Genomic DNA, 57,671 nt, shown 5'->3' with positions numbered 1-57,671 from the left:
GTCGGCCTTCTTGCAGGCTGAGGCACTGGAACGCGGTATAGGCTCAGGGATTTCAGGTACTGCTGAGCAGCACTATAACGAAGGCGTGAAGGGCGCCATGCAGATGTATACGCCATTTGACGAGTCACTTACTGTCTCTGATGCGGAGGTAAGCGCCTATCTGGCAAGACACCCCTATGGGGCTGATAAGCCGGCACTTGAGATGATTGGCGAACAAATGTGGGTAAGCAAGTTTTTCAACTGGTGGGACGCCTGGTCCGACTGGAGAAGAACCGGTTATCCTCAACTGACACCTACCAATTATCCTGGAAATGTAACTCAGGGTCAGATCATGAGAAAGCTCAGGTATCCCGCGGCAGAGGCGGCTACAAACGAGAACTTTCAGGCTGGGGCTACCCTGCCAGATATCTTCCTTACGAGGGTATGGTGGGATACGGCCGATTGATGGACCTAAATTAAACTTATTGTAAACATTAGGGGTGCCTTTCCAGGTGCCCCTTTATTTTGGATAAATCCCATTCCCTTCTGACCCCATAAAGGCTCCCCAAACCGGATCCCTCCCCATTCGGATAGGGAGATCAATTCGTTTTACCCTCATGCCAAGAAAGGAAAGTATGTCGCTGTGGCTGAAATATTGGGCATGTACCAAATCCAGAAAACCATCTCCATCAATATCTCCCAGCCAGGGACTGGAAAAAATATTTTTAAAGCCCCGGGACTGATCCAGCGTATGGATTTCATCTGATTTGAAATCCATTAGCAGCAGCTTATTTTCAATGATGAAGGCAGATTTGTCATCAATGGCCCGGCTGCAATCATATTCATTGATGCTGAAAATCACCTCATCTGTACCATCTTTATTAAGGTCGTAGGCAATCGGTGAGGAGAATCCGGTACAACCCAATTCTTTTCTTTTGAGTATGGTGCCGGTATGTCCATCTATAAGCACCTGAATGGAACCGGTATTTTGGGGCCACACACCCTTGCTGACAAAAGTAAAAAGATCGGGTACTTCGTCATCGGTAAACTGACCTACGGCAAAGGTATTGCTGCTTTCCGTTCCTGGTAGCTGTACCTGCCAGAATAGCTCATACGATTCGCCTGAAATGGCCGAAATGGTGCTTGCATGGGAAATCGTGATGATGTCCAGCTTTCCGTCCCGGTCGAGATCCGCCAGCACCGGTGATGCGATAAAGCCGTGATCCTTTTCAGAGACCAGCACCCTGGCATCGGAAAGGTCATTATTCATCAAGTCTTCCAATTTTGCGATATACAGGCTTCCGGATAGGGTTTCTCCGCCCGTTCCGAAGATGACCATCGGACTATTGTTTTCCCCATCCGGCAAAAAAACCGGAGACATGTAGGTTTCTTGCCCGTCAGGCATGCTGTCTGCAGCGATAACTTCTCCGGAGAAAGTATCGACGACCATCAGAATTCCCGGGTAGCGTTCTTGCGTTTCGAATGGAGCTGCTTTGGCATTACCACCATTGGTGATCAGCAATTCCGGCATTCCGTTCCCATTTTGATCTGGGAGGAGAACACTGCTGTTAAAATTAAACCGCGCGTGTTTCAGGACAGGGTGGTCCAGATATTTGCTGCTGTCATAGGCCCAGATCAACGCTCCGGATCTACCGTCGATGCCCTTTAAATGCGGACCTCTGCCGCCAATAAAGATGTCTGCTATTTCATCTCCATTGACATCATGAAAGGTGGCAGCTCCATAGACCTGATCCATCGTTTCTGCATGCCATAGCAGTTGGCCATCGGCCCCATTGATAGCCAATATTCCATATTCGCTGTATTCAAACTCGTTCTTTCCGGCACCCATTACAAAATCCAACAGACCATCTCCGTTCAGGTCGACAGAACGGGGAGACGACTGAGACCCAATGATCGGAAAGCTGGATTCCCAGACAAGTGTGCTTTTTTCTTTTTTCTGGCAGGCACTGGTCAAAAAAACCAGACCAGGCAGCAGGCAAAAAAGAATGGATTTAAAAGCGACCGGTATTTTCATTTATGAGAAGGCTGTATTGACAATTTCTTTCAATATACTTATTATCTGGGATTTTAATTTTTACCAGAGACAATTGTTTCCGGTAAAAGAAAGTATAATGAAAAGTAGACAGACTATTTTATTGACTATTGTGTTACCGGCCGGAAAAATGTAGATTTACTTGAACAAAATGGAAAAAGTCAAAGGCTCAGGTGCCTTGAACTTGCACAAACAATTGAATATGCTGCCCGTATACACACATTTGTTTAAGATCTGTTTGCTGGTATTGTTGCCTGTCTGGCAGGCTTTGCCCCAGGGTTTTGAAAAGTTGCCTCCCCGAAAAACAGGTGTCAAATTTCAGAATAACCTCAGAGAGGATGAATTTTCCAATATCCTTACCTACGAATATTTCTACAACGGTGGAGGGGTGGCTATAGGTGACATCAACAATGATGGATTGGATGACCTTTTTTTTACCGGGAATATGAGCTCCAACCGGTTGTATCAGAATCTGGGGGATTTCAAATTTAAGGACATTACCCGGGCGGCCGGAGTGGGGGGACGAGATGCCTGGACTACAGGTACCACCATGGTCGATATCAACGGAGATGGCTACCTGGATATCTATGTCTGTTATTCGGGAAAGGGGGCTGCCTCGGATCGCAAAAATCAATTGTTTATCAACCAGACTGACGGCACCTTTGTGGAGTCAGCCGAAAAATACGGGTTGGCAGACCCGGCCAATAGCATACAGGCTTTATTTTTCGATTTTGACCTGGATGGGGATCTGGACATGTATCTGCTCAACCACAATACGCAGGTGATCAACGAAATTGATTTTGACGCCAAGCGGAAGGACCGGAATGAGTTTGCCGGAGATAAACTATTTAGAAATGACAACGGATATTTTCGCGATATCAGCGAGCAGGCGGGCATCAAAGGCAATTCCATGGGTTTCGGTCTGGGCATTGCCGTATCGGATATCACCGGAAACGGATATCCCGATCTGTATGTCTCCAACGATTACATTGAACCAGACTATCTGTACATCAACAACGGTGACGGTACCTTTTCCGAAAGGCTTACGGATTATTTACAACACATCTCTTATTTTTCCATGGGCTCAGATATCAGTGATATCAACAATGACGGTCTATCGGATCTCTTTACATTGGATATGCTTCCTGAGGACAATAGGCGGCAAAAATTGCTGTACGGACCTGAAAATTACGAGCAATATGCGCTGATGGTGATGGAAGGGTTTTACCATCAAAACATGCGGAACATGCTTCATGTGAATCAGGGATCCGGATTTTTCAGTGAAGTAGGACAGTTGGCAGGTATTTCAAATACGGACTGGAGTTGGGCCGCATTTTTTGCAGACTTTGACAACGACGGATGGAAGGACCTGTTCGTCAGCAACGGCTACTACCGGGATTATACGAACCGGGATTTTCTTAAATACAAAGGCGATTACTACTTCAGCAAAGCAAGAGACGGCGAAAAGGCTGACACCCTTCACCTGGTGACCAGCATGGAGTCTACCCCGGTCCATGACTACATCTATAAAAATGAAGCCGGCACCAGGTTTAAAGACATGTCTGCAGCCTGGGGCTTTGGGGAACCCGCATTTTCCAACGGAGCGGCTTATGCGGACCTGGATAATGATGGTTCGCTGGACCTGGTAGTAAACCATCTCAATGCAGCGGCCGGCATTTTCAGAAATAAACTCACAGGGGGTGGGGAAATGGCAAATTTCCTGCAGTTAAGGCTGCGGGGGCAGGGAATGAATACTTCTGGGATAGGGGCAAAAATCACCGTCTATGTCGACGGACAAAAGCAGTATTTCGAACAGCAACCCTCCAGAGGATTTCAATCTTCTGTGAGCCATAAGCTACATGTAGGCCTGGGGCAGGCCCCAATGGTAGATTCGCTGCACATCCGATGGCCTTCAGGCAAAGAACAGTGGATCAGGGACATAAAGGTCAACCGCTTGTTGGCGTTGCGAGAGGATGAAGCCATGAGGACCACTGATGGGGTGGAAAGGACTGAGCAAGCAGCGTTTACGCCCATAGTACCACCTTTTAATTACGAACATTTGGAACCCGGCTACAACGATTTCAAACGACAGCCATTGCTGAGCCACATGCTGTCTCCTACCGGGCCTGTGCTGGCGGTAGCGGATGTAAATAATAATGGGTTTACAGATGTCTTTGTAGGCGGTGCAGAGGACCGGCCAGGTAAGTTGTTTTTTCAGGTGTCCAACGGTAAATTCGTTGAATCTCAGGGTCTGAACCTCGAAGAAGACAGTAAATTTGCTACTACCGACGCATTATTTTTCGATGCGAATGGGGATGGATTGCCGGACCTTTACCTGGTAAGTGGAGGTTACCACGATTTTGACCGGGACTCGCCCGAACTACAGGACAGGCTTTACATCAATCAGGGAGGAGGGAATTTTGTAAAAGATGTTTCATCGCTGCCAGAAATTTACAGCAGCGGATCGGTGGTGAAAGCCATGGACATAGATAGAGATGGTGACCTGGACCTGTTTGTCGGCGGGAGGGCCGTGCCGGGCCAATATCCAAAGGCTGCAGCATCCTATGTCCTGCAAAATAATGGAAAGGGGCAATTTGAAAATAAAAGCCCAACACTTTTTCCGGGCCTTGATGAAATTGGAATGATCACCGATGCGGAGGTTATGGATTTGAATGAGGATGGCTGGGATGACCTGCTACTGGTCGGCGACTGGATGCCTGTAAGTGTTTTCCTCAATCGGGAGGGACGTGGCTTTGAGAATGCGACAGCAAATTACTTTGACCGGGAGTTGAAAGGCAAATGGTCCGTAATAAAAGCAGCAGATTTCGACAGGGATGGAGACCTGGATTTACTTGTCGGTAATTTCGGTCTGAACAGCCAATTGAGCGCTTCTGAGCAGGAACCTTTGACGCTGGTGTATGGAGATTTTGATGGCAACGGATCGGTAGACCCTATATTGAACCACTACATCATGGGAGAATCGTATCCTTTTATGAGTAGGGACGAACTATTGGATCAGATGTATGGTATGCGTAGCGTATTTACAGATTATGCCTCTTTTTCAACTGCAAGAATTGAAGATATCCTGTCTGAAGAGCAGTTAGCGGCAGCCGACAAGTTACTGGTCAATGAGTTGAAAACGATATATCTGGAAAACAAGGAAGGGAAATTCGTGCCGCGTGAATTGCCGGTGGAGGCCCAATATGCGCCTGCCGGAGCGATATCGGTGTTGGATTATGATGATGACGGCAATCTGGATTTTATCCTTGGCGGCAACCAGAATACCACACGCCTGAGGTTGGGAGTGATGGATGCCAATTTTGGTCAGCTATTCAGGGGAAACGGTTCAGGAGCATTTACTTATGTAAGCACGCCCGATTCCGGACTTGCCTTTAATGGAGATGTGAAATCAATGGAAGTGATCAATTTGTCCTATCTCAAAGTGCTTCTCGTAGGAATCAATAATCAGGGAGTTTCTGCCTACCTGCTCAACCGCAGCCTGGAAGAAAAACCCTTGAAAAACCTTTCCAGTCAGGATTAATAAACCTAAAAAATAATCATTGAATGAAAATCAGAAAAATCAATCTGGAAGAAAGTGAAATACCTGAAAACTGGTACAACATCATTGCGGATATGCCGAACAAGCCGCTGCCGCCTCTACATCCCGGTACGCTGGAACCTATCGGTCCCGATGCTTTGGCACCCTTGTTTCCGGAAGCCTTGATCAGGCAGGAAGTGACTACTGACAAGTGGGTGCCTATTCCGGATGAAGTGCGAAACATGTATAGTATCTGGAGACCCACCCCATTGTACCGTGCCTATGGTTTGGAGAAAGCCCTGGATACACCTGCCAGGATATACTACAAGTATGAGGGTGTGAGTCCCTCTGGATCCCATAAACCCAATACGGCCGTCCCTCAAGCCTATTACAACAAGCAGGAGGGAATCAAAAGAATCACCACAGAAACCGGAGCAGGACAGTGGGGAAGTGCGCTCAGTTTTGCTTGCCAGCATTTTGGCATCGCCTGCGACGTGTATATGGTGAAATTATCCTACCAGGACAAGCCGTACCGTAAGATGATGATGAATACCTGGGGAGCGAATGTGTATCCCTCTCCTTCGGAACGGACTGCAGCGGGAAGAAAAATATTGGCTGAGTATCCTGATTCACCGGGAAGTCTGGGAATAGCCATATCCGAGGCCGTGGAGATGGCAGCGAGCAGAGAAGATACCAAGTATGCCCTGGGTAGCGTACTGAATCATGTGAAACTTCACCAAACCATTATCGGAATGGAAGCGATCAAACAACTGGAAAAGGCAGGCAGTGATCTTCCCGATATCGTGATTGCTCCATTTGGTGGAGGCTCAAATTTTGCCGGATTGTCCTTTCCTTTTCTCAGGTTAAATCTCGAAGGAGGACACCGTATACGCTGTATTGCCAGTGAGCCCTCTTCCTGCCCAAAGCTGACAAGAGGGGTGTTCAGGTATGATTTTGGTGACACCGCGGGAATGACGCCGCTTTTACCCATGTACACCCTGGGACACGATTTTATTCCGGCGCCCATTCACGCGGGTGGGTTGCGCTACCACGGTGCAGGCGTTATCGTAAGTCAATTGTTAAAAGATAAACTCATCGAAGCACAGGCTCATGACAATCTGGAGATCTTCGAAGCAGGCGTACTTTTTGCCCGTTCAGAGGGTATAATCCCTGCGCCTGAAGCCAACCATGGCATAGCTACCGCTATCCGGGAAGCGAAAAAGTGTAAAGAGGAGGGGGTTTCCAAAACCATCTTGTTCAATCTATGTGGGCACGGAAATTTCGATATGAAGGCCTACGATGATTATTTTGCCGGAAAAATAAAGCAGCACGAATTGAGCCAGGAAGATATTGAAGCCTCCATAGCAAAATTAGGAACGCCGACCATTCCTGTGTAAATCAGGTTTTTGTGTTGGATCACATGGCTAATCCGGATATCCGGAATCAGGATTGGAAATCCTGGGCCAGTGCCATTCGCCCTTTTGCAGAGACAGAGCAAGTCTACTGCAAAGTATCCGGTCTGCTTACGCGTGCTTCTCGGGGTGTGGGACAGCAGGAGCTACATCCCTATTTCGACACCTCGCTGGAGGTGTTTGGCGTGGAAAGGCTCATGTATGGAAGTGACTGGCCCGTGCTACTGCAAGCCGAAAGCCTGGAGCGATAGATGCAGATATTTTATGCCCTTACCAATGCAATGTCAAAAGGCGAGAAAGAAAAATTGTTTTACAGCAATGCAGCAGAGGTATATAGGATATGAGCTTTTGCCATGGTTTTCCGATAATTTTTCCATAGAACGACAAATTATTTAGGAAGAATAACGATTGATTTTTAAATTGAATTCACAAAAAATTATTTCAGGATGCTTGATAAACCAGAAAAAGTAGAAAATACAGATTCCAGAAGAAACTTCATCAAGACTTCCAGTCTGGGTGCGGCCGGTTTTTTTATTGTACCCAGATTTGTACTGGGAGGTAAAGGCCATGTGGCGCCGAGTGACAAGGTGAATATTGGCATGGTCGGTGTGGGCGGAAAAGGTCGCCAAAATGCCGAGGATCTGATGAAGCTGGATGATGTACAGATCACCGCGATAGCAGACCCTGGTGAATACTGGGATTTGGCTAATTTTTACTACAGATCTATCGCCGGGAGAGGTCCTGTGAAGAGACGGGTGGAGGATCATTATGAAGACAAGACAGAGAATTATAAATTGAATGAATACCTGGATTTCAGGGAGATGCTGGAAAAGGAAAAAGGCCTCGATGCCATTTGCTGCTCCACACCAGACAATACCCACGCATATATAACCTATGCGTCCATGAAAATGGGCAAACACGTTTACTGCGAGAAGCCACTCACACATAATATCAGGGAAGCCAGAATGATCCGGGAGCTGACCAGGGAGACCGGGCTAGCTACCCAAATGGGCAATGTCGGTCACAGTACAGACGGTATCCGGCAGACGGTGGAATACCTCAGAGCAGGTGTGATTGGAGAAGTGAGGGAGACCCACTCCTGGGTGCCGGCTTCCCGATGGATTCCCGAAATGAGGGCAGTACCAGTGGCTGCTTCGCCTAAGCCCCATGGCTTTGACTGGGATCTTTGGCTTGGCCCCTCTGCCAACAGGCCTTACCATGAATGGTATTCTCCCGTTACCTGGAGGGATTTTTGGGATTTTGGATGCGGGGCGCTGGGAGATTTTGGCTGCCATGACATGGATGCGGCCACCTGGGCTTTCGAATTGGGTGACCCGGAGACCATAGAAGTTTTCCCCGCAGGCTTTAGCAATCAGGACATTGCTCCCTATGGGGAGATTGGCTACTATCATTTTCCTGAAAACAACACGGGTAAGCCCATTCAACTGACCTGGTATTCCGGGGGAGTGAAACCACCGTTGCATCCCTCGCTGCCATCGGGCTACCAATGGCCATCCAGAGGTACCCTGTTTGTGGGGGATAAGGGTATCATTGTAAACGGGGGTGACAGGGTCCCCTACGTTTTTCCCGAAAGCCTGGCTGAAAACATGGAAAAGCCCAAGGAAACCATTCCCCGGTCGAAGGGACATTTCAGGGATTGGGTGGACGCCATTAAGGGAGGACCTGCTGCCAGTGCTAATTTCGAATATGGGGCACACCTTACCGAAATTACGCTTCTGGGAGTATTGTCGCTGAGGATGAATGGTCAGAAAATACACTGGGATGCGGCAAATCTCAAGGCCAAAGGACTTCCTGAAGCAGACCGCTACATCAGCGAGCCAGTACGCCAGGGATGGGAAATGAGTTGATCCCAACTGTTGGGTAAAAAAAATCCCGCATTTTACGAAATGCGGGATTTTTTTATGGATTTTGTGCAAGCGCATCAATCCAATAGAAAGTTATTGAAGAAAGTGCTTTTAAGGATCATCCACAAGAAGAAAAATACAATACCCCAAAACAGGTAAGGTCTGTAATAGTCCATGGTTTCCTTGTACCTGGATTCGATGATTTCGGCTTTTTCCAACTCATCTATCCTGGCAAAAATATTCTCGAGCGCCTGGTCGTCAGATGCCCTGAAAAACTCTCCTTTGGTGATCCTGGCAATATCTCTGAGGGTTTCCTCATTCAGGTAACTTTCTATCATTTGAGGTCGTCCAAAAAAATCTGTACCATAGGGAACCATACCGTCTTTCCCGACAGCAATGGTGTAGGTTTTAATGTCCATTGCTTCGGCCAACTGCGCAGCAAATATCGGATCCACATTTCCAGCATTGTTATCGCCGTCACTCAAGAGTACCATCACCTTGGATTTCGCTTCTGATTCCCGCATCCGGTTGGTAGCCGTGGAAACAGCACTGCCGATGGCTGTACCTTTGGCATCCATCATGTTGAAGGTAATGCTTTCTACCAGGTCGGTCAGCAGCTCATAGTCTGTAGTCAGCGGTGCCAGAGAAAAGGCTTCTCCGGAAAAGATCACCATGCCGATACGGTCGGCTACCCTTCCGTTGATGAAGTCAATGGCTGTTTCCTTTGCTGCCTCCAGGCGGTTTGGGGTAAAATCCTGCAAATCCATCGACTCCGAGATATCCATCACCAGCATGATATCTATTCCTTCGGTATATTGTTCTACTTTTTCATTGGTACGCTGCGGCCTGGCCAGCGCAATTACCACCATCCACAGGGATAGCAAAAAGAAAAGTGAAGGGATCAATCGCAGGTAGGTCCAGGGATTATTTCTGGAGACCATTTTGGGGAGAGATAGCTCAAGAACCGGTTTTTTCAGCAGTTTGGTAAATTTCCTGATCAACAGAATTAGTGGAATAGCCCATATCAGGTGCAGCAGAAAGAAATTTTCCCATTCATAAGAACGGAAAGTTTCCTGGCTAAACCAGGACCATGAGATATAGGAAGAGATGTCATTCATGCTGTCGAATATTTTCAATTTTTCCTTCTAACTGCTGCCTGGAAACATCCAGCAGACTGTTACAGGCTTCTCTGATATGGTCGTCTATCCTGTTGGCATATATGATCAATTCTATTTTTCTAAAGTCCTTGACTATATCCGGATTTTGGAGGTAATCAGCGATCTCGGTGGAGGTCCATTCCTTGTAGGGGAGGCCTGTAAGGTTCTCCAGATAGCCTTTCCAAAGTCCCAGAAGTTCATCTGCCTCCTGAATCTCCGGCTTCTCGACCAGGGTTTGCATGGATTGCTCCCAGTTGTTTAGAAAATGTTTCCATTTTTTCTTTTCCCTGTAAATCTGCCAACGTTTTCTGAGTTTTCCACCGAAGAAATATATGGCCAAGACAATTACCACTACCAGAGCCACCAAACCTAAAATAAGATAGGGGTAGTTGAATGCAGTCGGGATATTGAGGTAATTGTCATTTTGTTGGAAGGCGAGTTCTTCCGGCATTTCAGCTATGGTAAGCTTTAATGCCAGAGCGGCAGGTTCCGAAAAATGACTGATACTATCGTATTTCAGTATCTCAAAAACCGGCATTTGAAAACTCTTTACAGAATCCAGCGAAAAATTCGATAGCCAGTATACTGCACTATCCAGACTGATACTGTCTGCCGTGTAGGATTCAAAGGATTGCTTTTCCAAAAGTTCAAATTCCCCAAAATTATATGTGGAATCAGGAAATAGCAATGGAAGATCGCTGGGATAACGGGCCTTCAGGACATAGCCGACACGCTCTCCGAGCATGGCAGAATCCTGCAGAAAGTAGCTTTCCACCACTATTTCCTGCCCGCACAATCTCGAAGAGATGATGTAAAAGCAGATCAGTAAGAAAAGTTTCGCTCCTTTATCCACGCTTCATGGTTTTGTTTCTCAACTTGAATAATTCCATTAAAGGCAGAACGATATCTTGTTGGGTGTCTATTTGCAGGTAGTTGATCTGATTTTTTTTACAAAAATCCTTTAGCTTATCCCTGTCGCTGGAGAAAGAGGTTGCTATTTTTCTTGAAAATCCACCAAAGGCCGTGTTGACCCAGGTGGTTTTTCCCCCTTCTTTGTCAAATACCGGGATGATGCCCAGAGAGGGAAGGGCTGATTCTATGGGGTCGGTCATTTGAAGTACTACCAGGTCGTGCTTTTTGGCGAGTGCTTTTAAAGGGTTTTCGTAGTTTTCATCAATAAAGTCTGAAATGATGATAATTACGCTTCGTTTTTTGATCAGGTTCAGGCAAAACGTAAACATACCATAAAGGTCTGTGCCGAAAGATCTGTTTTGGTGGTTAAAAACTGCTTTGATGATTTTGACTGCCTGCCGGCTTCCCTTTCCCGGTAAAATGATCTTCTCTTTTTCGTCGGAGTAGCTTATCAGGCCCACCTGCGAGCCTTCATGGATCCCGGCGAGAGTCAAAACGCCCGCTATTTCCCGGCCGTGGTCAATTTTTTTTCTTTTTTTGCTACCGATATCCTGAGATCCGCTGACGTCGAGAAGAAAATAGACGGCCTGATCTTTGTCTTCCTTGAAGGTTTTGACAAAGGTTCCATGCCCCTTGGCCGACACTTTCCATTCGATAGTCCTGATGTCGTCTCCATACTGATAGGGACGAAGGTCATCAAATTCCAGTCCAGCCCCCTTAAAAATGGATTGGTGATCACCCTGAAGGTGGCTGTTAGCCACTTTTCTCATGGTGATTTCATATCTTCTTAATTTTTTTATTAGCTGGTTCATTTTCCGGTCTCAATGAGAGGCCTAATTTAGCAGTCTCTATTGAATAATAAAACGACTTTGCTTTTACTTATTGTCAATTGTGAAAGGAAATGGGTAATTTTGAATTGTGAAATATACTTGTTTAGCCCTTGCTTTTGCTTTTGTGCTTACTGCATGCAGCGATGAAGACAAACCGGAGAACATTCTCTCCGAAGATCAAATGGTAAATATATTGGTTGATATCCATTTGACTGAGGGATTTGTCCAATCGCTTTCCATACCCTATGATTCTACCAGGGTTTTGTATCCGATTCTCGAAAAACAAATATTCGATAAATACGGTATTCCTGATAGCGTGTATGTGGAAAGCCTGGAATACTATTTGAGAGATGTGGCCAAAATGGAATACTTGTACGAGCGTACAATAGATTCATTGACGGTAAGAGAGAAAATGAACAGCAATAGATGAATTTGTATCCTTCAAATCTGGAAGAAAAGATCAATTTTGACAAAATCAAGGAATTGATCAGAGATGAATGTACCAGCAGTTTGGGTGTGGACTTTGTCAGCAAGGTAAATTTTTCGAGGGATAGAAAGCTACTTACCAAGCTATTGGCACAAACAGAGGAATTCAGACAGATATTAGTGGCTGGTGAGCCTTTTCCCGGTTCTGATTTTGTCAATATCTACCCTTATCTGGAAAAAGCGAAAATTGAAGGTACCTTTTTATTTGAGGATGAATTCCATGAGATCAGGCTTGGGCTGAAAACCCTCGACGGATGTGTTTCTTTCTTTAGCAAGTTTCACGAAGAGTATCCCCAACTTTACCAACTACTTGGGATGGTGGAAGAAGATATTCCACTGTCGGGTAGTATCGCCAGGGTGATCGATGAGAAGGGGAAAATAAAAAACAATGCTTCTCAGGAACTGAACCTTATCCGGACCCAGCTAGCTTATGAAGAAAACAGGATCAGGAAAGTATTGGATCATATCTACCGCTCGGTAAAGGCTCAGGGATTTACACCTGAAGATGCATCCGTGACGGTAAGGGGAGGAAGGATGGTGATCCCCGTTCTGGCAGAGTACAAAAGGCGGATCAAGGGCTTTATCCATGACGAATCTGCTACAGGTCAGACCGTTTATCTGGAACCGGCAGAAGTCCTTGATATCAACAATGAGATCAAGGACCTGGAGTATATGGAACGCAGGGAAGTACAAAAGATCCTTACCAAACTGACCGATGAACTGAGAGGCTACATTCCGGTGCTGAGGAGAGCATTTTATTTTTTGGGAATGATTGATTTCATTCGTGCAAAGGCCCGGTTTGCCCTGAAGATCAATGCCGTCAACCCGGTGATGGGTAAAGATATGGCCTGGGAAAAAGCTAGGCACCCGCTTTTGGAAATGGCACTTCGCCAACAGCAAAAAGGTATCGTGCCCGTCAGTATCCACCTGGACAACAATCACCGGCTCCTGGTGATTTCAGGACCCAATGCGGGTGGCAAATCGGTAACACTTAAAACTGTGGCGCTGGTGCAGTACATGTACCAGTGTGGACTACTGGTGCCCATGGATCCCAGTTCTACCTGCTGTATTTTCGATCAGTTTTTTATTGACATAGGGGATGAACAAAATATAGAAAATGACCTGAGTACATACAGCTCCCATTTAATGAACATGAAGTATTTTACCCTTCATGCCAATAGAAAAACTTTATTTTTTATCGATGAATTTGGGACAGGGACGGAGCCACAGTTTGGAGGGGCCATCGCAGAAGCCATTTTGATAGCCTTGAATAAGTCTGGTTCTTTTGGTATTGTTACCACCCACTACGGAAACCTCAAACAGTTGGCGTCTAAGAGTCCGGGAATGATCAATGGAGCCATGCGGTATGATGTAGACCGGCTGGAGCCTTTGTACGAACTGGAAATCGGTAAACCGGGAAGTTCCTTTGCATTTGAAATTGCCGGTAAAATCGGTATTCCGAAGGAGATTATCCTACATGCAAAGGCTCAGGTGGGCGAAACCAGGGTGAGGTACGAAAAACTGCTGCTGAAGGTAGAGAGTGAAAAGAACAAGTATGAAAGCCTGATGGCAGAGGTTCAGAAAAAAGACCGCTTGCTCATGCAGCGCCTACAGGAGTACAATTCCCTGAAGTCTACCCTTGACGAGCAACAGAAGAACATCATCAATGAGGCAAAGAACCAGGCCAAACTATTGATGGAGGAGGCCAATAAAAAAATTGAGCATACCATCCGCTCCATCAGGGAGTCTCAGGCAGATCAGGCAGCTACCCGGCAACTGAGAAAAGAACTTGAAGCACATGGTGCCAGCATCAAACCTGAAAAACCGGTAGTTCAGCAAAAGAAATCGATTGAGGTATTGGCCGGCTCCATTGGCATTGGTGATCAGGTAAGACTAAAAGATAACGGGGCTCTGGCTGAGGTGATGGATATCAAAGGCAAGCAGGCTGTGATCCTCATCGGTGATCTCAAGTCCAACGTCAGGCTAAACCGTCTGGAAAAAATATCCAATACAGCACTAAAGAAGGAAAGAAAGGCCAAAGGAAACCGAATAACCTACGATACCACCAGTAAAATGGCGGAATTTTCTCCCAATCTGGACATCAGGGGAAAAAGGGGAGAAGAAGTAGTCCAACTCCTCCAGAATTTTATAGATGAGGGTTACATGCTGGGAATCAACGACTTGAGGGTCATTCACGGAAAAGGTGATGGTATTTTAAGGGACCTTACCCGCAACATGATCCGAAAAATGTCTGCTGTCGCCGGTTTTTCGGATGAGCATGCCGATAGAGGAGGGGCCGGTGTTACCCTGGTTCAACTCAGGCAGTAATTACTACCGTGTATGTCCTTATCGTTTGAAGGCCTGGCGGGCCACAAGAAGCCAATCTTTTCCGTTTTTCTGCCATACCGTCAGCACCCCTAGATTAACAGGAGCAGGCGCACTGTTCTTATTGTGTGTGCGGCCTATCAGAAAATGCCTTACCAGCGCTATATTGCCAGAAATATCTACCGTCTGGTTTTCGATATTGATTTCGGTGAAATTGGATTCGCCGGATGCCAGTGCCTGAATAAACTCAGACTGATTTTCGATGAGCCCGTTGGAATGGCCGTAAGTCAATTGGGCATGCGTGAGCTTTTTGAGTCGGACCTCGTCACCATCTACCATTGCCCTGGTCAACTCAGTAACGGCATTTTCTACGGCTGCGATTTGTTTGTTTTGGGCAAATAATGAAGTAACGGCCAGAAAGGAGATCAGAAACAGATATTTGAACATGGGCTATATGGGTATTTTTATATTATTCCATTAAAATAAGATCAAAAACATAAAAACCTGCGAGGGCCTTCACCCGTGCATTTTGCGGAGCAGGTACTGCCCACTCCAGCCTCAGCGTATTTTGGTTTCTGGTAAAGGATATTTCTCTGTTGGCGGCCGGCTGTATGCCGGAAAGGATGATCTTGTCTAAATTTTCCCCTTCGAAAGCCCAGCTGCCGTTGGTATCGAATAGCAGGTTACTGTTTTCGGTAATGTAGGATTTTCCGGTATTATTGGCAATAAACCGTATCTGGAAATCTGCGAACTCAGCCGTACGGGGGCTTCCATCGCGGGTGACTGATCCTCCATTGCTGACTGTCCAGGTTTGGCTGCCGGAGACACCGCTAAGCTTTTCTGTGGCCAGCTCTTCCGCTGTTTTTGCCGGACCTTCACCATCCCCTCCGTTACAGGCTATAAAGCCCAAAAGAAGAATGGAGGCCAGGAGACAATTCTTCAATCCTTTCATACTTATTCGACTAGAGTAGTAAAATTAATCAATTCCGCTTCTTTTCAAATAAAACTGTGCTTTTTATAATCCTCCAAACGAAGAATTTGTTCACAGAAATCATATTCTTTGGGATCATTGGATGCAATTACGAGGCATTTGTCTTTTCCAAATCGATCCATCATGTCTCTGTACCATTGTATGCCCCTGCGATCCAGATTTGAGGTGGGCTCATCCAGTAAGACCAGCGGCGCATCTGAAAAAAAGCAAATGCCAAGTTTTAGTCTTTGCTTCATACCTGAAGAAAAAACGGATATGGGTTTGTTGACGGCACTTTCCAGATACAGCAGACGTAGCAGGGATGTAGTGCTGATATTTTTTTCCGGATTTTTGAATTGAAAGTGGAAATCTAAAAATTCCTTGAGAGTAAACTCCTCTGGTAGTTCCAGGTAAGGGGCACTGATGGTCAGGTACCTGTAAATACCTTCGGGAGAAATTGATTGCTGCCCGAGAAAAAAAGAGAGTTTACCTTCGGTGAGGGGCATTTGGGCCGACAGGCATTTGATGAGCGTGGATTTTCCCGAACCGTTATTACCGGTAATGGCTAACTTCGTTCCGCTGCTCAGGCTGAGGTTCAGCCCTTTGAAAATCCAATCCCGTTGAAACTTCTTGCCAGCTTCATGAAGCTTGAGGGCGAGCATATTACTGAATGTAACCTTTCATCACTCCCCTTTCTGAGGAACGGATAAAATTGACAATTTCATCTCTTTCCTTCGTGGCAGGAAGGTTGATTTCTATCTCTTCCAGGGCTTTGCTATTGTTCCAGCTATTCAAAAACAGGTACCGGTACACTTCCTGGATCTCACTGATCGTATTGCTTTCAAATCCCCTTCTTCTCAGTCCCAAAGAATTTACTCCGGCATAGCTTAAAGGTTCCCTGGCCGCTTTGGTAAACGGCGGTACATCCTTTCTTACCAGGGAGCCACCTGAAATCATGCTGTGCATTCCTATTTTGACAAATTGGTGTATGGCGCTGCTACCGCCCACAAATGCCCAGTCATCGATGGTCACGTGTCCTGCCACCTGGACAGAATTGGCAATAATAACCCGGTCATGAATGAGACAATCGTGCGCAATATGTACATAAGCCATTAAAAGGCAATCATTGCCTATCCGGGTGGTCTGCTTATCGGCCGTACCCCTGTTTATGGTTACAAACTCCCTTATGGTAGTGTTGTTTCCAATCTCCACCAGAGAATCCTCCCCCTTATACTTCAGATCCTGCGGTATGGCAGCAATGACTGCTCCTGGAAAGATTCTACAATTTTCACCGATTCTTGCTCCCGGATAGATGGTAACATTCGAGCCAATCCAAGTACCTGCACCAATTTCTACATCAGAATGGATGGAAGTAAAAGCTTCTACAGAAACATTTTCCCCCAGTCGGGCCTTGTCGCTAATTTCGGATAATTTGCTGATCATGTGTCTTTTCTTACGATGCTGGCAGTCATGATGGCTTCACATACCAGGGCATTTCCTACAAAAGCCTCCCCCTTCATTTTAGCGATTCCTCTCCGGATCGGATTGAGCAGCTCGCATTTGAAGATCAATGTGTCTCCAGGCAATACCATTTTTCTAAACTTACAGTTTTCGATGCTAAGAAAATAGGTCCAATAGTTTTCCGGGTCATCTACAGTGCTGAGAACTAAAATCCCACCGGTTTGAGCCATGGCTTCCACCTGCAAAACGCCGGGCATGACCGGATTATTTGGAAAGTGGCCCATAAAAAACGGTTCATTAATGGTAACATTTTTCACTCCTGCTACCAACTTATCATCCAGGTAAATGATTTTGTCCAGCAGCTGAAAGGGGTACCTGTGCGGCAGTATGTTGCTGATCTGATTGATGTCCAATACAGGCGGTAACTTGGGGTCGTAATAGGGAATATTCATGGGGCCTGATTTTTCCATCGCCCTTTTGATTTTTTTTGCGAAAGCTACATTGGCCGCATGTCCCGGCCTTGCAGCAAGTATCTGAGCTTTCAGGGGCCGTCCTACGAGGGCAAGGTCTCCGATTACATCGAGTAACTTGTGCCGTGCGGGTTCATTTTTGTATCGAAGTTCCACATTGTTCAGGATCCCCTCTTTTTTTACTTCAACTTTTTGCTTGTTGAACATTTTAGCCAGGTTGGACAGCTCCGCTTCTTCGACCACGCGGTCCACTACTACGATGGCATTGTTCAGGTCTCCTCCCTTTATCAGGTTATTGTTGTAGAGCATTTCCAGCTCATGCAAAAAGCAGAATGTCCGGCAGGACGCAATTTCCTGTCTGAATTGACTGATATCCGTAATCGACGCATGCTGGCTTCCGAGCACAGGGGAATTATAATCTACCATTACAGTGACCCTAAAGTCGTCAAGGGGCAGGGCAGCCATCTCCACTTCCCGTGCACTATCCTTATAATGGATGCTCTCAGGGACCTCAAAAAATCTGCGTAGGGCATTTTGCTCTTCCAGACCCGCATCTTCCAGAATATTGATAAACTGGATGCTGCTCCCGTCCAGGATCGGCGGCTCCGGCCCACTGAGCTGGATCAGCACATTGTCAATCTCCATCCCCACCAATGCAGCCAGTACATGTTCGACCGTAAATACCCTGGCTCCACTCTGCTCCAGCGTGGTGCCCCTGGATACATCTACCACATTGTCCACGTCAGCATCGATGATTGGCTGGCCTTCCAGATCCATTCGCTGAAATTTATAGCCATGGTTGGGATTAGCGGGTAAAAATGTCATGTTGGCTTCTATGCCGGTATGTAAGCCCACTCCTGAAAGCGTGACCTGCTTTTTTATGGTATGTTGTTTTACTTTCATTAAAATTTGTTACTAAAATCCCTCCTGTCTCCTGAATGACTGACAAATTTAAAGTTTTTTTTCCAGCTCTCTCAATTTGTTATCAAGTAAAGGTAATTTTCTGAATATGGAGTAGGATTTTAAAAAAGCCTTGATTTCAAATCCGATATAGCCAAAAAAGGTTTTTCCGGGTTCTGTGATCGATTTCACAATCCCTGTATTTGCGCCCACGGTGGTATTGTCGGCGATTTGTATGTGTCCTACTATGCCGGCCTTTCCTGCGAAAACACAGTTTTTTCCGACCGTTGTAGATCCGGAAATGCCCGCCTGTGAAGCGATAACCGTATGCTCTCCCAGTCGTACATTATGTGCGATTTGTACCTGATTATCGATTTTCACTCCTTTTGAAATGTAGGTGGAGCCCATTGTAGCACAGTCGATGGTGGTATTTGCACCGATACTTACACGATCTTCCAGGACCACATTGCCCAATTGGGGAACATTTTTATAACTTCCATCCGCCTGGGGGGCAAACCCGAAGCCGTCCGAACCTAGAATACTCCCGGCATGTACTTCACAATCATTGCCAATTACTGTCCCCCCGTATATCTTGACTCCGGGGTAGAAGGTGCAGTTGTTGCCGATGGTTACTTCATCACCTATGTATACCTGAGGATAAATTTTCACATTTTCCCCGATACTGCAGTTTTTTCCCACATATGAAAATGCTCCCCGGTAACAATTGGAACCGATGCTACTGCTCTGGTGAAAAAAATTGGGTTCCTCTATGCCAGAAATTTCCGGTTTTACCATTTTGGCATAGGTCTCCAGAAGTTTGGTGAAGCCGGAATAAGGGTCCTCGACCCGGATCAACGTAGTTTTGAAGGGTTTTTGTGGTTTGAAATCTGCGCTTACAATGATAGCCGAACAGTCGGTGTCATACAAGTGTTTTTCGTATTTCAGGTTGGATAAAAATCCAACGCTTCCGTCTTTACCTTCCTGAATTTTGTCCAGGCGATTGATTTTTTTAGAACCATCCCCCTCTACACTTCCATCCAAAAGTAATGCTATTTCGTCGATGGTGAATTCCATTGGGTTCTCAATTGTTTTATCGTAAAGTTAAATTTTTAGCATGACAAGCATAGTATTTTTTGACTATTTTGCTCATGGCCTTGATATTTGGCAAGTCAGCCGCCATGGCCACATCTGTTACTTCACCTTTTTTTGTCAGGATCCAGATCTTGTCTTTGGCCAGGTAGCCATAATTGCTGATTTCGCCTGAAGAAAAAAAGTAGGGTATTTCATCTGCAGAAAAAGAATGTCTTGCCTGTACTTTTTTCTGCATTTTGATGATCTCGTCATCAGAAAAGGGCTGGTTGACCAACTGAATCTTGAATAAATTGCGTGTTAAAAACATGTGGGAAATTTCACGAAGCACAAAATCGTCTGCATCTTTCCAAAGTTTGATCGCACCCCAGATATCAAAGTCATCTAACCGCGAAAAATTTTCCAGCCAGTCCGGTTGACCGTCTCTGAGATTACCTGGCGGATCTTGGTTAAGAAAAAAAAGGAGTTCTGACGAACCCGGTAGCTGGAAGCCGGAATTTTCCAGCTCCTTTGCCCTTAAAATCAGATTGATCAGCATTTTTTCAGCGCAAACGGTAGTCTTGTGCAGGTATACCTGCCAGTACATGAGTCGCCTTGCACTCAAAAAGTTTTCGATACTGTAAATTCCCTTTTCCTCGATGACCAACTGGTCGTCCACGATGTTCATCATTTTAATGATACGGTCGGCCCCGATGGTACCCTCAGAGACGCCGGTAAAGAAACAATCCCTCTGCAGATAATCCAGCCGGTCAATGTCCAGTTGGCTGGCCACAAGTTGATGAAAAAATTTTCTTTCGTAACTTCCCACAAAAATTTTCCTGGCCAGTGTAAGCTGGCCGTGAAATTGCTTGTTTAAAGCATCAAAGAACAAGAGGGATAGGGTTTCATGATGCAAGCCTTTGAGCAGGATTGCTTCAAGGGCATGGGAGAAAGGTCCGTGGCCAATGTCATGTAGCAGTATTGCCAGAAGTGCGGCTTCATATTCCTGATCGGATATTTCAATACCTTTGTTTCGGAGCTGGTCCAGGGTGATACTCATCAGATGCATCGCTCCTATGGCATGGTGAAACCGCGTGTGTAGCGCTCCGGGGTACACCATATCTGTCAAACCTAATTGTTTTATTCTGCGTAACCTCTGGAAATAAGGGTGGTCAATAACGGCAAAAATCAATTCACCAGGAATATTGATGAACCCATACACGGGGTCATTGATGATTTTGTGGCTTTTCAATGTCCTGTTCATATACGGCGACAGGCCAAAAGTAATTAATCTAAGAAGAATTAAACCAATAGAAATGGAAAATTTCAAAATATTATGGGCTGATGATGAGATTGATCTCCTCAAGCCCCACATCCTTTTTTTAGAGAAAAAAGGGTACGACATAGTCACCGTAAACAGTGGCCTCGATGCTGTAGAAAAAGTGGAAGAGGATAACTACGATGTAATTTTCCTCGATGAGATGATGCCAGGTATGACCGGACTGGAGACCCTGCAGCAGATCAAAACCCTGAAACCTCAGATTCCCGTGGTCATGATCACCAAGAGCGAGGAGGAGCACATTATGGATGATGCTATAGGGGGAAAGATTGCCGACTATCTGATCAAACCCATCAATCCCAATCAAATATTACTCTCCGTAAAAAAGATCCTTCAAAACAAACAGTTGATCAGTGAAAAAACCAATCTCTCTTATCAGCAGGATTTCAGAAATATCAGCATGGCCTATAACGATGCCATAGATCACGAAGAATGGGCCGATATTTTCAAAAAGCTCACGTATTGGGAACTGGAAATTGATGCGACTGAAAACAAAAGCATGCAGGAGGTTTTGGAAACACAAAAAGTGGAAGCCAATGCCAATTTTGCCAGATTTATCAAGGAAAATTACCTGGACTGGCTGAATATTCCCAATATCAGTAGGCCTGTGATGTCCCACCAGGTGATGAAGGAGCATGTTTTCCCCAAGATAAAAGAAGGCAAACCGTTGTTTTTCATTGTTATCGACAACCTGCGACTGGACCAATGGGAAATGATTGAAAATCAATTGAGGGATTACTTTGTGGTGAAGGAGGACAAAACCTATTACAGCATCTTGCCTACCACTACGGCGTTTTCCAGAAATGCTCTTTTCAGCGGGATGATGCCAATGGATATGGCCAGGCAGCACCCTGACCTGTGGGAAGGCGAAGATACAGATGAAGGGAAAAATAACAACGAAGCTGAATTTCTGAAAGTTAATTTAAAGAAAAACAGGCTTTCAATCCGATCCGCTTACCATAAAATATTGCAGACCAACCAGGGCAAGGCGATATTGGATCAGTTTCCGAATCTAATGAAAAATGATCTCAACGTACTGGTATACAATTTTGTAGACATGATGTCACATGCCCGGACAGATATGAAAATGATACGCGAACTGGCCCCTGATGAATCTGCTTACCGCTCGCTGACAACAAGCTGGTTTTTACACAGTTCACTGTTTGAGCTCTTTAAAAAAATCAGTGCGGCTGGCGCCGAAGTAATAGTGACCACAGACCATGGTACCAAACGGGTAAACAAACCCTACAAGATTGTGGGCGACAGGAATGTCACCACCAACCTAAGGTACAAGCAGGGGAAAAACCTGAATTTCGAATCCGGGAAGGTATTTGAAATCAAAAAGCCTGAAGAGGCCAGGCTCCCCCAGTTAAACATCTCTTCCAGCTATGTCTTTGCGGTAGAGGATTACTTCTTTGCCTACCCCAACAACTACAATTATTATGTAAATTTCTATAAGGATACCTTTCAGCATGGCGGGGTTTCGCTGGAAGAAATGATTATTCCAATAGTACATTTACAGCCAAAATAATCTCTTTTGAAAACTATAGTTTGCAATCATCTGAACGAAATTTCAAATTCCGCAGAATTAATCATAGATTTATGCAGGGATTTTGATGTATGGGTATTTAAAGGTGAAATGGGTGCGGGAAAAACCACCCTCATCAGGGAGATCTGCCGCGCTTTAGGAGTCGTAGACCAGGTAAGCAGCCCTACATTTTCGATTGTGAACGAATATGCTACCGACAGAGGTGAAATAATCTTTCATTTTGACTTTTACAGGATATCAGATCCGATGGAAGCCGTAGAGATAGGTGTAGAAGAGTATTTTCACAGCGGCCGATACTGTTTTGTAGAGTGGGCGGAGAAAATCCCGTCTTTTCTGCCGGATAGTTTTGCATTAATTGAAATTGAAAAGCAGGAAAAAGAAATTAGACATATAGCTGTTAAATTAATCCATTAATGATAGGGGGTTCAGGATTTTCCGAAATTGCCAAAGAAACAGGAGTATTTACGCAAGAGGCCGTTGCCAGGGTGAAGAAGAAAGGTTCGCAGGTTTTGATCGGCATCCCAAGGGAGATAGCCGAGCAGGAAAAAAGAGTGGTGCTTACTCCGGAGGCGGTTGCCCTATTGGTAAATAACGGACAGCGTGTCAAAGTAGAAACCAACGCAGGTGCTTTAGCCAAATTTTCTGACCAGGATTATTCAGATGCGGGTGCATCGGTTGTATATTCCAGTAAGGAGGTTTTTGATGCAGATGTTGTATTGAAGGTCGAGCCTCCGGTGGATGAGGAAATTGGCAACATGCGGCCAGGTGCCTGCCTGATTTCTGCCTTACAACTAGGTAAACAGAAAGCCAGTTTCATACAACAGCTTAACCAGAAGAAAATCACAGCGGTGGCATTCGAAAACCTGGAAGACAAAGTAGGTGGAATGCCCGTGGTCAGGGCCATGAGTGAAATAGCCGGTAGCACGGTAATGTTGATAGCTGCTGAATATTTGAGTAGTGTGAATGAAGGGAAAGGAATGATTTTGGGAGGCATTACCGGGGTGCCCCCTACTCAGGTAGTCATCATTGGTGCCGGTACCGTTGCGGAGTATGCTGCGCGGACGGCAATTGGATTAGGTGCGAACATCAAGATCTTCGACAACCACATTTACAAGTTAAGGAGAATCAAGCAGGTTTTGGGGCAGCAGGTTTTTACCTCTACCATCGATAATTATGTGTTGGGCCAGGCACTAAAAGAGGCCGATGTGGTCATCGGTGCATTAAGGGCGGAAAAAGGAAGGCCCAAGCTGGTGGTTTCAGAGGAAATGATCGCTCAGATGATGGACGATAGTATTGTTATTGATGTCAGCATTGACCAGGGAGGTTGCATAGCCACTGCTGAGATGACCAGCCACAGCGAACCTGTGTACAAGAAGCACGGGGTGATCCACTACTGCGTACCAAATATTGCCTCGCGGGTTTCCAGGACAGCGTCCTATTCACTCAGCAACATCTTCACCCCGATTTTACTGCAAATGGCAGACCTTGGAGGGGCCGAGGAAATGATTTTCAATTACAAATGGTTTATGAAAGGGGTATATACCTATAGAGGTAGTCTTACCAATGCCCACCTGGGCAGAAAATTTCAAATGGCGCACAAAGAATTGCAGCTATTGCTGGCTGCGAGGTATTGAGCAGGTACCCCTAGGACAAAAGGTTTTGTCTGAGGAGAAATTCCAGCTGGTCATTGGCTTTCAATAGACTATCCGTTAGCTGTTTGTTTTCCCGTCGGAGCGAATACACTTCAAAAGCATTTTTTACCACCGTTCTCAGGTAATCTTCTTCCCAGGGTTTGGTCAGGTAATGGTACACCTTTCCTTTATTGATGGCATCAATTACCGCCTGAATATCGGTATAGCCTGTCAGTAAAATACGCATAGGGTCAGGGTGCATGGGGATGATCGATTCCAAAAAATCCACTCCATTTTCCTTGGGCATCCGCTGATCCGTAATGATAATGTCTATGTCTTCCTGCAACAAAATATCCCTTCCCTCGTCGGCAGATTCTGCCAAAAATATTTTGTAATCCCTCCTAAAAGTAGCTTTAAAAGCTTTAAGGTTATTGACTTCATCATCCACATAAAGTATCCTAATCTTATCTTTTTCCATGCCTTATATATCGTAATAACCTATTGATTTGTTAAGAATAAGAAATTGAATTTTAATTTTAAATAAAATATCGTTCTTTTTCAATTAATATTCATTAGTTTAATCGTAATATATTTATATTCAAAAGTTTGTTTTATAAATTAAAGAATTAAACCTCAAATACAAAAAAAAATATAGCAAATTAATTCTGTATTTTTGATTGTTTATTACCACAAAAATATAACTTTACCAATATTATAACCTTTTTTAGGCAGTTAAATTATGGAAAACTCAAATAAAAAATCTGAGTTTAAGCATTCCCACAAACCCTTAGTCTTATCTCCTTACCTTCAGGAGGATAAGGATGTCATGTCGAAATTGAAGGATAAAGGTAAAGTTTTGTTTTTTGACACCTTTGAGCTCCAGCTTACAGAGCTTATAAAAATGCAAAACCCAAAACGTAAATTGACCCTTGAGGAATTGTCAGAAAAAAAGGCGGATTTTTACGCGGCTTCTGAAAAAAATGCCTCTGAAAATGGAAAATGGGTTTACTATCCCTGGAGAAATACCTGTGTACGGATATTGGAAGAAGCAGATTTTATCAGTCTTCGTACTTTAAGAAACCGGTATAAGATTACCGGAGAAGAGCAGGAGCAGTTGCAAAAGCAGATTATTGGGGTCATCGGCCTGTCTGTAGGGCAGAGCGTGGCACTCAGTTTGGCAATGGAAAGGTGTTTTGGAGAGCTTCGAATCGCAGATTTTGATACCCTGGACCTGAGTAATATGAACAGGATTCGAACGGGCTTATTCAATCTCGGAGTAAAAAAATCCTGGATTGTCGCCAGGGAAATCGCAGAAATCGACCCATATCTAAAAGTGACCCTTTACGATGAAGGCATCACCGAGAGCAATATTGATGAATTTCTTGGTAAAGGTGGGAAAATGAACCTTTTGATAGAAGAGTGCGACAGTTTACCTATAAAGATTTTGAGCAGGATCAAGGCCAGGAGTTATGGAATACCGGTAATGATGGATACCAGTGACAGGGGAATGATGGACATTGAGCGATTTGACCTGGAGCCCGAAAGACCAATTTTTCACGGCCTGCTCGCAGCATATGGAGCAGAGGAAGAGCTGATTTCCAGACTCCCTGATGAGGGAAAGGAAATCATGATGTCTTTACTTCAGTTTGATCAATTGTCTGATAGGGTTAAATATAGTTTTGGGGAATTGGGCAAAACAATTACTTCCTGGCCTCAACTGGCATCATCCGTTTTGATGGGAGGCGCAGCCTGTTGTCATTATGCAAGAACACTCCTATTGGGACAGGAGGTTAAATCGGGCAGATTTTATGTTGATTTGGACAAGATACTCAATTTGAATGAAGGTTAGAGTTAGGATAGTTAGGGCTATCGATGATATTGATGCCACAGAAAAGTATATTTTTGGACACCACAAGGTATTGGAATCCTACGGCATAACAAAAGTAACTTCTGCGGACCGTTCCTGGGCCCTTAATCCACATGTGTACCTGATTTTATTTGAATCGGTAGAAGATTTACGGATCCTGGGGGGTGGACGAATCCAGCTCAGAACAGAAAATTTTCCCCTCCCCTTTGAACTGGCAATCAAAGATATCGATCCGAAAATAATCGATTACATGTCAGATTTTAAGGATCTCGAAGTAGCTGAATATTGTGGGCTGTGGAATAGCCGGGAAGTGGCGGGCTATGGCATAGGGAGTATCTATCTGGTGCGTGTGGGGATAGCCATTTTACCACAACTGAATTTAAAAAAGCTTTTTGGCCTGAGCTCCCCTGTGACGCTGAGTATTTCAAAAAGTGTCGGCTACCAGGTCATTTCGGTACTGGGAGATAATGGTTCGTTCTATTACCCAAAAGAAGGGCTCATTGCCACAGCGTTGGAAATCAATGACATCAATGAACTTTCTAATGCTCAGCAAACAGAAAGAGACTATATTTTTGATTTGCGCAAAAAAATAAATTTCAATACGGTGGAGAGCGGTCCAAAAGGTGAAATGGAATTGCAGTTTGAACTTCAGATACCAAAACCGGATAAATGAACAACTTGTATGTATATTTAAGAAGCATAGGCTTGTCCTTGTTTTTGATTTTATTTGTGACCCTGCCCATCATTTACTATTTAGGTATTTTTAGCCAGGATGAAGGGTTGAGATTTGAACAATACGATTACTTCGTATCCGACAATAAGCAGGCATTCGAAAGATTGGATCTGAAAAATTTTAACAATCAATCTTTCCAGAAAATTGACCTTGGCGTTGTAGATCAGGATGTTTTCGTAAAAGTGGATTTGGCTGATCTGAAGGGGTTGAACCGCGACAGCACCTATATCGTGGAGATCAGTAATCCTTCCTTTAGGGAAGTAGAGCTGATGCGCTTCGATACGGAAGGCAAGATAGTTTCCAACCAGACTTCAGGGACCGCTTATTCAAAAAGCAATCCGCTCAAAAACCCAAACCCCTTCTTCAGCATTCAGACTGCAGAGGATTACAGCTCTGTTCTGGTTTTCAGGATCAATTCAAGAGTGCCACTGGAGTTTGATGCTTCCATTTCACCGACCAATTCTTTCTTTCAAAATTACAGCTTGAGGCTGATCATCATCAGTTCCTATTTTGGAATTATGATCGCCCTGTTTTTATACAATTTCATACTCTATTTTTCAGTCAAAGACAAGGTATACCTCTTTTATTGCTTCTATATCCTGTTCATCGCCCTGGCCCAGGTATCACTTTCGGGATACTCCTATTTTTTTCTGATGGAGAACGCCTTTTTGTATGAAGTGAGTATCATTGGATTTACCACTTTATCCAGCATTTTTGTAATACCTTTTTTTCAACTGTTTTTAAAAACCAAGGTTTATGTACCCAAATATGACCGCTGGTTGTATCTGATCCCTGTTTCCTATGTGATTACGCTGATCTTCAGGGTTTCCGGTAATGTGGCGCTGAGCTATTCGCTTACCGATTTGAATGGAATGGTATTGGCAATTTGCTTTTTTACCATTGGCATTATCGCCGCCCGGAAGGGGTATAGGTCAGCTTATTTTTTCCTTTTGGCATGGAGCTTTTTACTGTTTGGTCTGGTAGTGTACATTTTGCACAACCAAAGGATTATTGATCTGGGCTCTTATGCAAACTTCCCGCTTCTGGCAGGGACAGCGATAGAAGCATTATTGCTTTCCTTTGCTTTGGCAGACAAAATCAATATATTGAAAAAGGAAAAGGAAAAAGAACAACTGGACAAACTGGATGCGCTGAAGGAAAATGAAAGGTTGATCAAGGAACAGAATATACATTTGGAGGATATGGTCAGGTCAAGAACGGAAGAGCTTGAGATGACATTAAAGAACCTTCAAAATACCCAAACTCAGCTTGTGAACCAGGAAAAAATGGCCTCTTTGGGTCAGTTGACGGCCGGTATTGCACATGAGATCAATAATCCTATCAACTTTGTCAGTTCCAATATTTCCCCATTGAAAAGGGATCTAAAGGACATCCTGGAATTGATGGAAGTGTACAGAGAGAAAGGAAAGGAGGAATTTACAGAAGACAGTAAGTCGGAGATAATGGACCTGGAGGAGGATATTGAAATAGAATATTTGCTGGAGGAGGTAGAGCAATTGCTCAACGGAATGGAGGATGGCGCCAAGCGAACCGTTGAAATCGTGCGAGGCTTGAAGCTGTTTTCCAGGGTAGACGAACAGGATGTCAAAAAAGTGGATCTCCATGACGGCATAGACAGCACCCTGATCCTCCTGAACAGCACCATGTCAGGGAAAATAAAACTGACTAAAAACTACGGACCTATCCCGCAGGTCGAATGTCTTGCTGGCAAGATGAATCAGGTGTTTATGAATATTATCAGCAATGCTATCCATGCGCTCAACGATCACCCTATAGAAGGGCGAGAACCTGAACTTACGATCAATACATCTTATGAAAACGACCGGGTCATCGTCAAGATTGCAGACAACGGGCCAGGTATGCCACCCCATGTTCGTGACAAGATTTTCGAACCGTTTTTTACGACCAAGCCAGTGGGAAAAGGTACCGGCCTGGGCCTTTCCATTGTCTATACGATAATTGAAAACCATAAAGGGCATATAAAAGTTGAATCTGAAGATCAGAAAGGAACCATTTTTACCATTGATTTGCCGATCAATCAAAATTGACAGCTGATGACAAAAAGAATCAATGTGCTGTATATTGATGACGAGGATAACAACCTCAATTCTTTTAAAGCAGCATTGCGGAGGGATTTTAAGGTGCATACTGCCATGGACGCAGAGGAAGGGTTAAAGATTGCGGAGACCAGAGAGTTTGAAGTAGTCATCGCAGACCAGAGGATGCCTGGTATTACGGGGGTTGAATTTTTTGAAAGACTGGTCAGGATAAATCCCGACCCCATCCGTATACTGTTAACCGGATATTCTGACATTTCCAGCGTGATTGATGCCATCAACCGGGGAGAGGTATACCGGTTTATCGACAAGCCCTGGAATCTGGAGCAAATCAAAAATGCGATCATCAATGCTGCAGAGATTTATTATGCCAGAAAGGAGCTCAAAGAAAAAAATGAGCGACTGGAGAAACTTCACAGCGAGATGAATCAGTTTGTTTACAGCCTTTCTCATGAGCTCCGCGGACCTTTGATGAGTATTTCAGGGATTTCCAAACTGGCCAAAATGGAAGTGAAAGACCCTGGAATCGTCGAATATTTTGAAATGATCGATTCGGCTACGCTCAAGCTGGATGATTTTATCTACAAAATGCTGGATTTTTACCGGTCTACGAAGATAGAAAACAAAGTAGTCCCTATTGACTTTAAAGGAATTTTTGATCAGTTGGTAGCAGAGTATACGGTCAAATGGGATTTAAGCACTATCGATCTGAAATTTGAAATCCTACAGGATAAACCTTTTTATTCCGACGAATCAAAAATACGGGTGATCATTAATAATCTTTTTAGCAATGCCTATAAATTCCAGAAAGAAGCAGGCGCCCGGTGGATTCACGTTTGCATCAAGGTAGATGATCACAGTGCATATTTAGAAATAAAGGATAATGGTATAGGAATAGAAGAAAAACATCAGTCAGACGTTTTTAATCTGTTTCACAGGGCTACCCAAAGGAATGTTGGATCCGGACTTGGCCTGTACATGGTAAAGGAGTCCGTAGAACAATTGAAAGGCAACGTCTTGCTCCAATCAAGTGTTGGCGAAGGAACGACCATTAAAGTGACGCTCCCGGAATTGAGTGACCATTAGAAAACCAGCGCTAAACTTCCTGTAGAGATTATGGACTGGGACTGCCGGTTTTCCCCGTACCTCGCCTGATGAGGCATGCCAGATCATTGAATAATATTTCCTTTGGTTCCTTTGTTGACATTTAAAATGGAAGTAATTTGCAACCGTATTAATGGTAATTAAAACGTTTTTTATATGATTAATCCTTGGCATGATGTAAGTATCGGGGACGATTTGCCGGACTATGTAATGGGAGTAATAGAAATTCCCAAAGGAAGTAAAGGCAAGTATGAACTTGACAAAAAATCCGGAATGCTGCTATTGGATAGGGTGCTCTTCTCAGCAGTTCATTATCCGGCGAATTATGGGTTTATTCCGCAGACCTTTTGTGAAGATCATGACCCTCTGGATATCCTGATCATCTCCCAGATCGATATCCCGTCCATGACACTGGTAAAAGCCAAAGTGATCGGTGTGATGCGTATGGTAGATGGCGGAGAAGCAGATGATAAAATCATTGCTGTAGCGGCAGACGATCAATCGGTAAACTACATTACGGACATTTCTGAGCTTCCTCCCCACCTGATGAAGGAGACGCACCGTTTTTTTGAAGATTACAAAAAGCTCGAAAATAAGGAAGTCAAGGTTGAGGACTTTCTTGGCAGGGAAGATGCCATCAGAATCATCAATGATGCGATTGAGCTGTACGACAAGACATTCAGAACGCTGAAGCAGAAATAAGGGAATCCCATTGGCAAATTGCGCTCAGAGATTTATTCCCGATATGCGGAAAAGAATTCCGGCATATCGGGTATTTTTTTAATTCCTTCTTTCCTGCAGATCAGGCGCCACCGAGAGCGTATGGACGTGGGTAAGGCGGATCTTTTTTCCGGGACTGTTTCAGTCTAAGAGATCTGTTCCAGTTTTTTCAGATTTTCTTCGAGCGCAGTAATTTTGGATTGCGCATCTTCCATTTTTTTCTTTTCTCTGAGCACTACAGCTTCGGGCGCATTTTTCACGAATCTTTCGTTCTCAAGTTTTTTGGCGACGGTATTCAGAAATCCCCTGGTGTATTCCAGTTCGCTGAGCAGCGATTCTTTTTCTTTTTCAGGGTCGATTTTTTCTTCTATCGGTATAAAAATTTCGTCTGCCTTCACCACAAAGCTGAGCGCATTTTCTTCTTTCTCGGCAAATCTAACCTCGCCGATATTCGCTAATTTTTTGATGATCCCCTCAAACTTCCCGTACAGACCTTGTGTTTTGGTATGAATGGTCATGTTCAGTGTTTCTTTTGGCGAAATGCCCTTCGATGCCCTTATATTCCTTACCTGAGAAATAACCTCAAATACCTGCTGCGCATTCGAAATCAATCCCAGGTCGAAGGATTTTGTTTCCGGCCAGGGAGCACACATGATGGCTTCTCCGTCTGCTCTTTCCTTGATCTGATGCCACAATTCCTCCGTAATAAATGGCATAAAAGGATGTAGCAGTTTCATCAGGTCCTCAAAAAAGCTGATCGTTTGCCATTTCGTTTCCTGATCTATTGGTTTCTGGTATTCCGGTTTTATCATTTCCAGGTACCAGGAGCAGAAGTCGTCCCAAACCAGTTTATAGACCGTCATTAGTGCATCCGAGATGCGGAATTTGTCAAAATGATCGGTCAATTCAGTAAGAGCCTGATGAAACCTGTTTTCAAACCAGGCGATGGCAGTTTGATTGGATTGATCCGTGCCTGTTTTTACCTCCCAGCTTTCGATCAGTCGGAAAGCGTTCCATATTTTGTTGCTGAAATTTCGCCCCTGCTCCACCAGTTTCTCATCGAATGGAAGATCATTGCCTGCCGGACTGCTGAACAGCATGCCCGTTCTGACACCATCGGCCCCGTAGTTTTCGATCAGCTCAAGTGGGTCGGGAGAATTGCCCAATGACTTCGACATTTTCCGGCCCAGTTTATCTCTGACTATTCCGGTGAGATATACGTTCCGAAACGGTTTTTCCCCCATATATTCATATCCGGCAATGATCATTCTTGCTACCCAGAAGAAGAGAATTTCAGGTGCGGTAACCAAATCATTGGTGGGATAGTAATAGCTGAGGTCTTTGTTTTTCTTTCCGGTTTTGAAAAATTCAGGATCGAATACAGAAATGGGCCACAACCAGGAAGAAAACCAGGTGTCCAAAACGTCTTCATCCTGCATCAGGTCAGATTCTGAAAACTGGCCATCAAATTGTTGGTTGGCCAGTACGAGGGCTTCTTCCGGAGAAGCAGCTACAACATACTTGCCATTGGGCAAATAGTAAGCCGGAATGCGGTGTCCCCACCAAAGTTGCCGGGAAATACACCAGTCACGTACATTTTCCATCCAGCTTTTGTACATGTTTTTAAATTTTGGAGGAAAAAGCCTGACAGCGTCATCCATGACCGCGCGCAGTGCGGGCTGAGTAATCTCCTCCATCTTTAAAAACCATTGCATGGACAGCCTTGGCTCGATTACGGCATCGGTCCTTTCCGAGTGACCTACATTGGAGGCATATTCTTCCTCTTTGGATAGTTGCCCGGCTTCTTTGAGTAATTTTGCGATTTTTTTTCTGGCTACGAACCGGTCTTCGCCTACCAGTATTGAAGCTTTTTCATTGAGGGTACCGTCATCATTTAATATATCGATCACTTCGAGTTGGTGGCGTTGCCCTATCTCGTAATCATTGATGTCATGCGCCGGAGTGATCTTGAGACAACCTGTACCAAATTCCATGTCTACATACGCATCTTCTATGATGGGAATAGGCTTGCCGATCAGTGGGATCAACGCTTGCCTGCCCTTGAGGTGTCTGTAGCGGGGGTCTTCCGGGTGAACACATATCGCCACATCGGCCATGATGGTTTCGGGCCTCGTGGTGGCTATGGTAAGTGTTTCCTCAGTACCTTCAATCCGGTAGTCAATGTGATACAGTTTTGAGTTGATTTCTTTGAAAATGACTTCATCATCAGAAAGTGCTGTTCTTCCTTTTGGATCCCAATTGACCATACGGATGCCCCGGTATATTTTTCCCTTTTTATGCAAATCCACAAAAACCTGAATTACCGCCTCACTCAGGTCCTGATCCATGGTAAACCTTGTTCTTTCCCAATCACAGGAAGCTCCCAGTTTTTTGAGTTGCTCGAGAATGATTCCCCCGTACTTTTCTTTCCATTCCCAGGCGTAAGTAAGGAATTCCTCCCTGCTGATTGATTTTTTGGCTATACCTTTCTCTTTGAGCATGGCTACTACCCTGGCTTCTGTGGCGATAGAAGCGTGATCAGTACCTGGTACCCAGCAGGCATTTTTCCCTTCCATCCGCGCTTTTCTCACCAGAATATCCTGTATGGTATTGTTCAACATATGGCCCATATGCAGTACTCCGGTGACGTTCGGTGGGGGGATCACTATGGAATATGCCTCCTTCTGGTCATCTGGTTCTGAATGAAACATATCGTGTTTTATCCAGTATTGGTACCATTTTGATTCGGAATTTTTGGGGTTGTATTTGGTGGAGCGTGCCATGCTGATGATAAATTTGAAGGGCAAAATTAATATTTTATGGCTGAAGGAATACCTTTTGAGCCATCGAATTCAAAAAAATTAATGTCCATAGCCCTGGGGCGGCTGAGGGAACTATGTTGCAGAGATTATTTTTCCGGAAACATCAGCCGAACCATCACCGGAAAATGATCGGAAGGGTATTTTTTGCCATAGTTGTCTGTAAGCGTGGCATGATGGTTTACTACAAATCCATCGGTAATAAAAACGTAATCGATTCTCCGATCTGGTAATAAATCCCAGTTGAACGCATTAAAAGTTCCTGGCGTTCCGTGAGATGGTGTCCTGGAGGCATCTTTGCTGTCTTTGAGGCGTCCGTCTTTGAGCAGTTCTTTGTAAGCGGGGTTCTCTTCCTCAACATTAAAATCTCCTGTTACGATGCAGGGTAGATTGTCCGTATTGATAGCTTCGATCTTTTTGAGTAACAATTTGCTGCTTTCTTCCCTGGCCTTTTGCCCAACATGGTCATAATGTACATTAAACACGTAAAACATTTTCCCGTCTTTGGTTTGAAATTTACCCCAGGAGCATACGCGGTTGAGGGCAGCGTCCCAGCCTTTTGAAGGCTTGTCGGGAGTAGGGGAGAGCCAGAAAGTATTTTTGTCAAGCAACTCAAACTTTTCGGGATTGTAAAAAACTGCGCTGAATTCTCCTTCCTGGCCGCCAGTATCCCTACCTACGCCGATATATGGGAATTGCAAGTCCTTGCTGATGTCTTCCAATTGGGTGTACAGTCCCTCCTGCGTTCCGACAATATCCATTTCATGAAACCGAATCAGATTGATTAAATGAGGCGCCCGGTCCTCCCAAAGGTTTCCTTCGTCTCCCGGGTTATCGAATCGAATGTTGTAGGTCGCGATATTATAGCTTTCCTGGGCTTGCAAATCTGGTTTGGAAATAAGTACGAAAAATGAAAATACAATCAGGTATTTAATGATAATGGAATTCATGCGGCAATGTAAATTGATCACGGAGGATATGTATTTCGTTAAATAATGAAGAATTTCAAATCGATTATTTTATTTCCGGAAGAAAGGGCATGATGGCCATCTTTCCCTGCAAGTTGTTTAGCTTTTCAATTGCCTGAAAAAGCTCATAGGAATGTCCCATTTTTATCCGCTGATAAGCGCCCTGCACATCTGCTCCCAGATCCGCCATCAGTTGCTCCAGCAGGCTTTTTTGTTTTGGGTACATGACAAGCCGGTAATCTTCATCCAGACCGGCCTTGTCTGCAGCGATTTGGATCGCATCCTCAAAATCTCCCAAGACATCAACCAGACCTACTTCCTTTGCCCGCTGTCCGGACCAAACCCGTCCTCCGGCTATTTCTATTACCTGTTGCCGGCTCATTCCCCTTCCCTCTGCCACCCGGGTGATAAAGGTGTCATAGACCTGCTCGACGGAATTTTGCATGATGGCTCTCTCAGCTTCAGACATTTCTTTGGTAGGGTTCAGGAAATCAGAATAGCTGCCTGTACTTACGGCATCAGTGGTAATGCCCAGTTTATTATTCAAGAACCCCTGGATGTCAAATGTGAGCCCGAAAACCCCGATAGAACCGGTGATAGTATTGGGCTGTGCTACGATGGTATCTGCAGGTGCAGCGATATAATAGCCACCTGACGCGGCATAGTTGGACATGGAAACGATCAATGGCTTGACTTTTTTGGCTTCGGCAAGCTCCCTCCAAATCACCTCAGAGGCCAGAGCAGAGCCGCCTGGTGAATTTACCCGCAGCACAATCGCTTTTACATCCTCGTTTTTTCTGGCCTTTCGAATTTCCTTTAAAAAAGTTTCCGAACTGATTTGATTGGGCTTGCTTCCGCTTACAATTTCACCGTCTGCGATGATCAGGGCTATTTGATTTCTGGAAAGGCGATTTTTCTCCTTAGAGGTTTTATTCAATCCCGTAACGTTGATGCTGTTAATGTCTGCATCCTCTTCCAGGCCTAATTTTTCCCTTAGCTGGTTTTTTACCTGGTCATCGTACCAAAGGGCATCTACCAGCCCCAGGTCTACTGCATCCTGACCGGTCCTTACCAACATTTGGTCGTTAATTTCCTGTATTCTTTCAGTGGGAATGGAACGGCTTCTGGCTATTTCTGTCACCATTACCTGATTCAAGTCTTCAAGAAAAACCTTTGTTTGAAGCCTGTTTTCTTCACTCATCTTTTCCAAAATGAAGGGCTCTATCGCGCTCTTGAACTCGCCGACCCGAAAAATTACCGGTTTTACCTCAAGTTTATCAAGCAGACCCTTTAAAAAAACGCTGTTTACGACCAGACCATTAAATTCCAGGTCGCCGAGAGGGTTCAGGTATATTTCATCTGCGATAGAGCAAAGGAAATAGCCGGATTCGGAAAAATACTCCCCATAGGCCAGGATAAACTTCCCGCTTTCCTTAAAATCTTCCAGCGCATTCCTGATTTCAAGTAAATGGGATTGGCCGGCGGCAATCAATCCGCTTTCCAGGTAAATTCCCTTGATGTCTTCATTTAATTTAGCCGCATCTATGGCCTTGATAAGCTGATTCAATCCTACCTGGCCCACATCACCAACAAATGGCAGCGGCGGTAAAGAAAGATCATCTTCAGGAGCGCGCTCCACTAAGCTGAGCCCGTTCAAATTGATATGCAACACGGTGTTTTCCTTAATTTCCGGCTCCTGAGAACCGGCGCTGACAGCAATTATTCCAGCGATCACAAAAAATGCAAGCACCCAGAAAACCAGTAAGCCCACAATAACAGCCAAAACGTTGCTTAAAAATTTCATAAATTATATCTGTTTTATTAAGTTTCAAAAATAACCTATTTTTGATTAAACTCAGAAGATCAGCACAATAATATTTGTCATGCACAGGGTGGTATTAAGTTTGGGAGGAAATGTAGGTGACCGGCAGGCGTTGATGCGGAAGGCTTTGAGCTTGTTGCTCGAAAATATGAAGCTGGTCCGCGCCTCTGGAATTTATGAGACGGCCGCCTGGGGTGGGAATTCCCAGGCTCCCTATCTCAATCAGGTACTCGTGCTGCAGACAACCATGGAGCCGGAAGCGACACTGGACTATATCCAAAGTGTGGAAAACCTTTTGGGTAGAAAAAGAGAGCGAAAGTGGGGAGACAGAACCATGGATATTGATATTCTTTATTTTGATCAATGTACCATACATACGGACCGCCTGCATATCCCACACCAGCAGATGCTTTCCAGAAATTTTGTATTGATACCGCTAGTGGAAGTATTGCCGGACGAAGAGCATCCTGTGAAAAAATTAACCCACAGGGAGCTGCTTAAAGAATGTGAAGATCAATTAACCGTCAGGCCCTGGGCTGACGGTTAATTGCAAAATTTAATCCAAAGCTCCAATCTCGGCTTCTTTGTGGATCTTTTTGACCAGGCCCTGAAGCACCTTTCCTGGCCCGCATTCGATAAATTTTACCGCTCCGTCATGTACCATGTTTTGCACCGACTGGGTCCATTTTACCGGGGCAGTCAACTGTGCCTTTAAATTTTCCTTAATTTGCCCTATATCCTGTACAGCACTACCGTTTACATTTTGGTAGATGGGGCAGATGGGAGCTGAAAATGAAGTGTGGTTTATGGCTGTTTCCAGTCTGGCCCGGGCAGGTTCCATCAGCGGGGAATGAAATGCTCCCCCTACCGGCAAGGGCAGCGCTCTTTTTGCGCCTGCAGCTTTCATTTTCTCACAGGCGATTTGTATGCCTTCCATACTTCCCGAAATGACCAGTTGTCCGGGACAGTTGTAATTGGCAGGAACCACCACATGGCCCTCGACCTCCGCACAGATCGCCTCTACCTGATCATCAGGTAGCCCTAATACAGCTGCCATAGTAGATGGATTTATCTCACAGGCCTCCTGCATGGCCAGGGCCCTCTGATGAACCAGCTTCAGGGCATCCTCAAAGGTAAGCACCCTATTGGCAACCAGCGCTGAAAACTCTCCCAGGGAATGGCCTGCTACCATGTCCGGATCAAAATCCTCTGAAGTCAGTGCCACAATTACCGAATGTAGGAATACAGCCGGCTGGGTGACATTGGTCTGCTTTAAAGCTTCCGGACTGCCTTCAAACATGATGTCGGTGATCTTGAATCCCAGGATTTCATTGGCCTGATCAAACAATATTTTTGCTTTATCGCGATTCTGGTACAGGTCTTTTCCCATCCCGGGAAACTGGGCTCCCTGGCCCGGAAATACATAAGCTATCATGACAAAAGGTTTTTGTTGGTTAGGGGCGTAAATATAAGCAAAAAAATAAGGCAGGAAGAACCCTATTGATTCCCTGCCTTACCACTTTCCTTTTTTGAATCGATTTTATTCGTCAAAAAATGAAACCAGGCCGGTTTCGACATCATAAACGGCACCTACTACTTTGATTTTTCCTTCTTTTTCCAGGCCGCTGATGATGGTACTTCTTTCTCTGATTTCTTCCATCGCTTCAAATACATTCAGCTCTGCCACTCTTTCAATAAACCTGGGATCATCGGTAGCGGAATCGGACTCCTTCGATGCACGCTCGATGGCAGGTTTGATTTTATGCAATAAAGCCGTAATGTTGCCGTCTTTTACTTTTTTGCAAGCACTGGTGACCGCACCGCATTTGGTATGCCCGAGGACCAGGACTAGTTTGGAGCCGGCATATTTGACGGCATATTCCATACTTCCGAGGATGTCTTCGTTCACTACATTTCCTGCAACACGGGCACTGAAAATGTCGCCCAAGCCCTGATCAAAAATCAATTCCGCGGATGTTCTGGAATCAATACAACTCAAAACTACTGCAAAAGGCCATTGTCCATCTCTGGTTTCATTGACCATCTGGAGAAGGTTACGGTTTGACCTGAGGTTTCTTACGAATCGCTCATTTCCCTCCTTTAAAATGGACATGGCGGCTTCCGGGCTCAGGCTATCTTGGGTCGCTTTAGTGTGGGCTCTCATATATTAATCTATTTTTGGTTTACTGAATTCATTTCTTTGACAGGCATGTCTTCTGTCTGACCACTCATTGGTAGAACAAAGATACGGCTCATTTCAATATTTGAATGGTTCCTTTTAACTTTCTTTGTCGCAGGCTCTCATCGAGAACGTTAAATCGTACCGTGGCTTCATAATAATAAGTGCCTGCAGGCAGTGCATTTCCTTCCGTGTCGCGGCCATCCCAGTTGATATAAATGTCGTTCTCGGGTGCCAGGCTGCTGTTGTACTGATGCACCTGAACTCCCCATCGGTTATAGATATTGATTTCGACGGCTTCTACAAATCTGGGGCACTTCTCGTAGGGATTATCGAATGCCTGAAAGGTTTCATTCACATTATCGCCGTCAGGAGTGAATACGTTTGGCAATTCGTAGTTGGGGCAATTGTCTATACAAACAATATTGCTGGGCTCGCTTTCATTTCCGGAACGATCTATCGCCGTAATATAATAGCAGCCTTTAAGCTCCAGTAAGCCCTCTATGCGGGTAGCCGTATTGATTACAGATACGTTACTAACGACATTAAACGTCCCTTCTTCTCCTGTCTCGGAAAAGTAGATTCGGTACCCGTTGAGTTCGGTATCACATTCTCCGGAGAAATCAGGTTCCCAACTCAGATCGTGATAGAAGTCACTGAAATTACAGGGCTTGTCTGCAAGAAATGCCTCACATTCCGGCCCTTCATAGGTCAATACAGGCGGACACGGCAGCCGGTCATCATCGGGTCTGGCACATACCACCTGGGAATTATTGGCAAGCGGGTAAGAAAGGATGTCCAGGTTATAATTGCCATTGGTGACGATATAATAGCAATATTCCTTTTCCGTGTCCAATGGTATGCCGTTATGACTGCCATCATCCAGAAAGACAAAGCCATTCTGCGTGACATCTACTTCAGCTATCAGTGTGAAATTTTCGGTGTCGTTTGCTTCGGGATCTGTTCTGTTTCGGTATACGAGGTGAGGAAAAGAAGCTATTTCGTTGTTCCAGGGGACATTAAAACTCCAATTGAGCTCAATGGCCTCATTGATGATGGTGGGGTCTACCCGTACAGACGAAGCGATGCTGCTGGTGTCGATTTTCTCACCCTCCGAAATGAGGATTACTTTATAATTATACACCAGATTTTCGGTATTCAGATCCGTATCGGTGAATACCGTATCGGTGGTGGTGACGAGAGAAGTGGTATTGCTTTGCCCCATGAATCCCTGATTTCGAATCAGCTCATAGGAATAAGGGCCGGGATAAAGTTCTGTATCAATGTCGTAAGGGGGGGTCCAGCGGACAAGCATTTCTCCTGCTTCTGCATCTGTAGTCTCCACGCTGACATTCGTGATGATCGGTACATCCACATCCACGGTGATACATATTTCCTCGGAAACATAGCTTTCTCCACTTCTGGGGAACGGGAAGGCGGCCACCAGGCGATAACAATAGGTATTCCCGGGACTTAATCCCATACCTTCATTGGTGTCCTTAAAGTTAACCGCTTCCATATTTGTGGTGCCGACCAGTTGGTAACCTTCACGTATGCCGGTTTCACAGGAATCCGGCTCGTAGGGGTCGCTGTTGATCCTGCGCCATACCTGCATGGTATCCGCAGCATTCGAACATACGTAGGGGTCCCATTCCAGTTCCGCCGACCTGCCCTGCTGCTGTTCGATGGTATAGGGCACTGGAGGCGGCGCCACTACGGTGATGTTCCAGGTTTGAATATCGACCAGGGATGGACCCGAATCGGGCTGGTCACGAATCCTTACCCTCACCTGATAATTTCTTGCCCTCACATGATTGCAGATGGTTTGCCATTCGAAACCAATTACTCCGGGAGAGGGCTGGAAAACCGATTCGGGACTGTAGGATGCTGGCGATGAGGTGATTTCAATCGGATCTCCAAAGACTTCGATCATTATCGGGTCACCATCAGGATCCATTCCCTGGAAAATTTCCGTGATGTTGGTCCCCGCTTCTACACAGATGTCTTCCGGCATGATCAGTTCCGGTCTTCGGTTATCGGTATTTTCTATGATGATCTGCATGTCCCGCAGCACATACCCTATGCGGACCCACTCTCCGGCTACCCGCCGCCATTCTTCAATTCTAAATGCTACGTTATATTGTCCGGCAATCCCTGGTGCGTCCCAGATCAGGTCTCCGGTTACCGGGTCCAATTCAAGAAAAGGGGGGGTAGTGCCGTCCTGTCTGGTAAAACTGAATTCTCCGGAAGCAGGGCTTCTGTAGTTATTTACTTCCCTCTGAAACGCCTGCTTAGGTACGTCCAGCACATAGGCGAGGCTGTCTCCATCTGGATCATAGGCTCCGGGATTGTGAATGTATGTTTGGTTTACCGCCCCGTTATCTACCGGTGCAATGGTGAGTATTGGTGAATTATTGACGCCCAGAAAAGGATCAATACTTATCATCGTCTCTATGTAAAAGGGGGTATCAACCGACTGATCCATATTCAATGTATTGGCATTTCGGTTAAACTCCATGAAACGTATGGTGTAGTTTCCCGGCCCCTGGTAGGTATGGGTGATGACAAAAATATTCTTTTCTATATTATCCCCCAGGCTTTCTGTTACATTAAAATCACTTTCGGTGTTCAATACTTCGGTACGGCCGTCGCCAAAATCAATTTCTCCGGGACCAAAAACCACCGTAGACCGTGTATCCGTATATCCGACCACCGTGATTTTGTAGGTAAGGGTTTGGGTAGAAATTCGCTCGGCAATGATTTCACCCGCTCTGATGTGCGTGGCCCAGGCAGCAGAAACCGAGGCCAACATTATGCCAAAAACCCCCAATAGAAAATAGCAATATTTCATGTGTTTATAATTGTCTTTAAGTTGCCACATAGCTTCTCCCGGTCCTGAATCGGGAGAATCCCGGCTTACCGGCAGGCAGGCTCGATTTCATCTATTTTGAACTGTTTTTTTTCCTTATCTTCCAGGCCCTGATTTCCACCCTGAAATCCATCACAGCGCGTACAGTTTCCATCCTGATCATTTTGGACAGTTGGGCGTAGCGCTCCTTCCCGGTTAAATCAACTTCAAGACGCCAGATAAGTTTACATCGCATCGTCCTGATGCAATTCGTCCGGCATGCGGTGAAAGGAGACCTAACATCAAAACGTTTTTAATTTTTCAATGGTTACCCTAAATTATATCTTTATCAGCAATAATTCATTTTAATATGGGATTAATTTGAAGGACATAGTTTACTACCCGGTAAAAAAGGGTTTATCGTTAGTAACGCCTCATTGGACAATCTATTTTTCGTGAAGACGGCTATTTGTCTGTTAGCTCCTGCCCGGTGGCTGGTCTCCATCTTTGGTACTCCTGCACCGACCATTTGATTTCACTTTCCACTAGTTCATTGATATTGTCAAACAATGCCTGTATTGATTTGGTTAAAAATGCTGCATGATGGGAGTGTTTATTTAGAACAGTTTAAAATAAGAGCAATGGGTATGGTTTGATTGTTTGCTACCGTTTCCAAATGTAAATTTGGCCTTGATAAAAACTTTGAACAAACCGTAATAACAGACAAATTATATGAGTTGGGTATCGAAAACCTTAAACAGTACATTGGGCAAGAAGTTATTGATGGCCCTGACGGGACTATTTCTGATTTTGTTTTTAGTAGTTCACCTGGCGGGCAATTTGCAACTCTTGCTTCCTGACGGTGGAAAATCGTTTAACATATACGCTGAAACCATGGCCAGCAACCCTTTTATCAGGGTAGTTGGGATATTGAACTTTGGTTTTATCGCCCTTCACGCCATATACTCTGCGATTTTGACCCGGCATAACAAAAAATCCCGACCGGTAGCGTATGCCATGACCAAAAGTTCTGCAAACAGTACCTGGAGCTCGAGAAATATGGGGATACTGGGTAGTCTGATCCTGGTTTTTATCCTGATTCACCTGAGAGGTTTCTGGTACGAATTTAAGTTTGGAGAGATGCCATATGTTACCTACGACGGAGAAACCTACAAGGATGGATTTGCTATCGTTTCAGCAGCGTTTGGGAATATCATTTACGTGGCTTTCTATGTGTTGAGCATGGCAGTTCTTGCTTTCCATTTGTCGCACGGTTTCTCCAGTGCTTTCCAGACCTTAGGCCTGAATCACAAGAAATACACCCCTTTTATACAAAAACTGGGGATAGGATTTGCCATCGTGGTTCCGGCGCTGTTTGCCTTGATACCTATTATTATGTTTATACAAAATAGTTGACTGGCATAATTTGAAAATAAAGGGAATTTAAATTGAATATTGATGAAACTTGATTCAAAAATACCCAGTGGTCCTTTGGCGGAAAAATGGACCAGGCATAAATTTAATGTCAAACTGGTCAATCCTGCCAATAAGAGAAAATATGAAATTATCGTTGTTGGAACAGGTTTGGCGGGTGCCTCTGCTGCGGCTTCACTTGCGGAGTTAGGTTATAACGTAAAGGCATTCTGCTTTCAGGACAGCCCACGAAGGGCACATTCCATCGCGGCGCAGGGGGGCATCAATGCAGCAAAGAATTATCAGAATGATGGAGATTCAGTTTTCCGGCTTTTCTATGATACGATCAAAGGAGGTGACTATCGTTCCAGAGAGGGAAATGTGTACCGGCTCGCAGAGGTTTCTGTGAATATCATTGATCAGTGTGTGGCCCAGGGTGTTCCGTTTGCCCGGGAGTACGGTGGCTTGCTGGCCAATCGATCTTTTGGTGGGGCCCAGGTGTCCCGTACATTCTATGCCAGGGGCCAGACCGGACAGCAGCTATTGTTGGGCGCTTACTCTGCTTTGAGCCGACAAGTGGCCAATGGCAAAGTAAAATTATTTCCCAGAACAGAGATGATGGATGTAGTCGTGGTAGATGGGAAAGCAAGAGGCATTGTTACCAGGAATTTGATAACAGGAGCCATAGAATCCCACAGTGCCCACGCGGTGCTCCTTTGTACCGGTGGCTACGGCAACGTGTTTTTTCTTTCCACCAACGCCATGGGCTCCAATGTCACTGCCGCCTGGAGGGCACACAAGAAAGGGGCGTTTTTCAGTAATCCCTGTTATACGCAAATCCACCCTACCTGTATCCCCGTTTCGGGAGATCACCAATCAAAGCTGACACTGATGTCCGAATCGCTGAGAAATGACGGCAGAGTGTGGGTTCCGAAAACCAAGGAAATGGCTGAAAAGCTACGTAAAAAGGAGATCGCGCCTAAAGATATCAAGGAAGAAGACCGTGATTACTACCTCGAGACCAAATATCCCTCCTTTGGCAATCTGGTTCCCAGAGATGTAGCATCCCGTAATGCCAAGTATGTCTGTGACGAGGGCCGCGGAGTGAACGAGACCGGTGAAGCGGTGTTTCTCGATTTCCGGGATGCCATCAAGAGAGATGGAGAGGATGCCGTGAAGGGCAAATATGGCAATTTATTTGACATGTACGAAAAGATCACCGGCGAGAATCCCTATCAGACGCCGATGATGATATATCCGGCTGTGCATTACACCATGGGAGGGCTTTGGGTAGATTACAATTTGATGACTACCGTTCCTGGCTTGTACGCACTGGGTGAAGCCAATTTTTCAGACCATGGAGCTAACCGGCTCGGTGCTTCGGCTCTCATGCAGGGGTTGGCAGATGGCTATTTTGTTGCCCCGTATACGGTGGGCGACTATCTGGCAAGTTTGCCCTATGAAAAGATCCCCGAAGATCATGCGGAATTCAAAAAATCAGAAGAAGAGGTAAAAGCGAGGGTGCAGAAGCTTTTGTCTGTAAATGGAACCAAGACAGTAGATCATTTTCACAAGAAATTGGGTAAGATCATGTGGAACCATTGCGGAATGGCAAGAAATGCCGCCGGTCTGACCAAAGCCAAGGAAATGATTCAGTCCCTCAAGGAAGAATTCTGGTCTAATGTCAAGGTCCTCGGTACCGGAGAAGAACTCAATCTCTCATTGGAAAAGGCCCACAGGGTAGCAGATTTTCTGGAGCTAGGTGAGTTAATGGTAGATGATGCGCTTCACCGCAATGAAAGTTGCGGGGGTCACTTCAGAGACGAGTACCAAACACCGGAGGGAGAAGCACTGCGGGATGATGAAAACTTTGCATACGTAGCTGCATGGGAATACAAGGGAGAAGGCAAGGAGGAAGCGCTTCACAAAGAGGACCTTGTTTTTGAAAACGTTAAGCTGACGCAAAGAAGCTACAAATAATCGATTGAAACCTAAAATGCACGAAAAATGAACCTGACTTTAAAAGTTTGGAGACAGAAAAACCCATCTGACAAAGGTGGTTTTAAAACATATAAATTAAGTGGAATTTCGGCAGACATGTCTTTTCTGGAAATGCTGGATGTACTGAATGAAGACCTATCCGAGAAAGGGGAAGATCCGGTACATTTCGATCATGATTGTCGGGAGGGTATATGTGGCATGTGCTCCCTTTACATCAATGGGCAGCCCCATGGTCCCCATCAGACCACTACCTGTCAATTGCATATGCGTTCGTTCAGGGATGGAGATACCATCACCATCGAACCCTGGAGGGCAAGCGCTTTCCCTATAGTCAAAGACCTGGTGGTTGACAGGAGTTCCTTCGACCGCATCATACAATCCGGAGGTTTTGTTTCGGTCAATACCGGTGGTGTGCCGGATGCCAACGAGATACCCATTCCGAAGGTAATTGCAGATGAATCTTTTGATGCGGCCACTTGTATCGGCTGTGGTGCCTGCGTGGCAGCCTGCAAAAATGCCTCCGCCATGCTTTTTGTTTCTGCTAAAATCTCCCAGTTGGCCCTACTGCCACAGGGAAAGGTGGAGAAAAAGGAGCGGGCTGAAAAAATGGTTGCCCAAATGGACAAGGAAGGCTTCGGTGCCTGCACCAATACAGGAGCCTGTTCTGCCGAATGTCCTAAAGAAATCAAACTAAGCAATATCGCCCGCATGAACAGAGAATACTTCTCCGCTTCGCTGAGTACGGAAAATGTATAGTATTTAAAAAAACCACTGAAAGACCGGGATTCCGGTCTTTTTTTTTGTCCTGTTTCGAGTCTTTCGGAGGCTGGGAGGCGGCTATCAATCTTTATAAGATTAGGATTTTTAAATATTTATTGTTTTTATGTGGAGCCAATTATCGACTTAACCAAAAAAAAATGTCCCTAATAGACTTATCTATTTTCATTGTTTATATGATCCTCATGCTTGGGGTAGGCTTTTACTTCATGAGGAAAAATTCCGGTCAGGATGACTATTATGTTGGTGGGAGAAATATCGGAAGCTGGCACATTGGTCTGTCCGTCGTCGCTACTGACGTAGGTGGCGGGTTTTCGGTGGGGCTTGGTGGATTGGGATTTTTGATGGGCTTATCGGGGAGCTGGATGCTGTTTACAGGTCTTCTGGGCGCCTGGATGGCCGCTGTGTTTCTGATACCAAAGGTCCGGTCTAATCCTGAATTCGCAAAGTTTTATACCTTGCCACAAATCTTTCAGCACCTTTTTGACAGGAAGGTGGGTATTCTGGCTGCCATCATTTGCTTTGTAGGCTACATGGGCTTCACTTCTTCCCAACTTCTGGCAGGTGCGAAACTGGCGGCTGGCACTTTCAAACCCCTGGAGCTGAACACTGCCCTGCTGATCATGGGTGTCATTGCCGTAGTATATACCGTCCTGGGCGGGCTGAAAGCTGTGATTTACACCGACACCGTACAGTGGATCGTTCTAATGCTGGGATTTATTTTCATTGGCTTGCCGGTATCATATTACCATGTGGGGGGATGGGAGGCCATCAGAGAAACCCTTCCGTCCGAATATTTCTCACTTGCCAATCTGCGCTGGCAGGATCTGGCAAATTGGGGGATCACCATTCTGCCGATTTGGTTTGTCGGCATGACGCTTTACCAACGCATTTTTGCCAGTACCGATGTGAAATCTGCCAAAAAGGCCTGGTTTATTGCAGGGCTTTTTGAATGGCCTGTTATGGCATTTATGGGCGTATCCCTTGGGCTACTCGCAAAGGTGGCGTTTGAACAGGGGCTTATCGCTGTCAGCCAGGAAGATCTGGATCCGGAAATGGGATTGCCCATTTTGCTCAGTACCGTATTGCCACCGGGAATCATGGGACTGATGATGTCCGCATATTTTTCAGCGGTTCTGTCTACCGCAGATTCCTGCCTGATGGCGGCATCCGGAAACCTCACTACGGATATATTCGGGAGGTACCTGAAAGACAGACAAGATGGTTTCGTGATGCGCATGAGCCAGTTGTTTACGCTGATTATAGGTGCTCTTGCCCTGGTCATTGCCATACAGATGACAAATGTGCTGGAATTAATGCTGTATTCATATGCCTTCATGGTATCTGGACTATTGGTGCCGATCATAGCAGGTCTTTTCTGGAACATGCGTTCTCCACTTGCAGCTTTGATATCTATGATCGTCGGTGGAGGTGTCACTGCAGGTTTGTCCATGGTCGATATAAACCTGCCATTTGGTCTGGATCCCAACTTTTTCGGCGTATTTTCATCTTTAGCAGTGTTTTTGCTTGTTCACAAGCTAAAAAAGTAATTCGAAAATTCTAAATCAAACAAAATATAAGGTACATGTCTACTATAGAAACACTTTCAGCAATCGATAATGCGACCTATCTGCAAAAGAATGAAATTGCTGATTTTTTATTCCAGCACCTGGATCAATACGGAGACCCGAAAACCCATATCATGCGATGCCTCGACTATGCACTCGATCAGGCCGGGGACAAGGGTGGCTTTGTAGTGATGGCCAGAGACGAGGGAAAGATCGTTGGAACGGTGGTTGTCAATAAAACCGGAATGTCCGGGTACATTCCGGAAAATATCCTCGTTTACATTGCCGTAGATGCTTCTCAACGCGGAAAAGGACTTGGTAAAAAGCTGATGCAGACCGCGATAGATATGGCCCACGGAGACATTGCCCTGCATGTGGAGCCGGATAACCCCGCAAAGTTTCTCTATGAAAAACTGGGATTTACCAACAAGTATCTTGAAATGAGATTAAAAAAGTAAAATGGCCTTTCTAAATCTATATCGCGATAAATTAAGAGAAAATTTCGAATTTCTGAAAAAGGAATTTGCGGCCAATGAGGTCTCCTGGGGAGTGGTGTCCAAAATCCTCTGCGGAAACCGAAAATATATCAAAGAGTTGATTGATATGGGTGCGGATGAAATCCATGACTCGCGCATCAGTAATCTTGCTAAGGTAAAAGAAATTGACCCTAAGGTACAAACGGTCTACATCAAGCCTCCCTCTAAGAGAAATATCTCTGACATGGTCAAATATGCCGATGTAAGCTTAAACAGTGAATTGAATACGATCCGCTGGATCAGCAAGGAGGCAGTCAAACAAAATAAGAAACACAAGATCATCATTATGGTTGAAACCGGTGACCTCCGGGAAGGCGTCATGGGCGACCATCTGATAGATTTTTATGCAAAGGTGTTTGATCTCCCAAACCTGGAAGTGATTGGCTTGGGGACCAATCTCAATTGCCTGAATGGAGTGATGCCGTCGGCCGATAAACTGATCCAGCTTTCGCTGTACAAACAGATCATTGAACTAAAATTTAACAAGAAGATCCCCTGGGTTTCGGCCGGCACTTCTGTGACCATTCCGTTGATGCTGCATCAGCAGTTGCCCAAGGGTGTCAACCATTTTCGTGTAGGAGAAACCTTGTATTTTGGCGCAGACCTGTTTGAAGAAAAAACCATTGAAGGAATGAATCCGAATGTATTTGAATTGTTTACGGAGATCATTGAGATGCAGGAAAAGCCCCTGCTTCCTTCTGGAAGCCTTGCCAACAACCCTCAGGGCGAAGTGGCTGAAATTGATGAGTCTTTATACGGCAAATCCTCTTACAGAGCCATCCTGGACCTGGGCCTTCTGGATGTTGATCCCAAGTACCTGATTGCAGGAGATGGGGATTTTGAAATCCTGGGAGCCAGCTCGGACATGATCGTCATCAACCTGGGAGAAAACCCAAAAAATTATAAAGTGGGTGATCTGATTAAATTTAACCTCAAGTACATGGGCGCTTTGGCCATACTGAACAGCAGCTATATCGAAAAAAGGGTGGTCTGATAGCATAAATAATATTTGTTTTTCTGATAAATATCTTTTTAAGCCCTTTATTGGGTGGCTTAGGGTGTTGGTCGTTTACGGAGCGCATTTTTTGGCACCATATTGGTTTGATGAAGGAAACTAACCAACTTATTATTTATCATGAAAAAGTTCATATTATTCTTTTCACTACTTGTAGCAGGTGCACTGACAGGTCAGGCACAGGATACCACAAATGGAAATTCGGGTAAGTCGGGCTTTGGCCTGAGAGGCGGAGCCAGCCTGTTTAACTGGAGCGGGGAGGATATCAGCAGCAACGATTACACCAACAGGGTTGGTTTTCACGCCGGCGTTTTTGCCAACAGCTTCGTAGGTGACCGTTTTTCCATTGAGCCGGGATTGTACTATTCGGTAAAAGGTACTCAAAATGACGACCTGGTTAACTCCCGGGCGGTGTTGAACTATCTGGACCTGCCGGTATTGTTTCGCTTTTATGCCACAGAAGGGGTGAATTTTTTCGCAGGGCCGCAAGCCTCTTTACTCCTGGGTTCCACCTTTGAGGCCGACGCTTTGGGAAATACCTATGGATGGGAAACCGATGCGATCAATGACCTGGACGCCGGATTGGTCGTGGGGCTTGGGTACAACCTTCCAGTAGGATTAAACCTTCAGGCCAGTTATGACCTGGGACTTACTCCGGTATTTAAAGACACAGATGCAGATGTATATAACAGGGGCTTTAAGCTTTCTGCAGGAATTAGCTTCTAATACCGATTTTAAAAAATACATTGAAGCAAAACCGAAAGCCTTTCTCTGTGTAGATAAGGATTTCGGTTTTGCTGTTATATGTCTTTGATTCGGCTGACATCCTCCAGGGAGTACTGCGGTGTACCGCCACTGAGTGTAGCCACCAGAGCCCCCAGGGCACAGGCAAAATCAAGGATCTTTTCTGGTGACTCCCGGGATAGGTATTTGCTGACAAATCCTGCCAGAAAGGCATCCCCTGCACCTACGGTATCCTTTACCTCAACTGGATAACCTGGGTGACTGACGATGTCCCCATCCTGGTAGATGGCAGCACCTTTGCTGCCTAAGGTGATACAAACCAGTTCGAAGTCAAACATCTCACTTAATTTCTCCAACGCTGCTTCCATTTTACTGGGGAGGTCATAAAAGTCTGCCAAAAGGGTAAGTTCCTCTTCATTGATTTTTAGGATGTCGGCTTTACCAAGCAGATTATCCAACAAATCTGCAGAGTAGAAAGGGGGCCTGAGATTGATGTCTAGTACCTTGAGTACATTCGTGTTCAGTAGCTTTTCAAGACAGGTTCTGCTGGTATCATTTCTGGCGCCGAGGGAGCCGAAAATGAACGCATCTGCATGTTTGACGGCTTTTTCCATATTTGGTGTCCATTGGATATGGTCCCAGGCTGCAGGTTTGACGATTTCGTAGCGGATATTTTCCTTATCGCTGTCATCGACAATGACCGTTCCGGTAGGATACTCGCTGCTAACTTGAATTAGATCGTCCGTAAGCCCGTATTTTTTGACGAAAGCCAGCAGTTTTTTGCCCAACTTGTCATCGCCGACACTTGAGATCATACCCACATCCAGGCCGAGATGTGCCAGATGAAGCGCCACGTTCATGGGGGCACCGCCGGCAATACTTTCCTTAGGAAAAATGTCCCAAAGCATTTCACCGAAACAAATAATCTTTTTAGGCATTTTTAACGATAAAGTCTTTTTGAATTTCTTCCAGAGACCTGCCTTTGGTTTCGGGCATCTTAAAGCGTACCCACAGCAGTTGCAATACCATCATCAGCGCAAAGAATCCGAATATGACCACTGCGCCAAATTGATTGGCGAAGAAGGGGAATACATTTGCGATAATGGCGGCAAGGATCCAGTGGGTAAAACAACCGATAGACTGCCCATAGGCCCGCAGCTCATTTGGGAAAATTTCAGAGATAAATACCCAGATGACGGCACCCTGCCCGATAGCATGTGAGGCGATAAACATGAAGACAAACACGGGTAAAAAGCTGCTACTGATCTGGCCTCCCGAAAAGGAGTAAGCGATCAATAACAGAGAAATGATGTAGCCCACAGAGCCCATATACATGAGTTTTTTTCTCCCAATCCGATCTATGAGATAGAGACCCAGCATGGTGGCTACCATATTTACGGCTCCGATCCCTACGGTAGAGAGCAAAGCGCTTTCGGCACTGATGCCGGCCATTTCAAAGATCCTGGGCGCAAAATAGATGATCGCATTGATTCCTGATAGTTGATTGAATAAGGCAATCATGATCGCCAGAAGGGTGATTTTTAGGTACTTCGAATGAAAAAGGGCCATAAACCCCACTTGTACCCGGGATAATTTTTTTTCTTCCAGCGCCAATCTAATGGCCTCGTCTACACCCTCCGGATCGGTTCGCTGCAGGATCTTTTCGGCGGTTTCAAAATCGTCTTTTTTAGCAATCAGCCACCTGGGGCTCTGAGGTACTTTCAGTACGAGCAAGGTGTAAATCAGTGCAGGTACCGCTTCTACGCCCAGCATCCAGCGCCAGCTATCGACAGCAATGCTGAGATCTATCAGGTAATTGGAAAAATAGGCTACCAAAATGCCAAAAACAAGGTTGAACTGAAATAGTGCCACCAGTTGTCCCCGGTTCTTTGCAGGGGATATTTCACTGATATACATGGGGGCTACCACCGAAGAGGCCCCCACACCTATTCCGCCGATAAAGCGGAAAAACATGAACGAATTTACTTCCGGAGCGATGGCAGAACCAAAGGCAGATACCAGGTAGAGGATGCCTATCCAGATCAGAGAATTTTTCCTGCCGTAACGGTCTGCGGGGATTCCTCCGAAAAGGGCTCCTATTACCGTTCCATACAGGGCGATGGCTACGGCCATGCCATGGCTCCAATCGCTTAAATTCCAGACTTGCTGTATTTGCCGCTCGGCACCAGATATGACGGCAGTATCAAAACCAAATAAAAATCCTCCCAAAGCCGCGACAATGGAGAGAAATAGCACGTAACTGTTGATTTTCATGAAATAATCTCTTAGGACAATAACTTTTAAATCTAAACAGATATGTGCTGTTTAAAAAATTTTAGTGAAAATTAAATGTGGAATATGGGTTTTTACAGTTCTCGAGACCAAGCATTACAGCCTTGCTCTTCTACTTTCCGATAAAGATCCTGTAGTAAAACTGAAATTGCATCAACATATCAGATTTAATACGTTTCTGTTGCTGATCATTACCTTCCAGTTCGGAAAACGGGCTCACTATCAGGGTTGCTTCCAGTCCGATTTCGGCGTCTGATTGCAGATCTTTGTAAATCCCTAATCTAAATGGTATGTATATTCCGGAATCATTGGCAGCATAGGTTTCTGTTCTCCTTGCAGGATCATTGAGGATCAGCCTTTCATCCGTTCGCTGCGAATAATAATACCCAAGGCCCAGTCCTGTATATACTTTGATCAGGGAGGGCAGGTAGCCGCTTTGGTTCGGGTTGATGTGGTATACCGGCATCACATCCGCATAATAAATATTTCCCCTGAATGCATGAGGCAGATTAGCCTGCGCAATTTTGTCTATTTGTTCGGTATTGTAAAAGTCACCGCTATTTACCATTTGCCAACCCAAGGTAGCTTTTACATCAAAAAAGGTCTGTATCTTTTTGTTGTAATCTAAGGATAAAACCGGAAGAACTTTAAATTTGAACTTGCTGTGGACCCCGGTGTTGTCTCCATACATTTTGGCCGGACCGACCCCGATTCCCAACCTGTCTTTCCTGTTATCCTGTGCAATAGAGGAAATGACGATGAAAAAAAAGCCGCAGATGAATAGCAAAAATGTTTTCATTTGATTGATTGTTTTCAACACGCAAGTTAATAAAATGAACTAATATGTATAAAAGAATATGTAATTTAAACCCAAAAATATGACTTGTAGTTATAATTTTAACCAGATGTTTGGCAAGTTAGCATGATGCTTTAGCCCACAGAAGAACGATAAATGGGCCTAAAGGGTTTCTATTCTGGATAAAGGTACTAAAACGAAACGGTAAAAAAATGGATCATGGTAAAATTGACCGTTCTGGTTTCTCTGCCGCGGAGCAACAACGGTATGATCGGCATTTTTTATTGCCCGGCTTTGGAGAGGGAGCGCAGCGAAAGCTAAAAAATGGTTGCGTCCTGGTGATTGGGGCAGGAGGTCTCGGAAGTCCGCTGCTCCTGTATCTTGCCGCCGCCGGAGTAGGGCAAATAGGTATAGTGGACTTTGACGAAGTGGATGCATCAAATTTACACCGCCAGGTGATTTTTGATGAAGCCCAAATTGGCGAGTCCAAAGTGGAAGCTGCTAAAGCTCGATTGCAGGGTATCAATCCCTTAATCAATATAGTAAGCTATAGTCAGCGGCTTACATCCGCCAATGCCATGGAGATTATCACTGGATATGACGTGGTCGCAGATGGTTCGGATAATTTTGCTACCCGATATCTGGTAAATGATGCCTGCGTATTAGCAGGTAAACCCAACGTGTATGGTTCCATATTTCAGTTTGAAGGGCAGGTGTCGGTATTTAATCACAGGGACGAAAAAGGCAGGTATGGACCCAATTACAGGGACCTTTTTCCAAGTCCTCCTCCCTCCGGCCTGGTACCCAACTGTGCGGAGACGGGTGTGCTGGGTGTGCTTCCGGGGATAATCGGCAGTATGCAGGCATTGGAAGTCATCAAAATACTGGCGGGAATCGGCGAGGTGATGAGTGGAAGGCTCTGGCTTTTTGATGCGCTTGCTTTTGAATCCAGAACAATAAAGATCGGCAAAAGAGCTGATAACCCACTAAACGGGGAGCATCCAACTATCCACAGGCTGATTGATTATGAGGCCTTTTGTGGTGTTGGTCAGGGATCTGATATTAAAGGTATTTCTGTTGATGAATTTCAGGAAATGAAAAGGGGAGAGGCAGATTTTCAATTGGTAGATGTACGCGAAGCTCAGGAATATCGCAGAAAAAATATCGGTGGATTCCCCATTCCCCTTTCCAGATTAGAGGAGCTTCATGAGCAGATTGCTAAGGATAAAAAAGTAATCATCCACTGTGAAAGCGGAGCCCGTAGCGCAACGGCGATCAGGACATTGGCAGAGCTTTATGGGTATACCAACCTGTACAATCTGGAAGGCGGCATCAGGGCTTACCTGGCTGCTTTTCCGCCTGTTCAGTCTTAAAACCAGATGTAAATTTTCATTATTTTCAATTACAAATCGGACGGCAGAATGAAGGGATTCCGGCACTGACCTGTTCCTGGTGTGCCGCTCCTGCCAAAAGTATTGTCAGGCCTGGTTTGGAAGTAATATTTTTCCTCTGAAGTGCCGGTATCAGAAGGTATTATTCATTTTCATCTTCATTGGATCCGCTATCTGCTACAGGTTTCAGGTTATCGGGTATAGCCGGGTTGAGTTCTTCATCGTCTTTTTCGTAGGGAAATACCTCTACTATAGGGCTTTCGGTGACTTCCGGGACGTTGAAGCTTACCAGCATGTTGTTCAGGCTCTCGTAGATCCTTTCGTATGCCTCCTTTACATGATGTGCGGTCACGAGCATGTACTGGGTTACTTTCTTTTCCTTCCCGCTATCTGCATCCGCCACGATATAGGTGATTTTGCATTTGTGCCAGACGTCCACATCTTCATAGAAAAATACATCTACAATATTGCTTTTGCCGATGCTGGTCACCTGAAAATCTCCCCTGATCACGCTGCCCAGCATGTCGTAAATCCTTGCTTCTGCCTCTGTGAAGGAGACGGCATCTACCAGATATTGCTCCGATACATTTTTAAGCAATCCCTGCTCATTTTCTTTCGCATACTTGACTTTACACAAAAACCAGGTTCTCATAGCGTTAATTCCTCTTTAATTGTTGAAGTCACGAAGGTAATCTGAAATCGCCAAAACAAAAAAGGTTTTCACAAAACAGCACGTTACCATATCGGAAGCCAACCCAGGCAAACCGGACCGTACCATATTGAAAGGAAAAACATTACATTTCTGATAATTACCATTATTTTAGGGTTTTTCTTACCGGTCAACACCAGGATATGAACCACAAGGCAAGCAAGAAAAACAACGAAAATTTCTCCGGTATTTTTGGGCTGATTTTGGGTCCTCTGATGTGCTCGATGGTGTTTTTATTGGGTTACCTGGGAGCCTGGGAGCTGGGTCCATCAGCCAGAGTCCTGGCTCTGGCTGCCTGGATGCTTTCCTGGTGGGTAACCGAGGCGGTGCCGATTCCGGTCACTGCGCTGCTGCCAATGGTGCTTTTTCCCCTGTTGGATATTTTCGATATGGAAGCTGCTACGGCACCTTATGCCAACCCCATCATTTTTCTCTTTATGGGTGGATTTATCATTGCCCTTGCGATGGAAAAAAATAAACTGCACCTGCGCATTGCATTGAATCTGATAAACATCACAGGCACCCGGCCTGATGGAATCATCCTGGGTTTTTATCTGGCTACTGTTTTTTTAAGTATGTGGATCAGCAATACCGCCACTGCCGTGATGATGCTGCCCATAGCCATGTCTATTGTCCGGTTGATTCAAAACAATAATCCTTCTTTGGCGAGGGAAAAGGGGTTTGGCAATTTTTGTTTTGCGCTCATGCTGGGTATTGCCTATGCAGCCAACATTGGTGGGGTGATTACCATCATAGGTACGCCGCCCAATGTAGTATTGGTGGGTTACATGCAGGAATTTTATGGATTCAACCTGGATTTTAACCGTTGGCTTTTGGTCGGTATGCCTGTGGCGGCTGTTATGCTGCTACTGATGTATTTGTTGCTGGTAAAAGTAATGTACCCGAGCAAACTCGGAAGACTGGCAGGATCCGCCGAGGTGATCCGAGGGCAGCTACAGGAACTGGGACCCATAAGTTCCGCGGAGCTAAGAACAGCATCTGTTTTACTTTTGACGGCGCTCTTGTGGATATTCAGAAACCCAATCAATCAATTACTGCCCTCCGCTCTGCTAAACGATACCTTAATCGCGATGTCCGGCGGAATATTGATGTTCCTGGTTCCTGCAGCGCATCTCAGGGGTCCCAGACTGCTGGATTGGAAGAGCATGCAGCGGTTGCCCTGGGGTATTTTATTGCTGTTTGGAGGAGGGATGGCGCTGGCAAAAGGCCTGGAGGCCGCCGGTATCATCCAGGAGATAGGGAATTATATCGCCGAAAACCAGTTGCTTTCGGTAGCCGTTTTGGTATTGGCACTGACGGCGGTGTCATTGTTTTTGACAGAAGTGATGAGCAATGTGGCACTGGTCACGATATTTCTTCCGGTGGTATTGGCGATTGCAGAGGGCATGGGGGAGCAGGTATTGGTTTTCGCTATTCCGGTGACCATGGCGAGTAGCTTTGCCTTCATGCTGCCCATTTCGACTCCGCCGAATGCCATTCTTTTTTCAAGTGGCTTTATCCGCATCAGGGAAATGATGAAGGTGGGCATATGGCTGAACCTTATCGCAATTTTACTACTCTGGTTGACCGCCTTTACCCTGATTGGTTGGGTTTATTGAATTTGCTGCTTCCGGCATACCTACCTGTGAGTCGAAGAATCCTGACTGGCAGAAAACGCGTCCAGATCAAAAACGATGTTCTCCAGAACCAAGCCATTGGCAGGCGCTTTGGGGCCCAGGGGGCTTTTGTCCTTACTCAGCAGCGCCTGTTTGAGATCGTCCACGCTTAGCTCTCCTCTGCCCAGGAGGAGCAGGGAGGCCATCATCCTGCGTACCTGATGCATGAGAAAACCTTTTCCGTTTACCCGGAAAACCCAAACGCCTTTGCCCGAAAGCCAGGGAAGCTCAGCCCCCGCCGGACAAATCTTAGCAATGTCGATCTGCCGGATAAAATCCCCGGTGTTTTTCCCATGGCTGCAAAACCGTCGGAAATCATGTTCCCCCACGAAAAGAGAGGCAGCCCGTTGCATGGCAGCGATGTCCAATTCTTCCCCTCCAAAGGCCAGGTTTCCAGCCAGGAAGGGATGAGGTTTTTCTCCCGAGGCGAAATAGTAGCCATACTGCTTTTCGATTACATCCTGGATGATGTTAAAATCCCTGGCAACCGTACGTCCGTCAGACAGGCGAATATCTGTTGGGAGAATGTCATTGACATTACGGATAAAGGGTGGAATTTCCAGAGGTTGGCGGAGGAATAAGGCGAAGGCACCATTCAGACAGCTGACCCCACTATCGGTACGGCTGGCACCAAGTACGTTAAAATCTTCGTGCCCCAATACATAGCGGATGCTTCTTTCCAAAGTGCCCTGCACCGTTTTTACCCCCTTTTGTACCTGCCAGCCATGATAGCGCAGTCCGAGGTATTGGATGCAAAACAGGTAGCTAAAAGGTCGGGTTTGCATGGTGTAAAGCTACGGTTTGGGAAGTAAGTCTGCAAGGGTATTGGTCGGGGCCGTTAAAAAATTAGGCGCAGCATTCACAAAGGGATGGTCGGGCTTGAGGTCACCATCGATCGCCACCACTGTACCCAAATCCGGATGAAGCCGGAGATTTTGTCCTTCATGATCTATTGGTTTTTGGTACATCAGACCAGATTCACGAAGTTCATGAAAGGTCTGGATTGCCCAGATTGAAAAAAAAATTAATATACCAGGAATTTATTTAATTTTAGGGAGGCTATATTGCGGCAAGTAGAAAAGTATGTAGCAATGATTCAAAAAAGGTACATCAATTCCTGTATGGTGCGATTAAGGGTATTGAATCCTGGCGAGGTCACAAAACAAGGTTTTTATTTCAATTCCTGTATGGTGCGATTAAGGGCTGAAGTGGATAGCCGAGAACCTTTAATTTGGGATAAATTTCAATTCCTGTATGGTGCGATTAAGGGTGAGGGGTCTGTTATGCCATCATTGCAATGCAGCATATTTCAATTCCTGTATGGTGCGATTAAGGGTAGGGATAGCTATTCGGATCACGTATCAGGAGGAATGTTTCAATTCCTGTATGGTGCGATTAAGGGCCGCCGGCGGCATTGGTGATGGTGATGCCGGAGCCGAGTTTCAATTCCTGTATGGTGCGATTAAGGGTCAGATAGCCCGGGAGACATTCGCTACCTTATATAGTTTCAATTCCTGTATGGTGCGATTAAGGGAGGCGATCGATCTGATCGCCGATGAGATGGACGAGGGTTTCAATTCCTGTATGGTGCGATTAAGGGTGAAGGAACCCAACCAAATCAGTAAGTGCTTCTTTGTTTCAATTCCTGTATGGTGCGATTAAGGGCCAGA

Annotated in this window: 50 protein-coding genes and 1 CRISPR repeat array (1 of these 51 running past the window's edge); of the genes, 25 read left to right on the top strand and 25 right to left on the bottom strand. The window is 45.3% G+C overall.

The annotated features are described in order from the left end of the window. On the top strand, positions 1–445 hold the 3' portion of the coding sequence (locus BUB19_RS19810; protein WP_073097092.1) for a SusD/RagB family nutrient-binding outer membrane lipoprotein. Its footprint begins 1,160 nt before the window's first position; 445 of the gene's 1,605 nt are visible here — the last part of the coding sequence; its start codon lies beyond the left edge, outside the window; the stop codon is at positions 443–445. A gap of 54 nt (positions 446–499) precedes the next feature. Here BUB19_RS19810 and BUB19_RS19805 read toward each other — a convergent pair whose 3' ends face one another. Next, entirely contained in the window at positions 500–2,014 is a 1,515-nt protein-coding gene (locus BUB19_RS19805) for a hypothetical protein (RefSeq protein ID WP_073097091.1), read from the bottom strand. 169 nt (positions 2,015–2,183) lie between these two features. Between BUB19_RS19805 and BUB19_RS19800 the strand changes: the two genes are divergently transcribed. From BUB19_RS19800 to BUB19_RS19785, 4 genes are all read left to right on the top strand, one after another. Then, on the top strand, positions 2,184–5,573 hold the full coding sequence (locus BUB19_RS19800; protein ID WP_245802911.1) for a VCBS repeat-containing protein: 3,390 nt from the start codon (positions 2,184–2,186) through the stop codon (positions 5,571–5,573). Between the two features lie 23 nt (positions 5,574–5,596). Continuing rightward, complete coding sequence (locus BUB19_RS19795) at positions 5,597–6,967, top strand: TrpB-like pyridoxal phosphate-dependent enzyme (RefSeq protein WP_073097089.1); 1,371 nt, start codon at positions 5,597–5,599, stop codon at positions 6,965–6,967. 11 nt (positions 6,968–6,978) lie between these two features. After that, positions 6,979–7,233 carry an amidohydrolase family protein gene (locus tag BUB19_RS19790; protein ID WP_143156106.1) on the top strand — a complete coding sequence of 85 codons (255 nt, stop codon included), beginning with the start codon at positions 6,979–6,981 and terminating at the stop codon, positions 7,231–7,233. A 195-nt stretch (positions 7,234–7,428) separates the two neighbouring features. Continuing rightward, a complete protein-coding gene (locus tag BUB19_RS19785; RefSeq protein WP_073097085.1) occupies positions 7,429–8,850 on the top strand; it encodes a Gfo/Idh/MocA family protein in 1,422 nt (473 codons plus the stop codon). Positions 8,851–8,924: 74 nt separating this feature from the next. Here the strand turns inward: BUB19_RS19785 and BUB19_RS19780 are convergent, their stop codons facing one another. The 3 genes from BUB19_RS19780 to BUB19_RS19770 are packed head-to-tail and all read right to left on the bottom strand — an operon-like array spanning position 8,925 to position 11,728. After that, entirely contained in the window at positions 8,925–9,965 is a 1,041-nt protein-coding gene (locus tag BUB19_RS19780; RefSeq protein WP_073097083.1) for a vWA domain-containing protein, read from the bottom strand. Beyond that, entirely contained in the window at positions 9,958–10,857 is a 900-nt protein-coding gene (locus BUB19_RS19775; protein ID WP_073097081.1) for a hypothetical protein, read from the bottom strand. Before BUB19_RS19775 ends, BUB19_RS19780 begins: the two co-directional genes overlap by 8 nt. Beyond that, entirely contained in the window at positions 10,850–11,728 is an 879-nt protein-coding gene (locus BUB19_RS19770) for a DUF58 domain-containing protein (RefSeq protein WP_073097079.1), read from the bottom strand. The genes BUB19_RS19775 and BUB19_RS19770 overlap by 8 nt, the downstream gene beginning before the upstream one ends. A gap of 106 nt (positions 11,729–11,834) precedes the next feature. Between BUB19_RS19770 and BUB19_RS19765 the strand changes: the two genes are divergently transcribed. Further along, the gene (locus BUB19_RS19765) at positions 11,835–12,176 is read left to right on the top strand and encodes a DUF4296 domain-containing protein (RefSeq protein WP_073097077.1); all 342 of its coding nucleotides are present in this window, start codon (positions 11,835–11,837) and stop codon (positions 12,174–12,176) included. Then, complete coding sequence (locus BUB19_RS19760) at positions 12,173–14,560, top strand: endonuclease MutS2 (protein WP_073097075.1); 2,388 nt, start codon at positions 12,173–12,175, stop codon at positions 14,558–14,560. Before BUB19_RS19765 ends, BUB19_RS19760 begins: the two co-directional genes overlap by 4 nt. Positions 14,561–14,578: 18 nt before the next feature. Here the strand turns inward: BUB19_RS19760 and BUB19_RS19755 are convergent, their stop codons facing one another. Genes BUB19_RS19755 through BUB19_RS19725 form a run of 7 tightly spaced genes read right to left on the bottom strand, consistent with a single transcriptional unit; the run spans position 14,579 to position 20,690 of the window. After that, positions 14,579–15,004 (bottom strand): nuclear transport factor 2 family protein, encoded by a 426-nt coding sequence (locus BUB19_RS19755; protein ID WP_073097073.1) that lies wholly within the window; start codon positions 15,002–15,004, stop codon positions 14,579–14,581. 22 nt (positions 15,005–15,026) lie between these two features. Then, the gene (locus BUB19_RS19750) at positions 15,027–15,509 is read right to left on the bottom strand and encodes a hypothetical protein (RefSeq protein ID WP_073097071.1); all 483 of its coding nucleotides are present in this window, start codon (positions 15,507–15,509) and stop codon (positions 15,027–15,029) included. Positions 15,510–15,553: 44 nt separating this feature from the next. After that, on the bottom strand, positions 15,554–16,189 hold the full coding sequence (locus tag BUB19_RS19745; protein WP_073097069.1) for an ABC transporter ATP-binding protein: 636 nt from the start codon (positions 16,187–16,189) through the stop codon (positions 15,554–15,556). Between the two features lies 1 nt (position 16,190). Next, on the bottom strand, positions 16,191–16,970 hold the full coding sequence (gene lpxA / locus BUB19_RS19740) for an acyl-ACP--UDP-N-acetylglucosamine O-acyltransferase (protein ID WP_073097067.1): 780 nt from the start codon (positions 16,968–16,970) through the stop codon (positions 16,191–16,193). Then, entirely contained in the window at positions 16,967–18,361 is a 1,395-nt protein-coding gene (locus BUB19_RS19735; protein WP_073097066.1) for a bifunctional UDP-3-O-[3-hydroxymyristoyl] N-acetylglucosamine deacetylase/3-hydroxyacyl-ACP dehydratase, read from the bottom strand. Before BUB19_RS19735 ends, lpxA begins: the two co-directional genes overlap by 4 nt. A gap of 48 nt (positions 18,362–18,409) precedes the next feature. Beyond that, positions 18,410–19,432: a UDP-3-O-(3-hydroxymyristoyl)glucosamine N-acyltransferase gene (lpxD, locus tag BUB19_RS19730; RefSeq protein WP_073097065.1), complete on the bottom strand. Its 1,023-nt coding sequence runs from the start codon at positions 19,430–19,432 to the stop codon at positions 18,410–18,412. 16 nt (positions 19,433–19,448) lie between these two features. Then, positions 19,449–20,690: an HD domain-containing protein gene (locus BUB19_RS19725; RefSeq protein ID WP_178371540.1), complete on the bottom strand. Its 1,242-nt coding sequence runs from the start codon at positions 20,688–20,690 to the stop codon at positions 19,449–19,451. A 52-nt stretch (positions 20,691–20,742) separates the two neighbouring features. On the opposite strand from BUB19_RS19725, the gene porX reads away from it, so the two are divergent. The 3 genes from porX to BUB19_RS19710 are packed head-to-tail and all read left to right on the top strand — an operon-like array spanning position 20,743 to position 23,948. Further along, complete coding sequence (gene porX / locus BUB19_RS19720; protein ID WP_073097063.1) at positions 20,743–22,296, top strand: T9SS response regulator signal transducer PorX; 1,554 nt, start codon at positions 20,743–20,745, stop codon at positions 22,294–22,296. Positions 22,297–22,302: 6 nt separating this feature from the next. Continuing rightward, positions 22,303–22,728 (top strand): tRNA (adenosine(37)-N6)-threonylcarbamoyltransferase complex ATPase subunit type 1 TsaE, encoded by a 426-nt coding sequence (tsaE, locus tag BUB19_RS19715; protein ID WP_073097061.1) that lies wholly within the window; start codon positions 22,303–22,305, stop codon positions 22,726–22,728. After that, a complete protein-coding gene (locus BUB19_RS19710) occupies positions 22,728–23,948 on the top strand; it encodes an alanine dehydrogenase (protein ID WP_073097060.1) in 1,221 nt (406 codons plus the stop codon). The genes tsaE and BUB19_RS19710 overlap by 1 nt, the downstream gene beginning before the upstream one ends. A 10-nt stretch (positions 23,949–23,958) precedes the next feature. Here the strand turns inward: BUB19_RS19710 and BUB19_RS19705 are convergent, their stop codons facing one another. Further along, entirely contained in the window at positions 23,959–24,423 is a 465-nt protein-coding gene (locus tag BUB19_RS19705) for a response regulator (RefSeq protein WP_073097058.1), read from the bottom strand. A gap of 261 nt (positions 24,424–24,684) precedes the next feature. Here BUB19_RS19705 and BUB19_RS19700 point away from each other — a divergent pair, with 261 nt between their 5' ends. From BUB19_RS19700 to BUB19_RS19680, 5 genes are all read left to right on the top strand, one after another. Then, positions 24,685–25,794 carry a ThiF family adenylyltransferase gene (locus BUB19_RS19700; RefSeq protein WP_073097056.1) on the top strand — a complete coding sequence of 370 codons (1,110 nt, stop codon included), beginning with the start codon at positions 24,685–24,687 and terminating at the stop codon, positions 25,792–25,794. Next, the gene (locus BUB19_RS19695; RefSeq protein WP_073097054.1) at positions 25,784–26,485 is read left to right on the top strand and encodes a hypothetical protein; all 702 of its coding nucleotides are present in this window, start codon (positions 25,784–25,786) and stop codon (positions 26,483–26,485) included. The genes BUB19_RS19700 and BUB19_RS19695 overlap by 11 nt, the downstream gene beginning before the upstream one ends. After that, complete coding sequence (locus tag BUB19_RS19690) at positions 26,482–28,614, top strand: 7TM diverse intracellular signaling domain-containing protein (RefSeq protein WP_073097053.1); 2,133 nt, start codon at positions 26,482–26,484, stop codon at positions 28,612–28,614. Before BUB19_RS19695 ends, BUB19_RS19690 begins: the two co-directional genes overlap by 4 nt. A gap of 6 nt (positions 28,615–28,620) precedes the next feature. After that, a complete protein-coding gene (locus BUB19_RS19685) occupies positions 28,621–29,709 on the top strand; it encodes a hybrid sensor histidine kinase/response regulator (RefSeq protein WP_073097051.1) in 1,089 nt (362 codons plus the stop codon). 174 nt (positions 29,710–29,883) lie between these two features. Next, complete coding sequence (locus tag BUB19_RS19680) at positions 29,884–30,429, top strand: inorganic diphosphatase (RefSeq protein WP_073097049.1); 546 nt, start codon at positions 29,884–29,886, stop codon at positions 30,427–30,429. Positions 30,430–30,593: 164 nt separating this feature from the next. Here BUB19_RS19680 and BUB19_RS19675 read toward each other — a convergent pair whose 3' ends face one another. From BUB19_RS19675 to sppA, 3 genes are all read right to left on the bottom strand, one after another. Then, the gene (locus tag BUB19_RS19675; RefSeq protein ID WP_073097048.1) at positions 30,594–33,230 is read right to left on the bottom strand and encodes a valine--tRNA ligase; all 2,637 of its coding nucleotides are present in this window, start codon (positions 33,228–33,230) and stop codon (positions 30,594–30,596) included. Positions 33,231–33,355: 125 nt separating this feature from the next. Next, complete coding sequence (locus BUB19_RS19670) at positions 33,356–34,216, bottom strand: endonuclease/exonuclease/phosphatase family protein (protein ID WP_073097047.1); 861 nt, start codon at positions 34,214–34,216, stop codon at positions 33,356–33,358. A gap of 64 nt (positions 34,217–34,280) precedes the next feature. Continuing rightward, positions 34,281–36,038 carry a signal peptide peptidase SppA gene (sppA, locus tag BUB19_RS19665; protein ID WP_073097045.1) on the bottom strand — a complete coding sequence of 586 codons (1,758 nt, stop codon included), beginning with the start codon at positions 36,036–36,038 and terminating at the stop codon, positions 34,281–34,283. A 79-nt stretch (positions 36,039–36,117) separates the two neighbouring features. On the opposite strand from sppA, the gene folK reads away from it, so the two are divergent. Then, a complete protein-coding gene (gene folK, locus BUB19_RS19660) occupies positions 36,118–36,603 on the top strand; it encodes a 2-amino-4-hydroxy-6-hydroxymethyldihydropteridine diphosphokinase (RefSeq protein WP_073097044.1) in 486 nt (161 codons plus the stop codon). Positions 36,604–36,612: 9 nt separating this feature from the next. On the opposite strand, the gene fabD is transcribed toward folK, so the two are convergent. The 4 genes from fabD to BUB19_RS24405 all read right to left on the bottom strand — a co-directional run bounded on the left by fabD (position 36,613) and on the right by BUB19_RS24405 (position 41,339). Next, the gene (gene fabD / locus BUB19_RS19655) at positions 36,613–37,491 is read right to left on the bottom strand and encodes an ACP S-malonyltransferase (RefSeq protein ID WP_073097043.1); all 879 of its coding nucleotides are present in this window, start codon (positions 37,489–37,491) and stop codon (positions 36,613–36,615) included. Between the two features lie 105 nt (positions 37,492–37,596). Beyond that, on the bottom strand, positions 37,597–38,220 hold the full coding sequence (locus tag BUB19_RS19650; protein WP_073097041.1) for a carbonic anhydrase family protein: 624 nt from the start codon (positions 38,218–38,220) through the stop codon (positions 37,597–37,599). Between the two features lie 88 nt (positions 38,221–38,308). Continuing rightward, positions 38,309–41,086, bottom strand: coding sequence for a T9SS type B sorting domain-containing protein (locus tag BUB19_RS19645; RefSeq protein ID WP_073097040.1), 2,778 nt, complete (start codon positions 41,084–41,086; stop codon positions 38,309–38,311). Positions 41,087–41,177: 91 nt separating this feature from the next. Continuing rightward, positions 41,178–41,339, bottom strand: a complete 162-nt coding sequence (locus BUB19_RS24405) for a hypothetical protein (RefSeq protein ID WP_218588580.1) — start codon at positions 41,337–41,339, stop codon at positions 41,178–41,180. Between the two features lie 476 nt (positions 41,340–41,815). Here BUB19_RS24405 and BUB19_RS19640 point away from each other — a divergent pair, with 476 nt between their 5' ends. From BUB19_RS19640 to BUB19_RS19610, 7 genes are all read left to right on the top strand, one after another. After that, positions 41,816–42,499 carry a succinate dehydrogenase cytochrome b subunit gene (locus BUB19_RS19640; protein WP_073097039.1) on the top strand — a complete coding sequence of 228 codons (684 nt, stop codon included), beginning with the start codon at positions 41,816–41,818 and terminating at the stop codon, positions 42,497–42,499. A gap of 42 nt (positions 42,500–42,541) precedes the next feature. Next, the gene (locus BUB19_RS19635; RefSeq protein WP_073097038.1) at positions 42,542–44,476 is read left to right on the top strand and encodes a fumarate reductase/succinate dehydrogenase flavoprotein subunit; all 1,935 of its coding nucleotides are present in this window, start codon (positions 42,542–42,544) and stop codon (positions 44,474–44,476) included. A gap of 27 nt (positions 44,477–44,503) precedes the next feature. Beyond that, on the top strand, positions 44,504–45,253 hold the full coding sequence (locus BUB19_RS19630; protein ID WP_073097037.1) for a succinate dehydrogenase/fumarate reductase iron-sulfur subunit: 750 nt from the start codon (positions 44,504–44,506) through the stop codon (positions 45,251–45,253). A 161-nt stretch (positions 45,254–45,414) separates the two neighbouring features. After that, a complete protein-coding gene (locus BUB19_RS19625; RefSeq protein WP_073097179.1) occupies positions 45,415–46,824 on the top strand; it encodes a sodium:solute symporter family protein in 1,410 nt (469 codons plus the stop codon). A gap of 35 nt (positions 46,825–46,859) precedes the next feature. Continuing rightward, complete coding sequence (locus tag BUB19_RS19620; RefSeq protein ID WP_073097035.1) at positions 46,860–47,300, top strand: GNAT family N-acetyltransferase; 441 nt, start codon at positions 46,860–46,862, stop codon at positions 47,298–47,300. Position 47,301: 1 nt separating this feature from the next. Further along, on the top strand, positions 47,302–48,372 hold the full coding sequence (locus BUB19_RS19615; RefSeq protein ID WP_073097033.1) for an alanine racemase: 1,071 nt from the start codon (positions 47,302–47,304) through the stop codon (positions 48,370–48,372). 141 nt (positions 48,373–48,513) lie between these two features. Beyond that, positions 48,514–49,119, top strand: coding sequence for a porin family protein (locus BUB19_RS19610; RefSeq protein WP_073097031.1), 606 nt, complete (start codon positions 48,514–48,516; stop codon positions 49,117–49,119). Between the two features lie 74 nt (positions 49,120–49,193). Here the strand turns inward: BUB19_RS19610 and BUB19_RS19605 are convergent, their stop codons facing one another. The 3 genes from BUB19_RS19605 to BUB19_RS19595 form a co-directional block, all read right to left on the bottom strand. Further along, entirely contained in the window at positions 49,194–50,075 is an 882-nt protein-coding gene (locus BUB19_RS19605) for a carbohydrate kinase family protein (RefSeq protein ID WP_073097030.1), read from the bottom strand. Continuing rightward, on the bottom strand, positions 50,068–51,411 hold the full coding sequence (locus BUB19_RS19600; RefSeq protein ID WP_073097028.1) for a sugar porter family MFS transporter: 1,344 nt from the start codon (positions 51,409–51,411) through the stop codon (positions 50,068–50,070). The genes BUB19_RS19605 and BUB19_RS19600 overlap by 8 nt, the downstream gene beginning before the upstream one ends. A 130-nt stretch (positions 51,412–51,541) precedes the next feature. Then, complete coding sequence (locus tag BUB19_RS19595; protein WP_073097027.1) at positions 51,542–52,228, bottom strand: hypothetical protein; 687 nt, start codon at positions 52,226–52,228, stop codon at positions 51,542–51,544. A gap of 209 nt (positions 52,229–52,437) precedes the next feature. Between BUB19_RS19595 and moeB the strand changes: the two genes are divergently transcribed. After that, positions 52,438–53,598, top strand: a complete 1,161-nt coding sequence (moeB, locus tag BUB19_RS19590; protein ID WP_073097026.1) for a molybdopterin-synthase adenylyltransferase MoeB — start codon at positions 52,438–52,440, stop codon at positions 53,596–53,598. Between the two features lie 160 nt (positions 53,599–53,758). On the opposite strand, the gene BUB19_RS19585 is transcribed toward moeB, so the two are convergent. Next, positions 53,759–54,268, bottom strand: coding sequence for a DUF4494 domain-containing protein (locus BUB19_RS19585; RefSeq protein ID WP_073097024.1), 510 nt, complete (start codon positions 54,266–54,268; stop codon positions 53,759–53,761). A 200-nt stretch (positions 54,269–54,468) separates the two neighbouring features. Here BUB19_RS19585 and BUB19_RS19580 point away from each other — a divergent pair, with 200 nt between their 5' ends. Beyond that, the gene (locus BUB19_RS19580; RefSeq protein WP_073097023.1) at positions 54,469–55,944 is read left to right on the top strand and encodes an SLC13 family permease; all 1,476 of its coding nucleotides are present in this window, start codon (positions 54,469–54,471) and stop codon (positions 55,942–55,944) included. Positions 55,945–55,964: 20 nt separating this feature from the next. Here the strand turns inward: BUB19_RS19580 and truA are convergent, their stop codons facing one another. Further along, the gene (gene truA, locus BUB19_RS19575) at positions 55,965–56,786 is read right to left on the bottom strand and encodes a tRNA pseudouridine(38-40) synthase TruA (RefSeq protein WP_073097022.1); all 822 of its coding nucleotides are present in this window, start codon (positions 56,784–56,786) and stop codon (positions 55,965–55,967) included. Between the two features lie 9 nt (positions 56,787–56,795). Beyond that, positions 56,796–56,969, bottom strand: coding sequence for a hypothetical protein (locus tag BUB19_RS24580; protein ID WP_178371539.1), 174 nt, complete (start codon positions 56,967–56,969; stop codon positions 56,796–56,798). 139 nt (positions 56,970–57,108) lie between these two features. Then, a CRISPR array of direct repeats spans positions 57,109–57,666; the repeat unit is 30 nt; unit sequence GTTTCAATTCCTGTATGGTGCGATTAAGGG. Positions 57,667–57,671 lie beyond the last annotated feature (5 nt).

Origin of the sequence: Cyclobacterium lianum (assembly GCF_900143075.1) — a bacterium.
GTDB lineage: Bacteria > Bacteroidota > Bacteroidia > Cytophagales > Cyclobacteriaceae > Cyclobacterium > Cyclobacterium lianum.
This window is presented reverse-complemented; position numbering and strand designations above follow the sequence as displayed.

Coding starts and splice junctions, on each gene's coding strand:
- BUB19_RS19805 (WP_073097091.1), bottom strand. CDS start 2,014: ATGAAAATACCGGTCGCTTTTAAATCCATTCTTTTTTGCCTGCTGCCT.
- BUB19_RS19800 (WP_245802911.1), top strand. CDS start 2,184: ATGGAAAAAGTCAAAGGCTCAGGTGCCTTGAACTTGCACAAACAATTG.
- BUB19_RS19795 (WP_073097089.1), top strand. CDS start 5,597: ATGAAAATCAGAAAAATCAATCTGGAAGAAAGTGAAATACCTGAAAAC.
- BUB19_RS19785 (WP_073097085.1), top strand. CDS start 7,429: ATGCTTGATAAACCAGAAAAAGTAGAAAATACAGATTCCAGAAGAAAC.
- BUB19_RS19780 (WP_073097083.1), bottom strand. CDS start 9,965: ATGAATGACATCTCTTCCTATATCTCATGGTCCTGGTTTAGCCAGGAA.
- BUB19_RS19770 (WP_073097079.1), bottom strand. CDS start 11,728: ATGAACCAGCTAATAAAAAAATTAAGAAGATATGAAATCACCATGAGA.
- BUB19_RS19760 (WP_073097075.1), top strand. CDS start 12,173: ATGAATTTGTATCCTTCAAATCTGGAAGAAAAGATCAATTTTGACAAA.
- BUB19_RS19755 (WP_073097073.1), bottom strand. CDS start 15,004: ATGTTCAAATATCTGTTTCTGATCTCCTTTCTGGCCGTTACTTCATTA.
- BUB19_RS19750 (WP_073097071.1), bottom strand. CDS start 15,509: ATGAAAGGATTGAAGAATTGTCTCCTGGCCTCCATTCTTCTTTTGGGC.
- BUB19_RS19745 (WP_073097069.1), bottom strand. CDS start 16,189: ATGCTCGCCCTCAAGCTTCATGAAGCTGGCAAGAAGTTTCAACGGGAT.
- lpxA (WP_073097067.1), bottom strand. CDS start 16,970: ATGATCAGCAAATTATCCGAAATTAGCGACAAGGCCCGACTGGGGGAA.
- BUB19_RS19735 (WP_073097066.1), bottom strand. CDS start 18,361: ATGAAAGTAAAACAACATACCATAAAAAAGCAGGTCACGCTTTCAGGA.
- lpxD (WP_073097065.1), bottom strand. CDS start 19,432: ATGGAATTCACCATCGACGAAATAGCATTACTTTTGGATGGAAGTGTA.
- BUB19_RS19725 (WP_178371540.1), bottom strand. CDS start 20,690: ATGAACAGGACATTGAAAAGCCACAAAATCATCAATGACCCCGTGTAT.
- porX (WP_073097063.1), top strand. CDS start 20,743: ATGGAAAATTTCAAAATATTATGGGCTGATGATGAGATTGATCTCCTC.
- BUB19_RS19710 (WP_073097060.1), top strand. CDS start 22,728: ATGATAGGGGGTTCAGGATTTTCCGAAATTGCCAAAGAAACAGGAGTA.
- BUB19_RS19705 (WP_073097058.1), bottom strand. CDS start 24,423: ATGGAAAAAGATAAGATTAGGATACTTTATGTGGATGATGAAGTCAAT.
- BUB19_RS19700 (WP_073097056.1), top strand. CDS start 24,685: ATGGAAAACTCAAATAAAAAATCTGAGTTTAAGCATTCCCACAAACCC.
- BUB19_RS19695 (WP_073097054.1), top strand. CDS start 25,784: ATGAAGGTTAGAGTTAGGATAGTTAGGGCTATCGATGATATTGATGCC.
- BUB19_RS19690 (WP_073097053.1), top strand. CDS start 26,482: ATGAACAACTTGTATGTATATTTAAGAAGCATAGGCTTGTCCTTGTTT.
- BUB19_RS19685 (WP_073097051.1), top strand. CDS start 28,621: ATGACAAAAAGAATCAATGTGCTGTATATTGATGACGAGGATAACAAC.
- BUB19_RS19680 (WP_073097049.1), top strand. CDS start 29,884: ATGATTAATCCTTGGCATGATGTAAGTATCGGGGACGATTTGCCGGAC.
- BUB19_RS19675 (WP_073097048.1), bottom strand. CDS start 33,230: ATGGCACGCTCCACCAAATACAACCCCAAAAATTCCGAATCAAAATGG.
- BUB19_RS19670 (WP_073097047.1), bottom strand. CDS start 34,216: ATGAATTCCATTATCATTAAATACCTGATTGTATTTTCATTTTTCGTA.
- sppA (WP_073097045.1), bottom strand. CDS start 36,038: ATGAAATTTTTAAGCAACGTTTTGGCTGTTATTGTGGGCTTACTGGTT.
- folK (WP_073097044.1), top strand. CDS start 36,118: ATGCACAGGGTGGTATTAAGTTTGGGAGGAAATGTAGGTGACCGGCAG.
- fabD (WP_073097043.1), bottom strand. CDS start 37,491: ATGATAGCTTATGTATTTCCGGGCCAGGGAGCCCAGTTTCCCGGGATG.
- BUB19_RS19650 (WP_073097041.1), bottom strand. CDS start 38,220: ATGAGAGCCCACACTAAAGCGACCCAAGATAGCCTGAGCCCGGAAGCC.
- BUB19_RS19645 (WP_073097040.1), bottom strand. CDS start 41,086: ATGAAATATTGCTATTTTCTATTGGGGGTTTTTGGCATAATGTTGGCC.
- BUB19_RS24405 (WP_218588580.1), bottom strand. CDS start 41,339: ATGCGATGTAAACTTATCTGGCGTCTTGAAGTTGATTTAACCGGGAAG.
- BUB19_RS19640 (WP_073097039.1), top strand. CDS start 41,816: ATGAGTTGGGTATCGAAAACCTTAAACAGTACATTGGGCAAGAAGTTA.
- BUB19_RS19635 (WP_073097038.1), top strand. CDS start 42,542: ATGAAACTTGATTCAAAAATACCCAGTGGTCCTTTGGCGGAAAAATGG.
- BUB19_RS19630 (WP_073097037.1), top strand. CDS start 44,504: ATGAACCTGACTTTAAAAGTTTGGAGACAGAAAAACCCATCTGACAAA.
- BUB19_RS19625 (WP_073097179.1), top strand. CDS start 45,415: ATGTCCCTAATAGACTTATCTATTTTCATTGTTTATATGATCCTCATG.
- BUB19_RS19620 (WP_073097035.1), top strand. CDS start 46,860: ATGTCTACTATAGAAACACTTTCAGCAATCGATAATGCGACCTATCTG.
- BUB19_RS19615 (WP_073097033.1), top strand. CDS start 47,302: ATGGCCTTTCTAAATCTATATCGCGATAAATTAAGAGAAAATTTCGAA.
- BUB19_RS19610 (WP_073097031.1), top strand. CDS start 48,514: ATGAAAAAGTTCATATTATTCTTTTCACTACTTGTAGCAGGTGCACTG.
- BUB19_RS19605 (WP_073097030.1), bottom strand. CDS start 50,075: ATGCCTAAAAAGATTATTTGTTTCGGTGAAATGCTTTGGGACATTTTT.
- BUB19_RS19600 (WP_073097028.1), bottom strand. CDS start 51,411: ATGAAAATCAACAGTTACGTGCTATTTCTCTCCATTGTCGCGGCTTTG.
- BUB19_RS19595 (WP_073097027.1), bottom strand. CDS start 52,228: ATGAAAACATTTTTGCTATTCATCTGCGGCTTTTTTTTCATCGTCATT.
- moeB (WP_073097026.1), top strand. CDS start 52,438: ATGGATCATGGTAAAATTGACCGTTCTGGTTTCTCTGCCGCGGAGCAA.
- BUB19_RS19585 (WP_073097024.1), bottom strand. CDS start 54,268: ATGAGAACCTGGTTTTTGTGTAAAGTCAAGTATGCGAAAGAAAATGAG.
- BUB19_RS19580 (WP_073097023.1), top strand. CDS start 54,469: ATGAACCACAAGGCAAGCAAGAAAAACAACGAAAATTTCTCCGGTATT.
- truA (WP_073097022.1), bottom strand. CDS start 56,786: ATGCAAACCCGACCTTTTAGCTACCTGTTTTGCATCCAATACCTCGGA.
- BUB19_RS24580 (WP_178371539.1), bottom strand. CDS start 56,969: ATGTACCAAAAACCAATAGATCATGAAGGACAAAATCTCCGGCTTCAT.